Consider the following 55,504-nt stretch of genomic DNA (forward strand, 5'->3'; position numbering starts at 1 on the left):
CTTCTCCACCACCTCGGTCTCCTCAACCCGAGCCTCTTTCACCACCGGATTCATCGTCCCTGCCTGGCTCGCCCTGCACACTAAACTGCTGGGTACGAACTGTCTCACTCACGTTGGCAGAGAGGGCTCGTTGAAGATGAGCAGACCCCGGGCCGTGTCCACGACGTACACGTAGCCGTCTCCCGGGACGCGGATGCCAATGGCGCCATCGGTCATCCAGTCACTCCGGCCGGGGTCTGACTCGCGGAAGGTGTTGAAGTGGGCGATTTCGCGCGGCTTGGGCGGAATGGAGACGTCCAGGACCCGCAGCCCCTCCTGGTAATAGGTGATGTAGAGCCGCTTGTCCTTGAGGACCATGTTGTGGATGGAGGCGTGGTAGCGGAGCTTGTACGTGCCGATGAGCGGGATGTTCGTGGGGTCCGTGACATCCAGCACGCGCAGATGGGTTCCCACGCCTTCGCCTCCCTCGAAGGCGATGGTCCTCCCAGCGAAGGTGCCCACCGCGCCCGCATGGCTCATGGACGAGCTGTTCTCGGTCTGGAACGTGTACGTGCCCAGCTCGCGCGGGTTCAGCGCGTCCTTCACGTCGAAGACCACATAGCCCGAGCTGAAGTGGTTGATGTAGAGCCGGTCCTGGTAGGCGAAGGAGTCGTGCGCCGAGGGGAGATAGGACGTGGTGTCGGAGACGACGATGCGGTTGAGCAACGTGGGGTCGAGCGGCGTCGAGATGTCGAACACGAGCGTCTCACCGGTGGGCGCGGGCCCGGGCGACACGGCATACAGCCTGTCGCCGTCCACGAAGAGGGTGTGCACGTCGATGGGCTCGCCTCCTGGCACACTGCGCACGAAAAGAGGGTCCGCGGGGTTGGAGATGTCGAACACGATGACCCCCGAGCTCTTGCTGGCGACGTAGAGCGTGTGGTCCTTGGCCCACACGGCGTTCCAGTACGAGTCCCCCGGCAAGGTGATGCTCTTCTTGAGGACGGGGTGGCTCGGGTCGCTGACGTCGAACACCGCGAGCCCACCCTCGGTCTGAGCGAAGAGGTTGATGGAGACGACGTAGGCGTGCTTGTGGGCGACGTAGACGTCCGCATGGGTCCCATTTTGAGGGACATCCGTTTCGGAGATGAGGCGCAGGCCACCCGAGGACTCGCTCTCTCCCCGGCCCCAGGTCATCCGCGCGGCCTCGAAGGTGCCCCGGGTGGACGCCTTGCCATTGGCGCAGCGGGCAAAACAGCCCGTCACCAACCCCTGACTCGACACGCCACAGCCCCTGAGGACCGTCTGCCGGACGACGCCCCTCTGGGTGTACTGCGTGGAGATGTGGAAACTTCCCGTCACCTGCTGCCGTGTGAGGGGATTGCCGTCCAGGGTCCCCGTGCCGCCGTCCTGGGGAATCCGGATGCCGACGTAGTCAGGGAAGCCCGAGTCGTGACGCATGGACACCCCATGGATGCCATGCGACTCCAAGGCGTCGAGCGCGGCGAGGTCACACTTCGACAGGTCGAAGAGTGACGGGTCGTCGCAGTCGACGGCGGTGCCTCGCGTCGGAGTGAAGGAGCACTGCGCATAGGGGCCCGGGTCGACCCAGTCCGTGGGCTCGACGAGCGGCGTGTACGTCCCGTCCCAGGGTTCCACGGGCGGAGGCGGCGGCTCCGCCGGTCCCGGCTTGTCGGAGCAGGCGAAGCACAGCAAGGCACAGCCAAGGGCAAGCGCGTGGAGGGACGGTGAACCGAGGGCCATGGCGAGGCTCCTGTCAGGGGGCGTCCGGAGCGGACGCCGCACTCGAAGAGAGCGATTAGCGCAGGGTTCCACCTCGGGTGCGTATGGCAAAGCCTTCGCCCGGCGGGATGAGATTCACCGGGCAAGGATTTCTTGCACATCGGACGAGCGGGTCCTTCGGAGCCATCCATCAACCCTGAAGACCAGGCCCAGGGCGGACAGGGCCCGCGCGCGGGGCGCGACAACAGGGTGTCCTACGCGGGATGGCGTCGCAGCCAGCGAAAGACAAGCAGATGTCCGAACAGGGCGGCCTGGACCAGGACCACCGGAAGCCAGACGAAGGGCGCGGTGGTGATGACGGTGTTGCGTGGCGTGGCCTCGAACACCCGGGCGAAAGGCGGAGACGCGAGGACCGCGATGGCGACGATGGTGAGCAGGAGCACCAGGCCCGCCGTGTTCCATGTCCACACGAGCGCTCGGGGCGCACGTCCCCGGTGGATGAGCCACGCCATCACCGGCGCCGTCAGCCCCGTGAGGATGTCGAAGTTGAGTTTCTCGAAGGTCATCTCGACCGGCACCACGCCCTCGCGATGGAGCGCCCAGAGCGCCACCTCCACGGCGACCCGGAAGACCTGGAACCCGACGAGGGACTCCAGCGACAGGCCGCGCACCAGCCGCTCACCGAAGCGGGACTTCGCGAGCACGAGCGTCAACACCGTCGCCGGCAGGATGACGCCGAACACCGCGGGCGGCAGCGAGTCCATGTTGGAGAGCGCTCCGCGAGCCGCGAGCACACCGCTCACTCCCAGCACCCCGGCGATGATTCCAGCGGACAGGGCGGTCCAGCCGGCCCGCTCGCTCAAGCTCTCTCCGAGCCGTCTCCCCGCCCACCAGGTCGCAGCCACGAAGAGGCCCGCGACGGCCAGGACCAGGACCACGAAACCGCTCGTGACGGCGGACGACGGCGTCTGCATGGTGCCTCCCGATGAACTCCCAGGCCGTGGTTCTAGCTCGGCCCGTCGTGACGGGGCGAACCGTCCGTCAGGTCCCGGGCTGGAGGGCGACCGCCACGCGGAGTGGAGGCGAGCGGACGTCTTCGTGCGAAGCGGGGTGCACGAGGGGCCCGGGGCGGGGTAGAGAGGGGGCTCGGAGGCGTGAAAAGCGATGGACGCGAATGCAGTGGCGGAGCTGGAGAAGGCGGGCGTGAGGGTGGACGCTCCGGACCGGCTGTTTGTCGCCGTGGAGTGGGAAGACCAGAAGCACGTGGTTCCCGTCGGCGCTCGCGCCCTGGTGCGGGCCGGCGAGGTGACGACGCATGTCACCCTCCAGCCCATCTCCAAGCTGTGGACCGGTGACAAGAAGCCCCCCAGCTTCGCCAAGACTCCGCCCCCCGAGTACCACCCGTTCTTCATCCTCATCGAGGCGACCGCCGCCGGCTACTGCCGCGCCGTGCGCAACACGGAGACCGACCAGGAGTTCGAGCGGCTCTACCGTCACCTCGCCCGGCGCCCGGATGGCACGGACCGCAATCCCCTGTTCTCGTACCTCCAGGGCGCGGCGCGCCTCTACATGTCCTTGCGCGACGTGAGCCAGGCCGAGTTCGAGGCCGTCGCCCACCGGCTCCACCAGTCCGCCAAGCACCACCACACGCACGTCGGAAGCATCAACTACTTCCAGGACGTGCTCCGCGGCGTGCTCGGGGCCTGAGTCGCAGGAGGGGCGCTCCTGGACGTGGGGCGCCCTGGCTTGTCTTCAATCGATGAAACGGCGTTCCCAGCGGCGCAGCTCCGCGGCGTGCTCAGAGCCCGCGAGTCGCTGCTCGTGAAAGAGCCAAGGCTCCAGTGTGGTGGCGAGCTTCCGATATGAAGACGGCACGGCGCCGCGCTCTGTGTCTCCTGCCTCGGGTTCTGGAGAGAGCACGATAGCGACTCGCTCATGGCTCAATTCCAACACGGTGCCTCCCGTTGAGCGCAGTTGCTCACGGAGTTTCACCGCGCCTCCTGCCGCGCTCAGTACCGGCTCTCCCAGGAGCGTCATCCAGGAAACCGTGCTGATTCCCGTTCCGAGCTGCCATGCAAGCCGGTCCATCCGAGGGAGGTCCATCCCGGGATGCCTGCGGCACCACTTCCAGACCTCGGCCTCGATGCCCACCAGGTCCATGTCGCAGTTGAAGGCAAGTCCTGCGTGCCCGGAGTTGAAGGGGAGGGGCTCGGCCAGCTCCAGCACCAGCGTTCGTAGGGCCTCGGGACTCGCCTCCTCCAGATACTCCGTGGGCAGCCAGAAGCTCACCGCGCATACCGTGTCCGACGTAGTGCTACCTGCTGTTCGACGGCCGCGATAGTCGAAGCGATACCGTTTCTCACCCGTGGCATCCCGAAGGTCGAGGACCGCGCCATGGGGCTCGAGAAGCTCATCTCGAATGCTGTTCCAGCCAGCCGAGTCAACGGGCTCCCAATCTCCCGCCTCCTCGACGTAGTGGCTCAGTGCGCCCGAGGGAACGACGCGACGATAACACTCCAATGCGCGCAGGACGGCGGGGGCTACCTCCGCGTGGGAACGGCGCATGTAGAAGTGGATGTGGAGCGAGTCCCGAATCACGAGGGCTCCGCTGGTCGCGTGAACGCGGATGCGAGGACGATGCTCAGTCATCGCACGATTCCGAGTCGAGGGACGATGCGAAAGGCGCGCACTCCGAGCACCTGCTCATACAGCTCTCCTTGGAGGAGGCCTTGATGGCAGTGTCCCTTCGGGTATTTGCGCCAGGGGGGCGCTTCATCGACGTTGGCGCATGGGAACTTGAAGTCGTAGATGGCTTGCGCCTGCCCGGGGTGGCCCGCATGGATGACGACATCGGGAGCGAGCGTCCCACGAAGCTCGCCTCCATTCCCAGACTGCTTCAGCGCTTGGATGTCCGCCTCGGTGACCACCTTCGTCGTGCCGGTGTTCGTGTCATGGCGGTAGCAGGGCTCCAGGCTGAAACCACCCGGGCGCAAATGCGTCAGAGCTCTCTCGGCACAGCGCAGCGCCGCTTCGTGCATCTCCATCCCAAGCAGCATGGCTCGACTCAGGCTCCTGCCCGAGGCGTCGCGCACCAGTTGCTTGCATTCCTCTCGCGAGGGTATCGGACCCGCGAACTCCTCGCGATGCGCCAGGAGGACTTGCGAGCGTGACTGGTCCGCACACCTCACGAGTGCTTCTTCAATGTGGGCCTTCGTTCCTCCGTCCAGAATCCGAAGCGCTTCATGAAGCGAGGCTCCCAGTGTGGCCGCGGCATGTCCTGTTGTCTGGACGAGGTCCTTCCCGGCAATCGCGGCACAGGTCTCCGTCTGTTGCCGGCAGGTGTTCGAGACGGTGTCGAAGCGATAGCTGCCTGCTCGCTGTGCGGGCGTCGTCATGCATCCAGTAAGGAGCAGGGGGAGGGATGCCACGAGCAGCCACCAAGAAGAGGGAGGGTCGAGGGTGGGGGAGACGAGGCGTGTCGAAGACATGGGGCGTGAACGAAACCTTGGACCTCGTGGCGAGGGCTCCTGCACCGTGGGTATGTGCGAAGGTAGCCCATGCCCAGGTCCGGTGGACGCTCCGCGGTGTGCTCGGGGCCTGAGCTTCACCTGTCCTCCAAGGTAGGTACGGGGGGCTGAAACTGGAATATCGTGCGCCGCCGCCCGTTCCCGGGCGTCTTCCTCTTCGACAGGAGCACGGATGTTCCGTCAGTCCCTCCTCTGGACGTCGTGCCTGGCGCTGCTGGTGGCTCCCGCCGCCGACGCCCAGGCGCAAGGCAAGGCGGCCTCCAAGCCCGCCGCCGCGTCCACCCAGAAGCTCGGCGCCAACGTCGAGACCCGCACCTTCAAGAACGGTCTCAAGGTCATCGTCTGGCCCGACCACGACATCCCCAATGTCGCCCTCTACAACTGGTTCCGCGTCGGCAGCCGCAACGAATACCCAGGCATCACCGGCCTGTCCCACTTCTTCGAACACATGATGTTCAACGGCGCCAAGAAGTTCGGGCCCGGTGAGTTCGACCGCGTCATGGAGGCCAACGGCGGCTCCAACAACGCCTTCACCTCCGAGGACGTCACCGTCTACCAGGACTGGTTCCCTCGCTCCGCGCTCGACATCATCTTCCAGCTCGAGGCAGACCGGCTCCAGCACCTCGCCTTCGACCCCAAGGTCATCGAGTCCGAGCGCGGCGTCGTCTACTCGGAGCGCCGCTCCGGCGTCGACAACAACAACATGGGCGCGCTCGCCGAGCAGGTCCAGGCCACCGCCTTCGTCGCCCACCCGTACCAGTTCCCCGTCATCGGCTGGCCCTCCGACATCGAGTCGTGGCGCATCGAAGACCTCCAGCGCTACTTCAAGACCTACTACGCCCCCAACAACGGGACGCTCATCTTCACCGGCGCCGTCACCCCGGCTGAAATCTTCACGCTCGTCGAGAAGTACCTCGAGCCCATCCCCGCCCAGCCCGCTCCCGAGCCGGTCCGCACCCTGGAGCCCGAGCAGCAGGGCGAGCGCCGCGTCGTGGTGAAGAAGGTCTCCCAGTCCCCGCTCCTTCAGATTGCCTACCACGGCATGTCTGGCAAGGACGCCGACGTGGAAGCCCTCACCCTGCTGCTCAACATCCTCGGCGACGGCGACTCCTCCCGCCTCCACCGCCGCCTCGTGGAAGAAGAGCGCGTCGCCATCCGCGCCGGCACCATGTACACGCCCGGCTTCGACCCGGGCCTCGTCTGGCTCACCGCCGACCTCCCCACCGGTGGTGATTTGGCGCGCGCCGAAGCCCTCATCACGGAAGAGCTGGCGCGCGTCGTGAAGGACGGCGTCACCGACGCGGAGCTGCGCAAGGCGCGCAACATCACCCTCGCCAACTTCTGGCGCTCGCTGGAGACCATCAACGGCCGTGCGTACGCGCTCGGCTCGTCCGAGGTCTTCCGCGGCGACTACCGCAAGGTCTTCGACTCTCCCGCGCGCTTCGAGCGCGTCACCCGCGACGACATCCGCAAGGTCGCCACCCGCATCTTCGTCCCCGAGCGTCGTACCGTCGGCTGGCTCGTCCCCACCGAGGCCGCTGACACCGCCACCCCCGCCACCCGCAAGGAGGCCGCGCGATGATTGCCCCCCTCACCTGGAAGACCGTCCTCGCCGCCGTCCTGCTCTCCTCGGGCTCCGCCGCCGCCCAGGGCGCCGCCCCGTCCAAGCCTCCGTCCGCCACTCCCGCCGCGCCCCAGGGCGTCACGCTCCCCAAGCCCACCACCGTCACGCTGAAGAACGGCGCGCGCGTGCTGCTTGTGGAGCGCAAGGACGTGCCGCTCGTCGCCTTCAGCGCGTGGCTGCGCGGCGGCGCGCTCGCGGACCCCGCGGGCAAGGAGGGCCTGGCCGCCCTCACCGCGGAGCTGCTCCAGAAGGGCGCGGGCTCGCGTGACGCGCGCCAGTTCGCCGAGGCGGTCGACGGCGTCGGCGCCGTGCTGGAGACGAGCGCCGAGCTGGAGAACCTGGTCGTCAACGGTCAGTTCATGTCCCGCGACAGCGCGCTGATGGTGGAGCTGCTCGCGGACCTGCTCACCCGCCCGCGCTTCGCCCAGGAGGAGCTGGAGAAGACGCGCTCGCGCATGGCCTCTGAAATCACCGCCGCCAAGGATGGTGACCCGCGCGCCCTCATCAACACCTACTTCGAGGCCTTCCAGTTCGCGGGCCACCCCTACGGCACGCCCGTGGACGGCACCGAGGCCTCCCTGCCGGGCCTCACCCGCGAGGACGTGCTCGCCTACGCCAAGAGCCAGCTCGGCGGCGACAGGCTCATCCTCTCCGTCGTCGGTGACTTCGACAGCAAGGCGCTCGCCGCGAAGCTGGAGGCCGCGCTCGGCGGCTGGGCCCGCGCGGCCAGCCCCGCCCCGGAGGTCGCCACCACCACCGTCTCCAAGGGCCGCCGCGTCCTCCTGGTGGACAAGCCCGACGCCACCCAGACGTACTTCTCCATCGGCAACACCGGCATCGCCCGGAACGACCCGGACCGCGTCACCGCCAACCTGGCGAACACGGTGCTCGGCGGACGCTTCACCTCGCTGCTCAACACGGAGCTGCGCGTGAAGTCCGGCCTCACCTACGGCGCCCGCTCCGGCTTCTCCCCGAGCGCCCACCCCGGCCCGTTCGTCATCAGCTCCTTCACCCAGACGGACAAGACAGACAAGGCCATCGACATGGCGCTGGATGTCTTCACCCGCTACCGCAAGTCCACCATGGATGACGCCATGCTGGCGTCCGCCAAGTCCTACGTGCTGGGCCAGTTCCCGCCCCGGCTGGAGACGGGCTCCCAGGTGGCCGCCAAACTGGCGGAGCTGGCCTTCTACGGCCTGGACGCCACCGACGTGGACGGCTTCGCCACCGCCGTGACGGCCACCACCCGCGAGGGCGTGGGCACCGTCATCCAGCGCGTGCTGCCCGCCCCGGAGAACCTCACCTTCGTGCTCATCGGCAAGGCGTCCGCCATCCGGGAGATGGCTCGCAAGTACGGCACCGTCACGGAGATGAAGATTTCAGACAAGCGCTTCGCCCCGCCGCCCGCGCCCGCCAAGCGCTGAAGGCCGGCTCCCGCGCGCGTCAACCGGGCCCGACATCCCCTCAGTCATCACGCCGTGAGGCGTGGGGTTGAGCGTGCTTCGCCCAAGGCCCCGGCGCTCCTCGTGACGCCGGGGCCTTCGTGTGTCTGGTATCGAGCGGGACACGCGTCCTGCTCGCGCTCAACGCACGGGCCTCCCATGGGGTATCGGCGGGGCTGTGAATGCTTGCGTGGTGAGGGCCTGTCCGCCGGCCTGGAATGAGTGCCGTGGTATCGGTTTTGGCGCATCATTTCTCAGGCGACCGGGGTCTTTCATGAAGCCGTTGCGGAGGTCCTCCCTGCTGGGCACGACGTGTGTCGTGTGGCTGGCGGGGTGTGGAAGTGGAACGTCTCCCGATGAGAGGGATTCCCAGGCGACAGGGCAGACGCTGCTCGCCGATGACACGGTGCTGGTGACGAAGACCACGCGCTTCTACACGTCGGTGGGAATCGCCGAGCGCGCCGAGGACCTGTCGGACAATCCCCCTGAAATCCACGTGTACGACGGGGCCCGCTTCTCGCGCATCACTGGCTCCGCGGTGCCGGGAGGCTGGCGCTTCACGGGCGTGCCACGTGGGGAGTACTACCTGCGCGCGGACACCGGCAGCAGGGTCGACATCCTCACGTCCGCGCGTCACGTGGACCTGGGCATCAACCAGTGGGGGCGTCCGGACGCCGTCTACACGGACGTCGACACGTCACCCGCCCGGCTCCACCTGCGAAACCTGTCGCCCTGGATGCCGTCCACAGGTGATTACGAGCCAGGCTCCAGTCTCCAGGCGGTCTCCTCCCAACTGGACCTGGCCGGCCCGTTGTTACCCTTCGACGAGCCGCCCGAGGGGGCGACCTCCATCGACAACGGTGAGGCGCTGATGCTGAGCTACAGCCGGAGCAGGATTCCCGTGTTCCATGCGGACCGCGGGGACCGGCTGTATGTCAATCAGCTCAGCGGATTCATCGCGGGTGGACTGACCGATGGGACGCGCGTGGGGTACTCCGCCGTGGACCGCTCCGTGGAAGTGGAGCCCTTCGACTTCGTGCCGGACTGGCTGACGTCCATGCCCCTCACCGGCGTGCTCCAGCCGCTGGAGCCGCGCGAGGTCACCCTCGATTTGCGCCTGTCCGAGTTCTCCCGCCTGGCCGTGGAGGGGCACCCGCGCGCCTCGCTCCTCCTGTCCTATTTCGAGATTCGCCCCGCTCCCCACAGCCAGGTGGAAGGTTGGTTTGGCTATGCGGGTGAGCTGCTGTCGATGTCCCTGCCCCTCGGAGCCGCGACTGACTTCACGGGCCACTTGCGCTTCGGCAATCCGTATCCGTCGGACTGGGGCGTGGTCGGCAGGTTGGGCCAGAGCTACGCCTCTCCGGCACCATCGCCGAGCAACCCGGCGCGTTCCTTCAACCTGACCGGGCACTATTTCGCCATCGACGCGCTCGAGAACCTGCTCTCAGGCCCGGTGGTCCCGAAGCTGTCGCCGCCGCGCTCCTTGCGCATCGACCGGAAGTCGGCCAGCGAGCCGCGCGAGGTGGGCTCGCTCCATCCCGTGATTTCCTGGGCCCCTCCGACGGTCGGCAAGCCCACGGGCTATGAGGTGCGGGTGACGAAAATCCATCCGCAGTTGGGGCTCATGATGAACATGGGGCCCATCTATGTGCCCGGCTCGGTCCGGGAGCTGCGCGTGCCGCCCGGCAAGCTGGAGCGGGGGACCTACAACTACGTGAGGGTGACCGCCATCGAGGCCCCCCACTGGGACGTGGAGCAGGCTCCGCTCCGCACGCTGGAGACGGTGCCCTACCACTCCTCCACCGCCTTCGGCTCCCTCTTCTTCGTGCCGTGAGGTCGGGCTGTTGATGGCCATGGCGTTCGTCGTGACGCCGGGGTTGTTGTCACTTGGGGCGGGCGGTATTCCGGGGCGGAGCGGGCGGCTTCGTCAGCGCGCGGTAGCGGCCCTGGCACTTCTGGTAGCGCGCATCCACGGAGCGCGCGAACCACGCCGTGGTGCGCTCTCCCTTCAGCTTGGGGCTCTGGAGCGTCACCTGCGGAAGCTGCGCGTAGGCGGGGGACTCTCCCGTCTGGTTCGCGTACACGCGCTTCACCGCGCGGAAGGTCTCCGTGGACTCGAAGGCTTCTTCCTTCTCCTTCTTCACGTCGCGGCGGACCTGGCGCTCGCTCAGCTCCGGGGCGTGGTCTCGACGGAAGGCGAGCAGCGCCGCCAGGGACTTGCTGTCCTCCGCGCGGGGGTCGCCGTTCTTGTCATAGAGTTGCAGGTCTCCGTCGAGGACGAGGGACACGCGGGTGAGCTGGCTCACCTGGGCCTGGAGCGCGGCGTTGCGCGAGGCGTAGACGCCGGCGTTGTAGTCCGCGAAGCGGAAGAGGGGCTGGGGATAGGCGGCCTCGAAGCCGAGCAGCCGCGCCGTGCCGAAGCGCACTCCGCCCGCGCGCGTGTACAGCGACTCGCGCACCTTCACCGGGTCCGCGTCCTCGCCTTCCTTCTCCACCGCGTACCGGACGCTCACCTGCATGGAGCCCGCGGTGGTGACGGGGTTGAGGTCCTCCAGGCGCCGCGAGGAGAACAGGGCGCTGGCCAGGTTCATCGTCGCGAAGGTCGTGGGGTACTCGGCCTCGTAGTACGCGAGCATGTCGCGGAAGAGGCGGTCGAGGTCTCGTTCCGTGCGCACGGTGCGCAGCCGCTCGTCGAAGGTGCGCTTCTGGCCGGCGGCCTTGCCCGCGAGCACCGAGGCCAGCGCCTTGTGGCCCAGCGGGCCCAGCGTGTCCGCGTGTTCTTCCAATCGCGTGCGGACCATGCGCGACAGGTTCGGCACCGCCGGGTCCGACTGGAAGCCGGATTCCTGTTCGATGATGGCGAGCACGGAGCACACGGCCGAGGGCGATGGCGGGACGTCCTCCGCTTCCAGCGCGTCGAGGACGTCCCGGGCCCAGCCCTCGCGCTCCTTCACGTGGGGCGGGAGGAGCTGGGTGACCTGCTGGGCCGTGAGACGCGGAGGGGGAGGTACGGTGGGCTCGGGCGTGCGCACGCCTCGCGGGGTACATGCGACGAGCGCGCAGACCAGGGCCCAGGCGACGCGTCCATGTCCGCGCCGCCGCGTTCCGGTTCCACCTGGGCCTGGGTCATCCATCCGCTGTTGCCTCCGGGCACGACTCGAGGTTCCACCGAGATTCGACGGTGGAACAGCCGGCGCGGTGACATCGTCCCGCCGCCGGGGTCCTCGACGGCGGGGCTGCGGGGCCATTCACTCCGTGACTCGGGGCGTCATCCTACCTTGCCCCGGGTGGCGGAGGGAGTGGGTTCCAGGCGGAGTCCTGGCTCAGCGGCGGATGCGCACGTCGCGCGCCACGGAGCGCCCACCCATGAGGACGAAGCGCGCGCGCACGGGCGTGCCCTCCTGGAGCTGGCGCAGTGAGACGCGGCGTCCCTGGCGGACACCCTGGCTGCGCTCGTCGAGCGTCAGCACGTAGTCGCTGCCCTCGCGGTCGCGCACGGTGATGGTGTCGCGGCCCACGCGGGTGACCCTGCCGCTCACCGCGCTGGAGGCGATGACCACGTCTTCGAGCGAGCGGTTCGAGGTGTTCTCCGGGAGCGCGGCCTGCGCTGCGCGCGCGGCGCCCTTGAACCAGTCTTCATCGTCGCTTGCCTGGACCGCTTCGGTGCCGATCATCACCCTGCCGGCCCCAGGGGCCTGGACCGCCGCGCTGCCCGGGGTGGTGCTGGCCGTGGCGCCGGAGGCGGTGGTGCTGGTGCCGGTGTTTCCGGCCGCGGTGTTGCCGGTGGTCCTCGCGGCATTGCCAGTGTTGCCGGCCGCGGCGCCGCTGGCCGCGGTGTTGCCGGTGTTCCTCGCGGCATTGCCTGTGCTGCTGGTCGCGGTGTTGCTGGTGCCCGTGGCGTTACCGGTGCTTCTCGCCGCCGTGTTGCCTGCGCCCTGTGCATTGCCGGTGTTGCTGGCTGCCCTGTTGCCAGGGGTGTTGCTGGCAGCCGTTTGGCCCGTGCTCGGTGCATTGCTGGTGTTGCCCACCGCTGTGTTGCCCGGGGCCCGTGCGCCGCCTGTGTTCACTGCGTTGCGCTGCGCCGCGGCGGAGTCCCGCGTGGCGACGGTCTGCCCCGCGACGCCGCCCGCCATGCTCGGCGGCGGTAACTCCTGCTCCGACTGTCCATTCACGGACCTAGCGCTACCGGCGGGCTCCTGCCCTTGCCGCTCGGCACACCCGGACACCCACGCGCAGAGACCCAACATTCCCACCCACGCCCATCGCCTGCCCATCCAATCACCTCGCGTTCCCATTCCGCGTTACGTGCCAGGAGATCTGTGCAAGAGGCGTGCTCCTATCAACCAGGGCGTGGGCCTGAGTACTCGTGAGGGCTCATCATGGCTGCGCACCAGGCGACCGAAGAACCGGGTTGCTCGGTTGCCTGCTCGCGAGGCGCTTCCGGAAGCGCGGCCCGCGTTGCTCAGGCTGAAAGCGCGCGGGCCACGGCCTTCACATGCGAGCGCACCAGCTCACGCGATGCCATCAGCTCCGTGGCGTTGGCGGGGGTGTACCCCAGGCACAGCACCACGTCGTCCTCGGGTGCGGCCCGCACGCCCAGCTTCATGTAGTCGAGTATTCGCGGCACCGGCTCACCCTCCGTGTCGCGCGTGAAGCGCCCGAAGACCGCTGCGTTCGGGTCTCTCCGGGGCGCCGTCTCCTTCAGCGCGAACAGCCGCCGCACCGCCGTGAGCACCTCCGGCTTCTCCACCATCCGCTCCGGCTTCGCCGGCCCCGCCAGCTCCCACTCCAGCAGCCGCAGGCACCCGCGCACGAACTCCACGTCGGTGATGACGAGTCCATACAGATACCAGTCCGCGCACGCGGCCTGCACCAGCTTCGCCTGCGCGTCGGTGAGCCAGCCGAAGGACGGACACGTGAAGGTCTCGCACACCGACGAGCGATAGACGCCGCAGTCGCGCAGGTCCGCGCCTCCCGTCACCTTCGGATGCCCCAGGCACCCCACCTGCTTGCGCTCCCGGTCCAGGAAGCCCAGCAGCGGACACACCCGGACGGCGTCGAACATCGGCGCCGCGCGCCGGGCGGCCACCAGCTCCTTCGCCGCCGCGTGCCAGGCCTCCGGCTCCATCGGCGCTCGACGCAGCCGCTCCGTCTGCATGGCGAGCTGCTCCGTCAGCGCGATGCGGGAGTGGTCCTTGAAGTTGTAGAGGCCACAGCAGGCGCCGCACGAGGCGCCTCCACCGGGCTGACACAGGTGGAAGGAGACCGTCACGGGGCACATCTTACGAGCACCAACGATTTATGCAGCAGAATCGTAGCGGGCAGGCGAGCAGCCGTGCCACCCTCCTCATGGACTGGCTGTAGAAGTCAGCGCGCCTGGGAGGGAACTGCCTGGCGGCTCGCTCGCGCGTAACCCGTCGGGTCGCGGTCTCGAAGGCCCTTGCTCGACTGCTCGCCGTGCCGGGTGCCACCTGTGGAGCGGCGCCACGCATGAGCGGCGCTCCGACGTGGGCTGCTCCTTGAGTATTACCCTTCGGAGAGCGGGTGCTCCGAGGAAGGGGAACTTCTCCATGGCCACGCCGGACCAGAAATCGCGACCTGAACGTGACGACACGGATGAAAGCCTCCGCTTGGAGCGGGAGAAATCCGACGACGAGTACAGCAACAGGCAGACCGTGATTGAGACGGAGACGGATGCCGCTGTCGAGACGTCCCGGGCAAGGGCTGACGAAGTCCTACGAGCGACCCGCGAAAACGCGGATACGCGGATGGCCCGGTCGCAGGCACCCATCTCCACGCGGAGGAGCATCGCGCGGGAGCGGGCACATGACGACGCAGCCCTGCTCGGGGAGCGGGCGACCGCTGACGAAGAGCTGCAAGAAGAACGCGTGGAGCGCCAGCGCGCCCTGGCCGCCCTCCTTCGCACGGAACGAGAGGAGACCAACGCCCGGCTGCTGATAGAGCGGACATGCGCCGACGATGGCCTGGCGGCGCGGGACCAGTTCATGGCGATGGTCAGCCACGACTCGCGTGCGCTGCTTGGGGGCATCGCCTTGCAGGCGACCGTGCTGAAGCGGGATGCCGCCGAAAACGAGGCGGGCGGCAAGACCCTCCACGCCGCGGAGAGAATCCAGCGGTTCACCGCCCGGCTGACCCGGCTGATTGAAGACCTGCTGGATGTGGTCAGCATGGAGGCGGGCATTCTCCGCGTCGACCCCACGGTGCAGGATGCGACCGCGCTCGTGCGGGAGTCTCTCGAGGCGTTTCAGCCCCTGGCCTCCGTGCAGGGCCTCTCGCTTGACGCGGAGATACGCGGCGACAGGCTGATGGCGAAGCTCGACCATGAGCGCATCCTTCAGGTGCTCGGCAACCTGTTGACCAATGCCATCAAGTTCACGCCGGCGGGCGGCGCTATTTCGCTTCGAGTCGAGCCGGTGGACCAGGGCGTTCGCTTCTCGGTGACGGACACGGGCTCCGGAATCCCGAGCCATCAATTGGAGGAGGTGTTCCAGCGTTTCTGGCAAGCCCGCGGCGAAGACCGCAGAGGGCTGGGGCTCGGGCTCGCCATCTCCAAGGGCATTATTGACGCGCACGGTGGGCGGATCTGGGTCGAGAGTCAGCCAGGCAAGGGAAGTACCTTCTCGTTCACGCTGCCAGGTGCTTCTTCCTCACCCGCATAGTGCTCAACGGTGGGCTCAGAACCACTCGGGCTTCATCCGCGCGTAGGAGTCCTCGCCGGTGCGGCACAGGTCAATCAGCAGGGGGATTCGGGGCAGCTCCACGGCGAACCAGTACTGCGCGGCGGCCAGCTTGCCCTCGTAGAAGTCCGCGTCGCCCGAGCCTCGCGCGAGGCCCTCCTTCGCCGCCGCGGCCTGCTCCAGCCAGCGCCACGCCACCGCCAGCACGCTGAACAGGTCCAGGAAGTCCGCGCTGTGACGCAGCATCAGCTCCACCTCTCCCGCCGCGCCCCGCGCCCCCAGCTCCGCGACGAGTCCCGCCACCTCGCCCGTGGTGCGCTCCAGCGCCTCACCCCACGCGGGGTCCACGCCCGCCTTCCGAGCCCGCTCCACCGTGCGGCCCACCGCGTCCGCGAAGGCCGCCAGCGCCGCGCCTCCACCGGCCACCACCTTGCGACCCAGCAGGTCGAGTCCCTGGATGCCCGTGGTGCCCTCGTGGATGCTGTTGAGCTTCTGGTCCCTCAGCCACGCCTCCGGCAGGTACTCGCTGGAGTATCCATAGCCGCCGTGCACCTGCACCGCGAGCGCATTGGCCTCGAAGCCGCGCTCCGCGGGGAAGCTCTTCGCCACCGGCGTCAGCAGGTCCACCAGCAGCCCCGCGCGCTGACGCGTGTCCTCGTCCGTGGCGTGCGACGCGAGGTCCGCCTGGTACGCCGCCGTCACCAGCAGCGAGAGGCCGCCTTCGACAATCGCCTTCTGGCGCAACAGCATGCGGCGCACGTCCGCGTGCTCGATGATGGGGTGCTGCGGGCGCGTGGCGTCCTTGGCTCCCACGGGCCGACCCTGGGGACGCTCGCGCGCGTAGGCCACGGCCTCGTGGTACGCGACCGACGCGGTGGCCACGCCGTTGAGGCCCACCATGATGCGCGCCTCGTTCATCATCTGGAACATGCACGCCAGCCCGCGCCCGGGCTGTCCCACCATCCACCCTCGGCAGTCACCTGACTCGCCGTAGTTGAGGACGAGGCTGGGGATGCCCTTCCAGCCAATCTTGTGGATGACGCCGGCCACGCGGACGTCGTTGTCCACCAGCGCGTCACCCTCGCGCCGCCGCGCCGGCACCGCGAACAAGGAGATGCCGCGCGTGCCGCTCTCCACGCCCTCGGTGCGCGCCAGCGTGAGGTGCACGATGTTCTCGGTGAAGTCCTGGTCCCCACCGCTGATGAAGATTTTCGAGCCCTGGATGCGCCACGTCCCGTCCGCCGCCAGCGTCGCGCGCGTGCGCACGTCCGCGAGGCTGCTGCCCGCCTGCGGCTCGGTGAGCGCCATGGTGCCCGTCCACTCACCCCGATAGAGCGGCTCCATGAAGGCCGCCTTCACCTCCGGCGTGCCGAAGGCCTCCAGGAGATGCGCGGCGCCGTGCGTCAGGCCCAGGTAGGCATACGCGCTCAGGTTGGCCGCCATGAGATAGGCGCTGGCCAGCGCGTGGACGGTGAGCGGAAGCTGCTGGCCTCCTACGTCCGGAGGCCGGGTGGCGGTGAGCATCCCCAGCTCCACCAGCCGCGGGTACAGCTCGCGCATCAGCGGATGGACGTGGACGCGGCCCTTGTCGAAGGTGGGCGGCTCCACATCGAACGTCCGATAGGTGGGGTAGAGCACCTCGCGCGCGAAGCGCCGGGCGCTGTCCAGCAGCAGGCCGAACGTCTCTCGGGAGTGCTCCGCGAAGTCGGGCAGCTCGCACAGGGTGGCGACCCGCACCACCTCGTCGAGCTGGAAGTCCACGTCGCGGTCCGACAACAACGGATTGGGGCGGGGCGCGGTCATCCCCCGGTTGTTAGCAGGAGCGTTACCAGGAGGCGATGGCGTCTTCGAAGTCGACCGCCTCGTCGTCCCACGACTCGTGCGCCGGTTCCGTGCGCGTTCGCAGAGCGGAACGCCGCCAGCGCTTTCCCGGTCCACGCGGTGACTGGTGTCGCTCACCCAGGGCTTCCAACACGGCGAAGGTCATCGTCTCGGCTCCCAATGTCCTGCTGTCCACGGGGCGCCGCAGCCGCCCCAGGATTTGTCGTCTCCGAGGTCCCTCGGCCCAGGCCGAGCATGATGTGCACCACATGACAGGCTCCTGCTCCCCGGAGGCATTCGTTTCCGCTTGCACGTCTGGCGGATGAAGGTGGGTCTGGACCTTCGTTCATGCCATGTGGGGAGCGCTCCCCCCTTTGCCGTCCGTAGGCAGGGCGACGGACGGAGCGAGCGATTGTCTGCTCGTCTGCCATGACACTCCGGGCCTCTCACCGGCCGGTCCCCGACTTCTCGTGAGATGGTTTTACGCGGTGCGGCGTCGGGCCCTGGCCCTCTGCGCGCGTGACGGCGGCGCGTTCTCGTCCATCATCTCGCGCATGAACCGCCCCGTGCTCGGAGCCGTCCTCGTGCCCGTCCTCTCGCTGCTCGTCGGCTGTGCCGGCGCCACGTCGAACGTCCGGCGACCTCAGGAGGTGGATGCGCTCTTCGCGGACTACGACGCGCCAGAGCGGCCGGGTGCCAGCGTCGTCGTGCTCCATGAGGGAAAGGTCGTCTTCAGTCGCGCCTATGGACTGGCCGACGTGGGGACTCGGACGAAGGCCACGCCGGAGAGCCACTACCGGCTGGCCTCGCTCTCCAAGCAGTTCACCGCGATGGCCGTGCTGCTGCTGGTGGAGGAGGGGAAGCTCCGGCTGGAGGACCGCGTGGTGGACGTGCTCCCCGACTTCCCTTCGTACCTCGGCGAGGTCCGCGTCCATCACCTGCTCCAGCACACCTCCGGCATCTGGGACTACGAGGCGTTCGTCCCGGCCACGCAGACCGAGCAGGTGAAGGACCGCGATGTGCTCGCGCTGCTCTCACGCGCGGACCGCACGTACTTCGCGCCGGGGAGCGCGGTGCGCTACAGCAACTCCGCCTACGCGGTGCTCTCGCTCGTCGTGGAGAAGGTGAGCGGCGTGTCCTTCGCCCGCTTCCTTCGCGAGCGCGTCTTCACGCCGGGCGGCATGGCCTCCGCCGTCGCCCACGAGGAGGGCGTCTCCACCGTGCCCCAGCGCGCCTACGGCCATGCGAGCCGCGACGAGGGCTTCGTGCCCAGGGACCAGAGCAACACCAGCGCCGTGCTGGGCGATGGCGGCATCTACGCCTCCGTCGTGGACCTGGCCGCGTGGGATGTCGCGCTGGACGCGGACACGCTGGTGGACGCGAAGGCGCGGGCGCGCGCGTGGACGCCGGTGAAGCTCCCGGACGGCGCCTCCGGACGTTATGGCTTTGGCTGGTTCGTCGACGAGGACCAGGGCCGCACGCGCCTGTCACACCATGGCGAGACGTGCGGCTTCACCAACGCCATCGTGAAGTATCCGGACCAGCGCCTCACCGTCATCGTCCTGACGAACCGCGCGGGCGGCGCGCCGTGGACGCTCGCGCAGCACGTCGCGGACCTGTGGCTGGGCACGCCTGTCACGCCGCGCCCCTGGCCTTTCGAGAGCATGGCCAACGCACACTGAAACAGCGCGGCGGGCCTTCAGTGGCTCAGCCGCTCCGTCAACCAGACACGCGCGTAGGACCAGTCTCGTTTCACCGTGGCATGTGACACACCCAGCGCCGTCGCCGTCTCGTGGAGGCTCAGGCCCGCGAAGTAGCGCAGCTCCACCAGCCGGGCGAGCCGAGGCTGGAACGTCTCCAGCTCCAACAGGGCCCCCTCCAGCTGGAGGACCTCCAGGTCGGGGCCCGGGTTCTCCACGTCCAGGTGGCGGATGCTCAGCCACTCCCGCCGCGCGTCACGCCGCTGATGCAGCCAGGCGCGAGCCCGGTCCACCAGCACCCGCCTCAGCGCCTGGACGGCGACGCTGAAGAAGTGGCGACGGTCCTCGGGTTGGAGCGCGTCCGTCCCGAACAGCCGCGTCCAGGCATCCTGGAGTAGCACGGTGGGCTGTAGGGGATTGTGGGGAGCCGCCTCGGGTTGGACCTGGACCATGCGGGTCATCCGCCGCAGCTCCCGATAGGTCGCCGCCGTCAGCGCGTCCCTCGCGCCCAGGTCTCCCTCGCGTGCACCCTCCAACAAGACCGCCAGCTCCGTCGTGCTCATGGTGTCCCCCGCGGCCCGACTCGGGCCGCCCCACGGACGCTTCCTTCCGCGTTCCTCCTTAACGACGGATTGGCCGGGAATCCTTGAGAGATCGGGAAATGACCCTCATGCGGAAACCATCTCTGGTTCCCAGGAAAAGAGGTGGACGTCCGCGAATCGGGCCCGAGGGGGGAGCGGACGTCGCGAGCGCTCAAGCGGGCACTCGCGTTTCGATACATCCCATTTGAAACATCGACATGGGACAGGAATGCGCGCTGGGCAGACAGGCGGGGTGGGTGAGACCCGTTTACATTCATGCGACAGAAGCCCGAGCATCGTGTTCATCCATGAGTCTGCTCCGCGGTTCGGGTCGCGCGTCGATGGGCTGTTTCGTCTCGGGTGTTTCATCGGGGGTCTTCACCTGGCTTCTGTTCATCGTGCTCGTGCTCGCTCCATCGGCGCGGGCGGCGGGCGCCGAGAGCGTGGTGCTGGAGAGCGGGTGGCGCTATCGCTGGGGTGACTCACCGATGGGGCCGGATGGCGTGCCCGCGTGGGCGCATGAGGCGGACCGGGAGGACTGGCTGCCCATGGTCGCCGCGCGTGAGCCGCCGGAACGCGCGTCGAACACGTTCCTGTGGGTGAGCATCCCCGTGCCGAAAGGCACGTGGGTGGAGCCCGCGCTCCACCTGGCCACCGTGGCCAACGCGTTCGAGGTGTACGCCGGTGGCCGCCGCATCTACGCGAATGGGACGCTGCGCTCCTCGGGCGTCGAGTCGGTGGAGACCATGGCGTGGAGCCAGGTGCCGCTGCCCTCCTCGGTGGGTGGCACGCGGGTGCTGCTGCGCATCCAGAGCAACGGGCCCATCATCGGCGTGGGGCAGGAGGCGCGGGTGGGGCCCCGGTACGAGCTGGCCGGTCAGGCGATGCGCGAGGGACTGGCGCCCTTCGTCATGGGCGTGCTGCTGCTCGTCGTCGCGGGCGTCGCCGGGGTGGCGGCGCTGGTGCGGCGACAGCAGCGGATGCTGGTGGCGCTCACCGTCTTCTCCAGCGGCTCGGGGCTGTTGCTGCTGGGCTCCAGCGGGTTGTTGATGTCCCTGTGGGGCGCGAACCTGCTCACCAGCCAGCTCACGTTGCTGGGGGCGTACACCCTCCTGCCGGGGCTGGGGTGGTTCATCTCCGACAGCATCCTGGAGGGCGAGCTGCGCTGGTTCCGCTGGGGCGTGGTCGCGATTGCCGTCCCCGCGGCGATTCAGGGCGCGCTGCTGTTCGTGGACCTGGGGATGATGTACCGGCACCTCACGTTGCTCACCGTCTACTCGCTGCCCTGCTTGTTCGTGTGCCTCATCGTCGCGGTCAGGGCCGCGTGGCGGGGCAACCCCGATGCGCGCATCTTCGTCGCGGGCCTGTGCGTACTCACCTTCGTGTGCGTGCTCAGCACGCTGCCCGTGCTCGGGGTGATGGAGCAGACGGGCACGCAGATGCACTGGGGCTTCGTGGCGCTCACGGTGTCGCTGGTGTGCATCGTCGCGCGACGCTCCACGCTGGTGGTGCGCTCGCTGGCGTCCCACACGCGTCAGCTGGAGGCGCGCCGCAAGGACGTGCGGGAGCTGGCTGAGGGCATGGGCACCGGCGCCGGAGAGCTGGCGACAGTGGTCCAGCAGCTGCGCACGTCCAGCGACGCGCAGACGGTGGGCATCGGCCGTCAGGCGACGGCGCTCAAGGAGCTGGAGCAGACGGTGCAGGAAATCCGGCAGGGCTCGTTGGTGACGGCGGACAAGACGCGGCTGCTCGCCAGCTCCATCGTCGTCGCGGAGGAGGCGGGCCGCGACGGTGGCACGGCCATCGACCGGACGCTGAACAACCTGGAGGCCATCCGCGCGGAGGTGTCGGAGATGGCCCGGCGAATCCTCGCGCTGGATGCGCGCACGCGGGAGATTTCCGGCATCGTCGACACGGTGAAGGGACTGGCGGACCAGTCCAACATGCTGGCCGTCAACGCCGCGATTGAAGCGGCGCGCAGCGGTGAGCATGGCAAGGGCTTCGCCGTGGTGTCGCGCGAGGTGCGCAGCCTGGCGGACCAGTCCATCCTCGCCACGCAGCGCATCCGCGAGGTGCTGGAGGGGGTGAACGCCAGCATGCGCGAGGCCGCGAAGATGAGCGAGCAGGGCGAGCAGCGGGTGAAGGTGAGCCTGGACGCGGTGCGCATCTCAGGCTCACAGCTCCAGAAGCTGGCGGGCATCATCGGCGACACCAGCGGCAGCGTGCGCCAGATCTCCATGGCCGTATCCCAGCAGGACGCGGGCACGTCCCAGATAGCCATGGCCATCAAGGACCTGTCCGGACAGATGCAGCAGACCCTGCGCGTGGTGGAGGAGACGCAGAAGGTCGCGCGCTCGGTGCAGACGCTGGCGGAGACCATGTCCGGCTCGGCGCGGAAGGCGCTCGAGTCGGGCTCGCTGAGCGCGTGAGGCGCGCCGTGCTTCAGGGCGTCGGGCAGGCCGAGCGCCGCCATGGGCGAGTCGCCGATGACGACGCATGGCCTGCCTGACCACGGGACCCCCGCGAAAGTCGCGGAGGTCTCTCTCTATCTCCTGACAGGACTCCGCGAGCTCAGGGGTCGATGGGGGCGGGGCAGAGGGGGAAGTGCGCGCCGCACGCGAAGCGCTGGGTGCAGTAGTCCCCCGCTTGCGAGGGCCACGCGTAGGCCGTCCCATAAGGGGCGCCCGGAGGACAGTCCAAGGTGTGCGCGCTGACATGGCACCACTCGGCGGGGTCACACTCCCAGGGGCCGGAGAGCGACTGCTCGACAGCCCGGGGAGATCCCTCCGAGTGCTGCGACTCCGTGCCTTCACCACAGCCCGTCAGCAGCAAGGCCACCACGACGGCTCCGCTCCACGTCTGACGATTCATTGCACGCTCCCTGGGATTGAGGGAGCGTGAGTTCACTGCCAGTGGCCGCCGTCTCCAAGGAGAATCGCCGGGCATTTGCGTGATTGCCACGCGAGTGTGGTCGAATCTCCCAAGAAACGGCGCCTCGGGGCTCCTAGGGTGGCTCATGGGAGGCCCGGGTAGAGGGAGCGGTCCGCATGCGGCGCATTCGTGTCATCGACAGTCATACGGGCGGTGAGCCCACGCGCGTGGTGATTGACGGAGGACCCGAGCTGGGGACGGGCGACCTGGCGAGTCAGCGCGAGCGCTTCCGCGAGACGTTCGACGCCTTCCGCAAGGCCATCGTCTGCGAGCCCCGTGGCTCCGACGTCATGGTCGGTGCGCTCTTGTGCCCGCCCGTCCACGCGTCGAGCGTCGCCGGCATCATCTTCTTCAACAACGTCGGCTATCTCGGCATGTGTGGCCACGGGACCATCGGCGTGGTGAAGACGCTGGAGTACCTGGGCCGCATCGGTCCTGGGGTCCACGCGTTGGAGACTCCCGTGGGCGTGGTGAAGGCCACGCTGCATCCGGATGGCCGCGTCAGCATCGCCAACGTGCCGAGCTACCGGTGGGCGCACGACGTGGCCGTGCCGGTGCCGGGACATGGCGAGGTCCGAGGGGATATCGCCTGGGGTGGCAATTGGTTCTTCCTGTCCCGCGCCACGCACCTGCCGCTGGAGTTGACGCGGGTTCCCGCGCTCCTCGCGTACACGTCCGCGCTCAAGCAGGCGCTCGTGGACCAGGGCATCACCGGAGAGGGGGGCGCCGAGATTGACCACGTGGAGCTGTATGCCCCGTCTCCGTCGTCAGGGGTGGATGCTCGCAACTTCGTGCTGTGCCCCGGGCTGGCCTATGACCGGTCTCCATGCGGCACCGGGACGAGTGCGAAGGTCGCGTGCCTCGCCGCCGAGGGCGTGCTGGCGGAGGGCGTGACGTGGGTGCAGGAGAGCATCCTCGGCAGTCGCTTCGAGGCGCGCTACGTGCGCGATGGCGACCGCGTCCTGCCCACCATCACCGGCACCGCGTCCGTCAACGCGGAGGCGACGTTGCTGGTGGACCCGACGGACCCGTTCGCCTGGGGCATCGGATGAGCGCCTTCGACTGCGTCATCGTCGGCGGTGGCATCGTCGGCGCGGCGCTCGCGGATGTGCTCAGCGCGGAAGGAGTGTCGGTGGCGCTCGTGGAGGCGCGCTCCATTGGGACGGGGACCACCGCGTGCGGCATGGGGCACCTGGTGGCCATGGACGACAACGCGGCGGAGCTCGCGCTGACGGCGTGGTCCGTGGCGCTGTGGCGGGAGCTGGCGGACGGACTGCCTCGCACCGTGGAGTACGACGCCTGCGGCACGCTGTGGCTCGCCGCCGATGACGAGGAGATGGCCGCGGTCTCCGCGAAGGTGGCCAACTACCGCGCCGCGGGAGTCCGGGCGGAGGTGCTCGACAGCGCGGCGCTGTATGAGGCCGAGCCGGCGCTGGCTCCGGGGCTCGTCGGGGCGCTGCGGGTTCCTGAGGATGCCGTGCTGTATCCACCGGTCGCCGCGCGGACCTTCGCGCTGCGTGCGCAGGCTCGTGGCGCGCGATTGATGACGGGCTGTCAGGTCCGCGAGCTGCGCCCGGGAGGTGTCATGCTCGCCAATGGCGAGTTGCTGACGGCGCGGCATGTCGTACTCGCGGCGGGCGTGGCGAGTCCCTTGCTGTGTCCTGGGTTGCCCATCTCGCCTCGCAAGGGACACCTGCTCATCACCCGACGCGGTGCCCCGGTGGTGCATCACCAGTTAGTGGAGCTGGGCTACCTCAAGAGCGCGCATGGGACGGATGGCGCCTCCGTGGCCTTCAACGCGCAGCCTCGCGTCACGGGACAGCTCCTCTTGGGCTCGTCGCGGCAGCCAGGGGATGGGACTCGGGAGGTGGATGCGAAGCTCCTGGAGCGGATGCTGAAGCGCGCGGCCCTGTTCCTTCCGGGGCTCGATGGGTTGCAGGCGCTGCGTGTCTGGACGGGGCTGCGCCCGGCGACGCCGGATGGACTGCCGTTGTTGGGTCCCCATCCGGAGAAGCCGTGGCTGTGGCTTGCGTGTGGCCATGAGGGCCTTGGCATCACCACCGCCACGGGCAGCGCGCGACTGGTGGCGGACCAGCTGCTCGGGCGCGCGAGTGTCATTGACGCGCGTCCTTACTCCCCCGCGCGCTTCCTGTCGGCGTCGGGTCATGAGGTCGCGCATGCGTGAGCCCGCGCCGAAGAAGGCCTCGGTCGTCACCCTTCGCATCAACGGGCGTGAAGTCACGGTGCCGGTGGGGACGTCTGTCGCGGCGGCGCTGGCGATGACGGACAGCTTCGTCAGTCGCGCGGACTTGAGCGGGCGGCCCCGTGGACCTCTGTGCGGAATGGGCGTCTGCTTCGAGTGCCGCGCCACCATCGACGGTGTCCCCGAGGTCCTCATGTGCCTGACGCCGTGTCGCGAGGACCAGACGGTGGTGACCGATGCGTGAGGTCTGTGACCTCGTGGTCGTCGGTGCTGGCCCAGGCGGGCTCGCCGCCGCGTGTCGTGCGGCCGAGGCGGGGCTGGATGTGCTCGTCCTCGACGCCCAGCCGGAGCCCGGTGGACAGGTCTGGCGAGGCGAGGCGCGACAGGGCTCGAATCGCCTCGCGCGTCGCTGGCTCACCCGGTTCTCCGCGTCAGGCGCGCGCTTTCGTCCAGGTGCCCGGGTCATCGCCGCGCCCGAGCCGGGTGTGCTCCTGGTGGAAGAGGGCCCGTCCTCGTTCGCCGTGCGCTACGGCCGCGCGGTGCTTGCCACCGGGGCGCGCGAGCGCTTCCTGCCGTTCCCCGGATGGACGCTGCCGGGCGTGCTGGGCGTCAGCGGACTCCAGGTGCTCGTGAAGGATGGCCTCCCCATCCGAGGCAAGCGCGTGGTGCTCGCCGGCACGGGCCCGTTGTTGCTCGCCGCCGCCGCGACGATTCACTCCCACGGTGGCGAGGTCCTCTACATCGCCGAACAGGCCTCCGCCGCGAGCCATTGGGGCTTCGCGCTCCAGCTCTGGCGTCAGCCGGCCAAGCTGCTCCAGGGCGCCTTGATGTCAGCGAAGCTCGTCAGCGTGCCCACGTCCACGGACGCCTGGGTCACCGCCGCTGAAGGCGAGCGCCGTCTGGAAGCCGTCCGTCTCTCCGTTCGCGGTCGCGAGGAACACCTGCACTGCGACTACCTGGGCGCGGCCTACGGGCTCGTGCCCAACCTGGAAGTGGCGCGGCTGCTCAGCTGTGAGACCTCGGCCGGCGCGGTGGTCGTCGACGACCGCCTGGAGACACGCGTTCCCAAGGTCCACGCCGTGGGCGAGCTGCTCGGCATCGGTGGCGTGGACCAGGCGCTCGTCACCGGAGAGCTGGCGGGACTCGTCGCCGCCGAGCAACCCGTTCCCTTGGAGCTGGAGCGCTCCTGGCACCGCGTGCGGACCTTCGCCGCCCAGCTCGCGAGGCATGATGCGCCGCGCGCGGAGCTGCTCCGATTGGCCACGCCGGACACGCTGCTGTGTCGCTGCGAGGACGTGCCCATGTCCGCGCTGGAGGGCTGTCAGAACCTGCGCGAGGCCCGGCTGTATGCACGCCTGGGCATGGGCGCCTGCCAGGGCCGCACCTGCGGCACCGCGGCGCAGACCCTCTTCGGTTGGACGGGCGAAGACGTGCGCCCGCCGTGTCTCCCCGCGCGCATCGGCAGCCTGCGCATCCCCTCGGACGTTTCCTCTACCCCTACGAGAGAGTCATGAGCCTCTGGACTGGTGTCCTCCCCGCCATCACCACCCCCTTCAACGCGGACCTGTCCGTCGACCACGGCACGGTGCGCTCGCACGTGCGCTGGCTGGTGTCGCAGGGCTGCACCGGCATCATCCCCTGCGGCTCCCTGGGCGAGGGCGCGACGCTGAGCCTGGAGGAGAAGGCCGCGGTGATGCGCACGGTGGTTGACGCGGTGAAGGTGCCCGTCATCCCGGGCATCGCCGCGCTGTCCACCTCTGAGGCCGTGCGGCTGGCTCGCGCCGCGGAGGAGGCGGGCTGCGCTGGCCTCATGGTGCTGCCCCCGTATGTCTATTCGAGCGACTGGCGCGAGATGAAGGCGCACATGTCCGCCGTCCTGCGCGCCACGAAGCTGCCGTGCCTGCTCTACAACAACCCCGTTGCCTACAAGACGGACTTCACCCCCGCCCACCTCGCGGAGCTGGCCGCCGAGCACGACAATGCGGTCGCCGTGAAGGAGTCCTCCACCGATGCTCGTCGCGTCACCGCCATTCGCGCCCTCCTGGGAGACAGGCTGGCCCTGGGCGTCGGCGTGGATGACTGCCTCGTCGAGGGTGTGGAGGCGGGCGCGCGCTTCTGGGTGGCCGGACTCGTCAACGCCTTCCCCGCCGAGTCCGTGCGGCTGTTGGAGCTGTCGCTCGCCGGAAAGAAGCAGGCCGCCTTCGAGCTCTACCGCTGGTTCCTGCCGCTGTTGCGCCTGGACACCGTCACCAAGTTCGTCCAGCTCATCAAGCTGGTGCAGCAGGAGGTCGGCTGGGGCCATGAGCGGGTGCGCGGGCCTCGGCTGGAGCTGGCGGGAGCGGAGCGTGAGGAGTGCCTGCGCGTGCTGCGCGAGGCCCTGGCGAACCGCCCCGCCCTGTAGCGTCGTGGTGTGAAGTCTCTCGTATCGAAGCTGGAGGGGCGTTGCGCCCCTCCCGGAGTGAGGTCGCCGTATGAGCTGGATGGGACTGTCGTTGATTGGCGCCGAACGCGGAGCGCCCGGTGGGCCGACGTTCACCGGCTGGAACCCCGCGGAGGGCGTGGCGCTGGAGCCGCGCTTCCACGGCGCGCAGCCCCAGGAGGTGGAGCGCGCCTGTTCGCTCGCGGAGCAGGCCGCGCCCTCGCTCGCGGCCCTGTCCTCTCGCCAGCGCGCCGTGTTCCTGGAGCACATCGCGGAGGCGCTCCTGGCTGCGGAGGCGGACTTCCTCGCCGTGACGCCGAAGGAGACCGGCCTGCCCCCCGCGCGCATCCAGGGGGAGTTGGGTCGCGCGGCCGGACAGTTCCGCCAGTTCGCCCGGCTGCTGGAAGAGGGGAGCTGGGTGGATGCGCGCATCGACCGCGCCCTGCCCGAGCGTCGCCCGCTGCCGCGTCCGGACCTGCGCTCGCTGCTGCGCCCCGTGGGGCCGGTGGCCGTGTTCGGTGCGAGCAACTTCCCGCTCGCGTTCTCCGTCGCGGGAGGTGACACCGCGTCCGCGCTGGCCGCCGGGTGCCCTGTCGTCGCCAAGGCCCATCCCGCGCACCCCGCGACGTCCGAGCGCGCGGGCCTGGCCATCCGCGCGGCCGTGGCGGCGTGTGGACTGCACGAAGGCGTGTTCTCGCTCCTGTTCGACGCGGGCACGGAGGTGGGTGCCTCCCTGGTGCGTCACCCCGCAATCCGCGCCGTCGGCTTCACGGGCTCTCGCGGTGGAGGTCGCGCGTTGATGGCGCTGGCCGCCGCCCGGCCCGTGCCCATTCCCGTGTTCGCGGAGATGGGCTCCATCAACCCCATCTTCCTCCTGCCGGAAGCCCTGGCTGCCCGTCCGCAGGCGATGGCGGACGCGCTGGCCGCGTCCATCCTCCAGGGCGCGGGCCAGTTCTGCACCTCGCCCGGGTTGCTCGTGGCGGTGGAGGGGCCCGGGTACGAGGCCTTCCGCGCGAGGCTCTCCGAGAAGCTGGGCGCCGCTCCTGCCGCGCCCATGTTGACGCCCACCATCGCCGAGCGCTTCCGCGAGGGCGTGAGCCGGCTCGCTGCCCGCGCCGACACCCGGACGCATGCACGCGGCGAGTCGAAGGCCGCGCTCGGGGCTCCCGCGCTCTTCGAGGCGGAGGCACAGGTGGTGCTCGCCGAGGGTGAGCTCACGGAGGAGGTGTTCGGAAGCTGCGCGGTGCTGACCGTGGCGCGTGACGCGGCGGAGCTGGTGCGCGTGGCCTCGCGACTGGAAGGCCAGCTCACCGCCACGGTGATGATGGACGCGGGAGACACGGAGCTGGCCTCCGAGCTGCTCCCTACGTTGGCGGACCGCGTGGGGCGCGTGCTGATGAACGGTGTCCCCACGGGCGTGGAGGTCTGCCCGGCGATGGTGCATGGCGGTCCCTTTCCAGCCAGCTCGGATGGACGCTTCACCGCCGTGGGCACGGGCGCCATCCGCCGCTTCGTCCGCCCGGTCTGCTACCAGGACGTGCCGGACGCGCTGCTCCCGCTGGAGCTTCGCGAGGCGAACCCCCTGGGCCTCTGGCGCACGGTGGACGGTGTGCTGAAGCGGGAGTGACTCCCAGGTGGCCTCGTCTCCACCCGGGAGCCACTCCCTTGCTTCACGGCGTCGTGTCGAAGCGGGACTCCAGCTTCACGTTCGCGAACGACGCGCGGCCCTTCACCATGGCGTAGTAGTAGCTGCCACCCACCGGCGAGGGGATGTCCACCACCTCGTCGTTGCCGGACAGGTAGGGCCGGAAGTCATACGCCGTCGTCGAGGGCCACGTGCTGGCGCGGACATAGAGGTCCGCGTTGCCCGTGCCGCCGCTCAGCTGGAAGCGCAGGTTGCGCGCACCGGCGGGCACCCAGAGGTAGAAGTACTGCAGGGCCTCGCCACCGGACAGAGGACCCCGGTAGCAGTTGTTGCCCAGCATCCGCGTGTCCGCGCCCGTGCACGGCGTGCTGGTGCCTGGGCCAGGACCCGGCCCGGGATTCGCGCAGGTGCTCGGGTCGGTCGCGGTGGCGATGCAATCAAGCCACTGGTGGAACTCCGTGTCGTTCGCCGTGCCCAGGGCGTCCAGGGACGTTCGATAGGCGCTGTAGTTCCCCGCGCGGAACTGGCCGACGAAGGTGTCCACCTGACCCGAGTGGCGCTCGAACATGAAGCGCACCGCGAGATAGCCCCAGGAGTACACGCGCTCGGTGCCGCTGTTGTAGTCGTTGCGCAGAATCTGGCTGAGCTGGTAGCTCTTGCTCGTGCCCCGCGTCACCGCGTCCGCGTTGACGTCCTTCTTGGACACGTACTCGGCCAGGCCCTCAATCCACCAGATGGTGGGCTGGCTGATGCTGGCGCCGAAGTCGCCCTTCAGGTTGAAGCGGCCATCCAGGTAGTGGACGTACTCGTGGCGCAGGTTCCAGATTTCGAACGCGGGCCGCAGCCACTCCGCCTCGTAGGCGATGAAGCGGGCCTGGTTGCCGGACGCCGCCGGGTCTCCCTCCAGGTACATGCCACCGTTGTTGGTGTCGATGCCGAACAGGGCGCCGGCATACGTCTGGTAGTCCAGGCTGCTGTCGAAGATGACCATCTCCAGCGACGTGTTGTTGTCGCTGGCGACGGGGAGGCGGCCCGTCTTCAGCTTGTCGTGGAAGTAGGACTCCTGCGTGGCCAGCTGGCCGCAGCTCTGCGTGAGCTGCGTGGCCGTCATGTCCTGCACGCGCATCTTCAGCGTGGCGCCGCAGTTGTGCGTCACGCGGAGCACCGCCTGCTCCAGCGCGCGGCGGAAGTCGCAGATGCCGTAGTACGCGCAGTTGGCGCCGTCGTAGTAGTCGGCCATCTCCGCCGCGCCCACCCAGACGCCCGCCGTGGGGCCCGTCATCGAGTGGCTGGTGATGAGCGTCCTCACCTTGGGGCGCGCCTTCGTCTGCAGCGCCCCCGGGTACTGGAGGAACCGCGCCAGCTCGCGCGCGGCGTTGACGGTGAGGTACTGGTTGTCGGTGCCCAGCAGGTGCTCGGTGCGCAGGCCGAAGGAGTCCAGCGAGTCGATGATGGACGAGTCCGCCTGCACGGCCGGCACGAAGTCGTCGTTGTAGTGTCCCCGGAACAGGCCCACGAAGACGTTGTTGGTGGCGCCGCGCATGTACCAGGAGGCCGCGGCGGTGTCGTTGAAGCGGTCCAGCAGCCCCTTGAAGGTGCCCAGGTGCCGCGCGTTCTCCCCCGCGCTGTCGATGAGCGTGACGAACTCAATCAGCACGGCGCCGTGCGCGTCATTGACGTCCCCGAAGTGACTGTTGGCCACGAAGGCGGCCAGGGCCGGGCGGATGGCGTTGGCCAGCGCCGTGCCGTAGGCGCCCACGACGTCCGGGGCGTAGTACCGCACGTAGTACCCCGCGCGCAGGAACTGGATGAGCTGGAGCGTCTGCCCGCTGTTGTTCCCCACATAGGCCTGCGCATTGGGAGTGAGCGCGTTGGCGATGGTGACCATCTTGCTCTCGATGAACACCTGCCGGGCGAGCGTGCCCGTGACGCTGAACAGCGTGTTGATGCACTCCATCGTGGAGCCCTTCACCAGCGTCACGAGCGCCGTGCCCGTGGCCGACCCGAAGGCCGCGGTGTCACACGCCAGCAGCGCCCGCTTCGGCGCGGGTGGCGTGAGGGCCTGGCGCAGCTGCTCCGGGGAGACGTCGGGCTGGCGCTCGTCGGGCTGGATGCGTTGGTGCGCGTGCTCCAGCCCGTGGACGCGCTGGGCGGGCTCGGCCGGCGGGGGACCTCCAGGGCGGGCGTCCGCTCCGGGTGCGAGTAGCGTGAGACAACAGATGGCGAGGACGATGTGACAGCGACACCAATCCGTGATTGGACCGCGCATGGCTTCGTGCTCCTCGGGGTGGGGGCTTGATGCACGGTGTCGTCCGTTTCCGAGTGACACCGACGTAGGTTTCACGTGGTGTTCAAGGTATTCGTGAGCACGTCTGACGTTCTTGTGTCTTTCCCTTGTGGGGACGAATGGAAACCACCAAAGCGCGTGAAACCTTGGAGCACTGGCGGATGGGCTTCATGGGGCGGGTGGCCAATCCGCTGTTCGCGGAGGAGCTGTTCGACCGGGTGCCGGACATCGTCTTCTCGGTGAAGGACATCCGGGGGCGCTACGTGTGCATCAGCGAGGCGTGCGCGGAGCGCTGTGGCCTGAAGAGCAAGGCGGCGGCGGTGGGGCGCACCGCGCACGAGCTGTTTCCCCAGCACATGGCGGACCGCTATGTGCGACAGGACGAGAAGGTGTTCCGGACGGGCCGGGCGCTGGTGGACAACCTGGACCTGACGTTGTTCAACAACCGCGAGCCGGGCTGGTGTCTGACGAGCAAGGTGCCGCTGTTCGATGAGACGGGCGAGGTGATGGGGTTGGCGTGTCTGTCCAAGGACGTGCACGAGCCGGGACGCGCGGGGCTGGTGGACGAGCGCTTCGCGGGGACCATCGACCACATCCAGGCGAATTATGGAGAGCGGCTGCGCATCGACTCGCTGGCGCGCCGGGCGGGCATGTCCGCGGCGCAGTTCGAGCGGCGGATGCGGCGCATCTTCCAGATGTCCGCCGGGCAGTTCATCATGAAGACGCGCATCGACGCGGCGGCGGCGCGGCTGGTGGAGGATGAGCAGCCCATCGCCGCCATTGCCCTCGCGGTGGGCTTCTGTGACCAGAGCGCGCTGTCGCGCCAGTTCAAGCAGGTCACGGGGTTGAGTCCCCGGCAGTACCGGCAGCTCGTCGTCGCCACGTCGGTGCCCGTGGCCTCCCGGCGGCGGCGGGCCCGCTGAAGGAGGGGCCCTCCCCAAATCCTCTCGGATGTGATGCGCTGGCGGGCACCGATGAAAGCAACCGCGCTGCCCGTGTCCATCGTCGCATTCCATGTCCTGGCGGTGGGGTTCTTCAGCGCCTGCGCGGTGTGGCTCGTCCAGGAGTCCCAGGCGCTTGGCGGGCGCCGGGGGATGCTGGCCCTGGCGGTGGCGGTGGCCTCTTGTGGACAGGCCTTGCTGTCGCTCGTGGCGCTGGTGTCTCTCTTGCGAGCGCGCTCACTCGTCGTGCTGGGCTCGCGGGCGCGGGTAGGGACCTATTTGCAAGTGCTCGCGGGGATGGGCTTGCTGACGCTGCTGGGCGTGCACCTGGTGTACTCCGAGGCGCGGCCGGCGCTGGGGAGCTTCTGTCTGGGGTTGGCGGTGTGGCTGGGCGCCATTGGTTTGCACCTGGTGCCGGGGCTGTTCCTGTCTGGAGAGGGCTTCATCGACCCGCTGGGGCGGCGCACGCGCTTCTCGGAGCTGGAGTGGTTCTCGCTCCAGAAGGTTGACGGGGAGCCGCCGCGCACGGTGCTGCGGGCGGGGCGGGGTGAGTCGCTGCGTCTGGAGGCGAGGCTCGCGCACGACGCGGTGGACGGCGTGCGAGGGCGGCTGCTGAAGATGGGATTGTCGTCGCGCATGCCCGGGCGCTGAGGCCTACTTCTTGGGCGGTGGCGCGGGGAACATGGCGGGCGTGGTCCTCTCCTTCCACGGGTCTCCACCCACGCCGAAGTCGACGAGGTGGAAGGGATTCTCTCCGCCCATGCGCACCAGGCCCAGGCCGGGCACGGCGGAGGACCACTCGGCGGTGAGGCCTCCGGAGAAGGAGTACTCCATTATCTCCACGGTCTTGCCCGCGATGGTCTCCGTCGACTTCTGGAGGAAGCGGGGCTGACGTTGGGAAGAGGCGGCCTTGGCGAAGGCATTGGGATGCTCGCGAGGAGGCTGTCCTGGGACGGTGACTCTCAAGAGAATGACGCCCTGTGCTCCGAAGCGCTCTCCTTCAACGAGGAAGTCGAAGGCGATGAGGCCCAGGGAGGGAACCTCGAGCTGTAGGTGGAACCAGCGGCCACTCCGGGCTCCATGGCGGCCCGGAGCACCGACCTTGATGACGAAGCGGGTGGGCCCTTCCGAAGAGGTTCCCACATAGCGGGCCCAGCCCCCGGTTCGCACGACGAGGGGGAGCTCCAGCATTCCATCCAAGGGAGGAGTCTGCGCATGGGCCCCGCGGACCGCGAGGCACAGCATCAGCGCGACGACTGCCCATCCGGTTCTGGTCATGTGAGGTTTCAATCCCTGACGCGTGCATCCCTTTCCCGGGACGCCTTTTTGTTAGAGTTCTTCCATGCCTCGTTCGCTGAGCGCTGTGCGAGCAATGCCCTTGCTGCTCCTGGCCTGCTCCAATCCAGAATCCAGCTCTTCCGCTCGTTCAACGCCAGAGCCCCTCGTGGAGGCTTCATCGCGTGCCCCCACCGCCGTGGAGAAGCAGCCGCCGGTCGCTCCTCCCGCCGTGGTGGCGCCTTCCGGGGCCATGAGTCCAGCGGTGCCGCCACCAGGTGACGGAGGGGTTGCCGTGGACCCTTCGCGCCGAGCGGAGGCGCGGGCCCTGGTTCCCGCGCCGTTGCTCTATGGCCAGTTCCAACCCGTGGTGGGGCAGTGGGTCGAGTATGAGCTGACGACGCGCCAGGGTGCCTTTCGGGTGCGCGTCGCGTTGGTGGGCGAGACGGTCCGCGAGGACGGCACCTCGCTCTATCAGGTCGAGTTGGACCATGAGACGACTCCGCGCATGCTCGTGGTGGTCTGGCTGGTGGGGGTTAACCGTCCCTTCGTCGAGCGACTGGCGGTCTCCGTGGCGCCTCATGCCCCCATCTCCATCCCCGTGGACCTGGAGGCTGACTCGCCCGAGCTGCGCGGGGAGTTGAAGGGAGAGAAGGACATCTCGGTGCGTGGCCCCTTCGCCGGAAAGGCCCGTGAGCGCACCTTCCAACGGGAGCGTGGCAAGCCGGTGGTCGTGGTGGACACAAGCAGGGTTCCACTCGTCGGGGTGGCCTCGGTCGTCACCGAGGAGGGCGCCTGGGTGGCGCGTGCTTCGGGGACGGGGGCCCGGCCCTCGCTGGATACCGTCCCCATCGCCATTCCCCGGCTGCCAGGGCAGTGAGTGTCGCGGGGGTCAGCCCAGCGGGTAGCCGAGGACGAGATAGAAGCCCGCTACATAGACGGTGAAGATGGCCAGCAGGTCGGGGGCGAACGCCAGGAAGGCGCTGCCGCTGACCAGTAACCCCAGGAGCAGGAGCGAGAACTCCGCCGCCGCCTGTCCGCGAGAGCGAGGCCGTCGGAGCCAACGGTAAGCCAACGACATCCATCCGTTCATGGGTGACCCTCCGGGGAAGTGGCCTGCTCGAGGACCACGGTGGCAAGTGTTTCGGGCGACCCGTCCTTCTGGACGGGAGAGAGGGAGAGGGAGAGCCGCTCCCCAGGACGCGTGAAGCCAAGCACTTCCACGCCATGCCTGGCGGAGCGTGCTTCGACCTGGGTGAAGCCCCGCTGCCCGAGCTCCCGCCGATAGAACTCCGCGAGCGTGCCCGGCGTGCCCTGGGCGATTTCAGTCACGGTGATGCTGCCTTCAGAAGGCCCTGGGTTGAGGTCATCGACGCGCAGCACCGTGGTGGCACCCGGCGCTCTTGGCAGGGTCTCCGGCACGCGGGCTTGAAGGTGAACGCCTTCGGGCGTCTCGACGATGGAGGGGAAGACCTGGGTCCGGGGCTTCTTGTCCCCCGTGCCCACGGCCGTGACGGAGACCAGCGCGCCCAGTCTGGCGTCGTAGTAGCTGACGGCCCCGGCGTTCGGGCCGTCTGCCTTGTGGTTGGTGCGATGGCCCCGTCGTCGGAACTCGCGGGCGTAGAACTCGAGCACCTCTCCAGGCGGGCTGGTCGTCTCGAAATAGGCCATCTCCATCGGATTCCCATTGGCCTCCATGCGCCCCATGGGAATGGTCGTGGACTGTGGGTAGCTGGGGAACGCTCCCTGAAAGCGCGCTGTCATGGGCCTGGCGACAGACGGGGGCGAGACAGGCGGCTCCGGCGTGGGCTCGGCCTCGGGGGGCGGAGGCGGCGGCTCGCGCAGCGTCACCGCGAGCGCCAACAACAGCCCCAGGCCTCCCAGGCCGAACACGCGGATGAGCCCTCCCGTCCGGTCCTTGAATCGGCTCATGCCTTCCTGCCCCCTTCATGCCAGGGGCTGGGTCGAGACCTCATCGCTACTTGCACGCCCTGTCTCCATAGAAGTGATAGGAAAGCCGGTCGATGTCGGAGGTGTGGGGGTCCGAGTACTCGGACTCCGGGCGGTTGGAGATGGCCGCGCCCTGGAAGAAGTTGCCCCGGCAGTTGTAGGAGCGCATGGGCCAGTTGTCGTCGTAGCCCTGGCTGGTTCGGGTTCCTCGCTTGTAGAGGACGCGCGTGGGTTCGCAGTTGCCGAAGCAGTAGTCCGAGTCGCTCGTCCAGTAGTACGCCTGGAGCGCGTCGCCGGGGACTGTTCGCGTGGGGATGCGAGACCCCTTGCGGAACGTTCTCCCGCTCGTGCCCACCTGGGTGATGAGGACGGAGTCGCGGACGTAATCGCTCGTGAAGGGGAAGTCGAGCCCGAGCACTTGCAGCACATCGCCGATGGAGTTCAGCGCTCCCCCCGCGTCGCCGCCAGTGGCGCCCTTGTAGATGATGCCGGTGGCCCGGTCGTGGGTGATCTGCTGGACGCGCGCATAGCTGTCTTTGGGGTCATCGCCGTAGCCCCACGCCCGCCAGGTGTCATGGAAGACGTTGAAGCGCTCGTTGAACTCGAGGTTCAGCTGGGATGTGTCCTCGGGGGAGGTGGTGAAGAACGCAATCTGGTGGGGAAGGATGCCGTTCTCGATGTTGACCTTGATGTCCACGGAGACCGCGCCCCGGCGCGTATCCAGCCCCATGTCTTGCGCGAGGTCGGCGGGCGTGGAGCCCAGGGCGGAGAGGGCACCTCCCACCAGTCCCATCGCGCCTCCAAGTCCACCGCGTTCTCCCATGGAGACCTCGGTGAGGGGGGCTTCGGTATCGGTGCCTTTCACGGTGAGGGTGAGGCGATTGCGGAAGCTCGCCCCTGTCTCCAGGTCCCCCGTCTTCGTGGAGCCATCAAGGTCCTTGTAGCGCTCATGCGCCTCGACGGCGATGCGGTGGATGTTCGGGCGGACGGTGCGCTCGAACGCGACGAAGCGGGCGAGCTCGGCGGCCTTGAGTCGGACGTGCTGGACCTCCCAGAAGTATTGGGCCCAGAGGACCATCACGATGAGGAGGGGCGCGATGATGGCGAACTCCACGGTCGCGGACCCTCGCTGCCGACCTGTCGTCCTCATCCTCGTCGTTCGCGAGCGTGAGTGCATGGCGCCTCCGTCAGTAATTGAGCGCATCCTTGAAGCCGTTGGCGCTGATGTTCCACTCGGGAATGATGTCCTTCATGGCCTGCTCCTCCCAGTGGGTCTTCGCGGGGGCCAGGCGTGCCGTCCAGAGTGGATTGAAGAAGTTGGGCTCTTCCTTCCAGTCGCCGGGGCGGTGATAGATGGCGCGACCCACCGCCATGGCCATCATTCCCCCCGTCCTCTCGCGGAACGCTTTGGCCGAGGCTCCGATAGGCGTTGAGTCGTCGAATCCCCCCACGAAGTTCCACGACATGTCGAGGTAGCCGCCTCGCACGCCCTCATCATCGTCGTTGTACTTCTTGGAGGAACGCTCCTCCATGAAGCCGGAACTGGTGAGGTTGTGGAGCTGGAACGGCGTGTCCGAGTTCACGCCGTCCGCTGAGCTCGGCATCATGTCCTTCGTCAGGACGCTGACGTTGCAGGGGTAGGAGAAGTGGTTCTGCCACGGCTTCACGAAGCTCGTGTCCGAGGTCAGGAAGGGGGTCAGACCTACCCAGTTGTGGTGCCGGCTGATTTTGTTGCCGCCGTACTCCTGGTGGTACCCCCGCTGGGCATCCGCCGCGGCGCGGAAGCGCAGCTCGAAGAGGGTCTCCCAATCGAAGAGACCAAAGCAGCCGGCCCGGGCCTCTATCTTGATGTCGTCCGAGGCGAAGAGCTGGTCCTTGCGGTTGTTCTGGAACTCTTCGTCGAAGCTCTTGATTTGGCTGTCCGCCACCTTGTCGATGCGCAGTTGGCCAATGATGAGACAGAGGTTGAAGTCCCACCTTCGCCCGATGAGGTCGGGGCCTTTACCCACGGCCGTCCATTCACGGCGGACACCATTGGCCAGGTTGCCCATCAGCAGGCGGTACTTGGCCATGTCGGGGTCGGAGAGGGAGTTGGAGCGAAGCAGCCTGGAGCGTTTGACGAGGCCGGTGGGGTCGAGTGAGCTGAAGCTGGCCTGACTGCTGTGGGGCCCATCATCGATGGCGTGGAGGAAGTTCTTGAGATTGGAGTGATTGACGTCGAGGTTGCTGAAGAGCGAATCGAGGTTGATGCTCCCTCGATCGCCGACCACGTCGAAGCCAGGCTTGGCTTTGGGGTCGGTTTTCCTGACGTCGTCCCTGTACATGACGAGGTCGTACAAGGTGCCATAGAGCATGGCCTCCTGCGCGAGCCAGAACGCGACGTTGAGCGCCGATAGGAAGGGGATGAGCACCTGGGAGACGGTCTCCACCACTGTCTTCCAGAGTTTGATGGCCTGTTCCACCGCCGCGAATATCGCGCCGATTGCGGGAACCACCTTGAGGACGCTGGCCGCCGCGCCCACCGTGCGGTCCAGGTAGATGGCGTGGCTCACGTAGGACATCACCGTGAGCATGGCCGAGTAATGAACAATCATGGCGCGGTTGGTGTACGCCAGGAAGTTGTAGGCCCGCGCCTCCTTCACCGCGAACGAGTAGGCCTGGGCATCGGCCGCGTCCTGGAGCTTTATCTTTTCATAGACGCCATGGCCGATGCTCACCGAGGCCATCACGCTGACGGCGAGGATGAGCATGGTGACGGAGCCGATGACCAGGGCCTGCCCGCGTTCGTCGCGGCGCAGCCTTCGCAGAATGAAGAACATCTGAATCTCCCGCCAGGCAGTCAGGGTCAGGCGTCGACGGCGCACTGGGCCGGTCCGCGCCGGCCGTTGTTGAAGAGATTGGACTGCATGCGCATGGTCCAGGTCGCGGTCAGGGGGATGACGTACCGCCCCGTGCGAGAGAGGTTGGCGAGGCTCCGGTGGGTCCGGTCCCTGGCGGCGCCGCGCTCCACGAGATACTCGGTGGCGGAGCGACCGCCCGCGCGCTGGGTCTCGAACTGGAGGCCCTTCAGCTCATCCAGGTACTCGCGCCCCATGTAGAAGCTGTGGAGCTGCCAGTTCGCGAAGGGGACTCGCAGCTCGTAGAAATAGACGAGCCTGACCGACAGCAGATTGGCTTCGATGACGCGGTCATCCCGGACATCGTCGTAGTCAATCTCCATCCCCTGCATGTGTGAGCCGTAGGCGGCGAACAAGCCATCCAGCTCGCTTCGCTTGGGGTTGACGACCTCGACCTTCAGCAAGGGCAGCGGGCCTGCCTGATAGTATTGGCCGCTGACATCGGCCTGGGAGAACACGGCATGGTGCGCCATGGCCCGGGGCAACGTGTCCACCCGGCCGTTGCTGCCCCTCAAGGGCCCCAGGGTCGGTAGCAATGACGTGAGGGCCGCCTTCGTCATGATGGAGCAGTCGCCATGGTTGACGATGCCCGAGCGCACCGCGCGGTAGGCGCCGTACTCCGTCATCAGGCGGGCATGGTGCACCAGGCTCAGCTGGATGATGCCCAGGACGAAGAACACCATCATGGGGATGACGAACGCCGTCTCCACCAGGGCCTGGCCAGATTGTCTGTTCGAATGACTGGGTTCACATGTCGAGCGCATGGCCCTCCCCGGCACGACGTCACTGCACCCCCGGCCCGCCCCACCCGCTGAATCCAGACTCTACGGAAGAACGTGCTGTGATGGAAACGTATGGCTCTGTTTGAAGTCGCAAGAGCTCTCAAAGGCTGCCGGTTTGTGGCTTTTGTGACGCTGTTGCGGGGATGTCAGGAGTGACCAGGGCTGTTGTTGTCAGGGTTTCCCGGCGGGTAGGCGGGACACCCCCGGTCCGGTGGAGCTCCCGGGAGCATCGGTCCGCCCCTCCCGGTCAACTGTCCGGTGGTGGAAAGCTCGCGGTGCCGAAAGGGTGGCGCGGGTGCGGGCTGTTGAGCTGATGTGCGCACCATGTTCCCGTCCCATCCCCGCCCGGAGCAGGCGGCCGAGGCGCCTGAGCCGCAGGAGGAGCTGTTCCAGGGAGCGCTCTCCCGGCAGGTCCTGGAGAGCCTGCCCCAGCTGGTGTGGATGACCCGCCCCGACGGGCACCACGTCTATTTCAACTGCCGCTGGTACGCGTACACCGGGCTGACGCCCGAGCAGTCGCTCGGCGATGGCTGGCAGCAGGTGTTCCATCCGGACGACTTGAAGGAGGCCGGCAGGCGCTGGGCCCACTCCCTGCGCACCGGCGAGCCCTATGAGGTGGAGTTCCGCTGCCGGCGTCATGACGGGGCGTGGCGCTGGATGCTGGGCCGCGCCAGCCCCCTGCGGGACTCCGACGGCCACATCCTCCGGTGGCTCGGCACGACGACGGATATCGAGGACCCGAAGCGCGCCTCGGAGTCCATGCGCTTCCTCGCCGAGGCCGGCGCGCTCCTGTCCTCCTCCGCGTTGGATTTGGAAGGCACGCTGGCGTCGCTGGCGCGGCTGGTGGTCCCCCGCATGGCGGACTGGTGCGCCGTGGAGCTGGTGGAGGAGGCCGGCCTCACGCGGCAGGTGGCGGTGGCCCACGTGGACCCCAGCCGGGTGCGGCTGGCCGAGGACCTCCGCGAGCGCTACCCGCCGCGCGAGGACGACCCGCGAGGCGTGCTGTCCGTCATCCGCACCGGCACGCCCGTGTTGCTGGAGTCCATCTCCGAGGAGGGGCTGGTCGGCGGCGCCCGGAGCCCCGAGCACCTGGGCTTCCTGCGGGAGCTGGGGCTGCGCTCGGCGGTGATTGTCCCGCTGCGGGCTCGAGGGCGGGTCCTCGGCGCCCTCACGCTGGTGACGGCGGAGTCCGGCCGGCGCTTCGGCCCGGAGGACCTGGTGCTGGGTGAGCAGCTCGCCTCGCGCGCCGCGCTGTCGGTGGACACCGCGCGCCTGCACCGCGAGACGGAGGAGTCGCTGCGCCGCAGCCAGGAGGAGCGCCGCACCGCGGAGACGCTGCTGCGCATCAGCGCCTCGCTGTCCTCGGAGCTGGACCCGGGGGTGCTCGTCCAGCGCATCACCGACGAGACGGTGGCCCTCACCGGCGCGGGCTTCGGCGCCTTCTTCGAGAACCGCGTGGACGAGCGCGGCGAGTCGTACCTGCTCTACACGCTGTCCGGCGCGCCCCGGCGGGCCTTCTCCCCCCTGCCCATGCCGCGCAACACCGCCATCTTCGGCCCGACGTTCCGGGGCGAGGGCACGCGCCTCTATGACGACGTGACGCGCCACCCGGACTACGGCAAGAGCGAGCCCTTCCACGGCATGCCCCAGGGTCACCTGCCGGTGCGCAGCTACCTCGCCGTGTCCGTGAAGGGCCGCTCCGGCGAAATCCTCGGCGGGCTGTTCTTCGGACACGAGGAGCCGGGGCGCTTCCGCGAGGAGCACGCGCGGCTGGTGGAGGCCGTGGCCTCGCAGGCCGCCGTGGCCCTGGACAACGCGCGCCTGTTCAGCGACGCGCGGCGGGCCGAGGAGCGCTTCCGCTCGCTCGTCACCGCCACCGCCCAGGCGGTGTGGGTGACGCGCCCGGATGGCGTCATCGAGGAGGACAGCCCCTCCTGGCGCGACTACACCGGACAGACGTACGAGCAGTGGCGGGGCTGGGGATGGCTGGACGCCGTCCATCCGGAGGACCGCGAGGCGGCCGCCCGCGCCTGGCGGGCGGCGGTGAAGGACGTGCGCGCCTATGAAGTGGAGTACCGCCTGCTGCGTCCGGACGGCACGTACTCGCCGACGATGGTCCGGGCGGTGCCCGTGCTCAACGCCGACGGCGCCGTGCGCGAGTGGGTGGGCACCAACACGGACATGACCGCCCAGCGCCGCGTGGAGGAGGGCCTGCGCCGGTTGGACCGGGAGCAGGGCGCTCGCCGCCTGGAGGCCCTGCGCGCGGAGGTGAGCGGCGCGCTCGCGCGAGAGGGCACCGTCGGCGAAATCCTCCAGGCCTGCGCGGAGGCGCTGGCCCGTCACCTGGACGCGCTGGTGGCGCGGGTGTGGTTGTACTCGCGCGCCGCGGCGATGCTGGAGCTGGTGGGCAACGCGGGCCCCTCCGCCCCGCCGCCCGACCGCTGGGGCCGGGTGTCGCTGCACGGCCAGAGCCTGGTGGCGGAGGTGGCCCGCAGGCGCGAACAGGTGTGGGTGGACCAGATGGAGCAGGATGCGCGCGTCCTGGACCCGACCTGGGTGCGGGAGACGGGGGTGCGCTCGTTCGCCGGAATCCCGTTGCTGGTGCGAGGCCAGCTCGTGGGCGTCATGGGGCTCTACAGTCGCAACGTGCTGGGTGAGGACGCGATGGCGGTGCTGGCCACGGTGGCGGACGCGCTCGCGCAGGGCCTGGAGCGTCGCCGGGCGGAGGAGTCGCTCCGGCTGCGCGCGCGGGAGCTCGCGCGCTCCAACGAGGAGCTCCAGCAGTTCGCCTACGTGGCCTCGCATGACCTGCAGGAGCCGCTGCGCATGGTGGCCAGCTACACGCAGTTGCTCGCGCGGCGCTACCAGGGCCGGCTGGACGCGGACGCCGACACCTTCATCCACTACGCGGTGGACGGCGTCACCCGCATGCAGCAGCTCATCCAGGACCTGCTCGCCTACTCGCGCGTGGGGACGCAGGGCCGCGAGCCCAGGCCCGTGGACGCCAACCGCGCGCTGGAGCGGGCGAAGGCCAACCTCCGGGTGGCCCTGGAGGAGTCCGGCGCCGACTTCCGCGCGGGGCCGCTGCCGACGGTGCTCGCGGACGAGTCGCAGCTGGCGCAGCTGTTCCAGAACCTCATCGGCAACGCGCTCAAGTTCCACGGCGACTCGCCGCCGCGCGTGGAGGTGACGGCGGAGGCGCAGGGCGCCGAGGTCCGCTTCTCGGTGCGGGACTGGGGCATTGGCATCGACGCGCAGGACTTCGAGCGCATCTTCGTCATCTTCCAGCGCCTGCACGGCAAGGAGGCGTTCCCGGGGACGGGCATCGGGCTGGCCATCTGCAAGAAAATCGTCGAGCGCCTGGGCGGGCGCATCGGCGTCGAGTCCCGGCCCGGGGAGGGGAGCACCTTCTGGTTCACCCTGCCCTGGCCGCCGGCCGGAGCCGCGGTGTCGTCCGAGGCGTCTTCATGAGTGAGATTGGCACGAACGAGCGTCCCCTGCGCCTGCTGCTGGTGGAGGACAACCCCGGCGACGCGCGGCTGCTCCAGGAGGAACTGCGCGAAGTCAGCACCACGCACTTCGAGGTCCTCCACGTCGAGCGCCTGGCGGACGCGGTGCGCGTGGTGAGCGGCGACACCCAGGTGGACGCGGTGCTGCTCGACCTGTCGCTGCCGGACGGACACGGGCTGGGCAACATCCCGCCCCTGCTCCAGGCCGCGCCGTCCGTGCCCCTCGTCGTGCTCACCGGCACGGACGACGAGCGACTGGCGGTGCGCGCGGTGCACGAAGGCGCGCAGGACTACCTGGTGAAGGGCCAGGTGTCGGGCCCGCTGCTGGTGCGCGCGCTGCGGTATGCGATTGAGCGCAAGCGGGTGGAGGAGGGCCTCAAGCGAGAGGAGGCCGCGCGCCGCACGGCCGTGTTCCGCGAGCAGTTCCTGGGCATCCTCGGGCACGACTTGCGCAACCCGCTCCAGGCCATCTCCGGCAACGCGTCCCTGCTGTTGCGCCACGGCGGCCTGAGCGAGCCCCAGCGCAAGGCCATCAACCGCATCTCCATCTCCGCGGACCGCATGGCGCGGATGATCAACGACCTGCTGGACTTCACCCGCACGCGCCTGGGCGCGGGCTACGTGCTGGAGCGCGCGCGGATGAACCTGCACGAGGTGCTGCGCCAGGTGGTGGAGGAGCTGGAGGTGGCGCACCCCCGGCGCCAGTTCGAGCTGAGCCTCATGGGCAACGGCTGGGGCGACTGGGACGCGGACCGCATCGCCCAGGCGGCGTCGAACCTGGTGGGCAACGCCGTGCAGTACTCACCCGAGGACACCGCCGTGCGGGTGATGGTGGCCGACACCGAGGGCGGCGTGCGCGTGGAGGTCCACAACTGGGGCCTGCCCATCCCCACCGAGCGGCTGGCCTCCATCTTCGACCCCTTCGTGCGCGCCCAGGACATGCGCAGCGCCCAGCGCAACGGCCTGGGCCTGGGCCTCTACATCACCCACGAAATCGTGCGCGCCCATGGCGGCCTGCTGGGCGTCTCCTCTTCCTCGGAGGAGGGCACCTGCTTCTGGCTCAGCCTGCCGCGCCAGTACGTGGCCGCCGGCGGCTGAGCGTCACGGCGAGCCACCTGCCTGCCTGCTCTGGTCGGGAGCAGGCGAGCGAGGACGTGAAGGCGCGGCGCGCGTCGCGGCGCGAGGCGGGAAGACACACCCTTGAGAGGTGCACTTCATCTGGCCGTCGCAGCCTGGCGGCCCCTTCCAGGAGGTCCGGCGATGCTCATGCTCGGTGCAGCCCTCTTCGGTACGCTCATCTTCTTGGTGGCCCTCTTCGTCGTCATCCTGTTCGGCGCCGCCGGCAACAAGTGGGAGAAGGACATCCGCGCGGTGACGGACGAGGAGCGCGCCAGGGGGCTGCTCGACGCCGGCACCCTGCAGGACCCCAACATGGTGCGGGGACCTCACGTCCACGCGCATGCCTGAGTCAGGAGACGGACCTCAGCGGGGCCGCGGGCTGTAGTAGCGACGCAGCCAGCGGCTCAGCCCGTCCAGGCCGGGGAAGAGCACGCGCTCGGTGACGTTGGCCTGGTCCAGCTTGTCGCGCACCTCCCACTTGAGGGCCGCGGGGATGATGAGCTTGCGCACCCCGCGCTTCTGTTTCTCGAGGAAGGTGTCCAGGCGCAGGTCCGGCCCGTTCATCACCGAGAAGAGCGCGAACTGGTTGACGATGCGCGCGTCCAGGGACGGCGGCTCGAAGAAGAGCACGAAGGGGTCGCGGGTCAGCCTGTCCAGGTCCGCCATGGAGCCGGCCGCCGCCGCCAGCATGTCCCCCGTGAAGACGTCCGCGCCCTCCTTGCGCAGCTGCGCCTTGAGCGCGCGGGGCAGAAGGCGATTGGTCTCCCGGTAGTCCACGCACCACACCACGCCGTCCGCGCACGCCAGCTCGCTGTCCTCGGTGAGGAAGTGCAGCGCGACGTTGGGGCTGAACGTCCAGTCGAGCATCCGCGTGGGCAGGCCGTGGTGCTGGGCCAGGGCGAGCCAGTCCCAGACGGAGTCCAGGGGCTCGCGAGGCGTGCCGCGCGCGTACTTGCGGAAGGCGCGCAGCAAGTCCCGCTCCTGGCGCACGAACATGCCCTGGCGGTTGAGCGCGGTGGACAGGTCATGCTCGACGTGGGGCATGCCCCGGAAGACGAAGTTGGAGCGGTGACGCCCCAGCGTCTCATTCCAGGAGTCGGCGAACAGCGAGTCCTGGAGCTCCAGCCAGGTGGTGACGCGGTGCTCTTGCATGACGAGGACAGGCGCGCCTGGTGCCAGGCCCGCTGCCTCTGGAAGATGGGACGTGCGTCGCGCGCGCGGAAGCGGGCGTCAGGCCACGCGTTGGTCGCGGGGCGCCACGGTGGCCGGAGGCAGGCCCGGCTGGGTGAGGCTGTGCAGGATTCGCGACAGCTCTCCCGGGGCGAAGGGCTTGCGCAGCAGGCACACCGCGCCCTCGAAGGCGGGCAGCTCCAGGTCCAACCCCGTCGTCAGGACGATGGGCAGCTCCACCAGCGAGCGCTGCGCGTGCAGCATCCGGATGAGCCCCTGTCCCTCGATGTCGGGAAGCAGCCAGTCCAGCACCAGCACGTCCACGCGAGGCTCGGAGAAGAAGGCCCTCAGCGCGGTGAAGCCGTTCTCGCAAGCGACGACCCGGTAGCCCTCCTGCTCCATGGCCTCGGTCATCGCCTCTCTCAAGAGGCCATCATCCTCGGCCAGGACGACCACGGGGCGATAAGGCATGCGGAAGGCTCGCGAAGACCGGAGAAGAAGGGCTTGAAGCGGCACGCGGGTCCGGACTCCCACCACCACCGTGGGACAGAACCCGGGAGGGCCCCTGCCTCGTCCCGGCCTCCACACATGGGTGGAGGGCCGGCACGTCGCCTGCCCTTCACACCGGGCTAGGGTCTTCCCGAGTCCGCGGGCTGGTTGAAGGCGTACTGGTCCGCGCCTGGCGCGGCGTCCTGCTGGAACATGGGACACTTGGCGCAGGTGAAGCTGTCCCAATCCTGGCGCACCGCCACGTCGATGCAGCCGCCGTAGAAGCGGCAGTGCACGTTGCGGTGGTCCTCGACGGAAAAGGACTCCGCGCGCATGGGCAGGCGGAACTCTGTGGGACGCGGTTGTGGACAGGACATGTTGACTCTCTTGCCCCCCTCGTGGGTGCGTTGAATCGTCTACCGGCTGTTGCGACGCGTCATTCCCGAGGCAGCCCTCTCGAGGCCCGCGCGATTCACGGCGCACCTCATAAAGGCCAGCAGCAGGGGTTGCCATTCGCGCCGGCCGGCCGCCCGTGGGGCGTGGGGACGGGCCTCAAGCCACGCTCGCCTGGCCCGCTGCTGGGAGGCGAGGGTGCGACGCCGGAGATGGAACACTTCACCCGGTGCCTCCTTTCCCCGAAGATGCGAGGCGTGTCCGCTCCCCCCCGCCCCCTTCGTCCGGCTCCTGGCGCATCTCGTGGCGTGCTCGGCGCCCTGGCCCTGGCCTCGCTGCTCGTCCTGACGGCCTGCTCGGCGTTCTCCCGCGCCGTGAAGGAGGGAGACTCCGCCAGCCAGCAGCAGAAGTGGGCGGAAGCGGAGGCGGCCTACCTGCGCGCGCTCGCCGCGGACCCGGAGGCGTCCGAAATCACCGTGAAGCTGCGCGAGGTGCGCAAGGCCTGGAGCCAGGTGGTGCTGGAGGAGGCCCGGGGGGTGCGCGACGCCGGGGACCTGGACGGCGCCATGAAGCGGCTGGTGCGCGCGCTGGAGCTGGACGCGGAGAACACGGCGGCCAGGGACTTGTTGAACACGACGCTGGATGAGCGCGTGGCCGTGGCGCTCGTGGCGCTCAAGGCGGACAAGCTCCAGGAGGCGCGCGTGGAGCTGGACGCGGTGCTGTCGGTGGCGCCCGAGCACGCGGGCGCGAAGAAGGCGGTGGACCAGGTGCAGGTGGCGTGGGCGAAGCGCTGGTTCAACACCGGAGACGGGCTGGAGAAGGCGGGCAAGCTGGGCAACGCGCTGGTGGCCTACGTGCGCGCGGACCAGGAGCGCGTGGGCGCGACGGCGGCCCGCGAGCGCGCGGAGGCGGTGCGGCAGAAGCTGCGCGACGAGGTGGCCTTCCTCGTGGTGGCGACGCCCGTGGAGGACCGCGCCGGCGCGCCGGACGTGGCGCAGCGGCTGGCGGCCGGGAGGCTGGCGGCCATGCTCCCCACCCAGCTCCCCCTGCGCGTGGTGACGGAGGCCCCCGAGGGCCGCGAGGGCGTGAAGCTGGACTTGTCGCTGGAGCGGGTGCTGCCGCTGAAGGCGGTGGAGGACTCGCAGCGCTCGCACCGCTACCTCGCCGGGAAGACGTCCGTGCCCAACCCGCGCCGCGCCGGCTTCGAGACGAAGCTCCTGCAGGCCGAGCGCTCCCAGGAGGAGGTGGACCGCAAGCAGGCCGCCGCCCTGCGCGAGTACCTGCGCATGCAGACGGAGATGAACCTGCTGCGCGCGGGCGCCGAGCGCTGCCGTGAGCGCGAGCGCCGCGAGTGTCTGGAGGCGCTGCAGGAGTGCGGCGAGGCCGCGCGCGAGGCGGAGAAGCCCGGCACGCTGCCCGGCGAGTGCAGCCCCGCGCGCTGCGCCAGCGGCCTGTGCTCGAAGGAGGAGCAGCTGCTCGCGCAGATGGTGGTGGCGGTGAAGGACCGGGAGACGAAGCTGGAGGCGGCCCTGGAGAAGTCGGAGTCGCAGCGAATCGAGGTGCAGCGCCACCGCGACACGACTTTCAGGGAGCCCGTCACCGTGGAGGAGAACATGTTCTCCGACTTCGTCTACGACGTGCAGATGCACCGCCTCACCGTGACGGCCTCCGTCACCGCGGTGATGCGCGACTTGCTCAAGGACCAGGTCCCCGCGCCCCACACCGACGACTTCGCGGTGATGCACGAGGACATGTCGCACAAGGGCTACGACAGGTACGGCGTGCTGGCGGACCCGGTGCAACTGCGCAACGAGCTGGAGCTGCGTGTGGAGGTGGGGGACAAGGCCGTCTCTGACCTGGCCCGCAGGGTGAAGGAGCGCTTCGACGCGTACCGCGGCAAGCGCGTGGAGGACGCCCGCCGGGGCATGGTGCGCCCCGGCGCCGAGGACGTGGTGGAGACCGCCGTGCGCGCCCTGCTGCTCACCGCCGACGCGCCCCCGCCCGATGTCCTCCAGCCCCTGGCTCGCGCCCGGGGCCTCACCCGCCCCGAGACGCTCCTGGGTTTGTAGTCCGACCTGACCCGGGACAGTTTACAACGGGAGTGTCCTTTTCTGGGACACTCCCGCTTTTGCGTTCCAACCCTTTGGAATCAAAGGGGTTTTGTTACGGATTGTTACGGGATTTTACAGCCGGAGCGTGAAGCGTGGAGTCTTGGTGCTCCGTGAATCCCCGGCGTTTCCGTAAAAGCATGAGGGAAATCCACTGGTTGGGGGCTGGCATGGCGGCTGCTTCGTCGCCGGTCCCGAGCTGTCGGAGCTCTGGCAGTACCCCCCTCTCGAAAAGGAAGTTCATGTCCAAGTCCAAGTTGATCGGTGCCCTCACGGGCCTGGCGCTGCTGTCCGGTTGTGGCGGCGGCGAAGGTTCCACCCCCGCCCCCGAGGCCGTTGGCCAGGGGATGTCGTGGGAGCAGTTCCTCTCGGTGGTCTACCAGGAGCCGGACACCGGCATCTTCATCGCTGACGGCGACACGACGTTCGCCAACGAGAAGCTGCTGCGCGAGTTCTACGAGAACAACGTTCGTAACGGGCAGCTCATCGTCCACACGGCCGGCGGCGTGGATGCCGCGTGGAACGCGACGCAGAAGAAGAACATCACGTACTGCGTGAGCACGACGTTCGGCACCAACTACAACGCGGCCGTGCAGGCGATGGCGAACGCGGCGGCGGCGTGGGAGGCGGTGGCGAACATCGACTTCGTCTACGTCAGCGCGCAGGACGCCAGCTGCACCGCGAGCAACCAGAACGTGGTGTTCGACGTGCGTCCGGTGAACTCGGGTGGCCAGTACCTGGCGCGCGCGTTCTTCCCGAACGACACCCGCGCCAACCGCAACGTGCTCATCGACAACACGGGCTTCGGCAACACCTCGCCCTGGACGCTGACGGGCATCATCCGTCACGAGCTGGGCCACACGCTCGGCTTCCGCCACGAGCACACCCGTCCCCAGGCCGGCACGTGCTTCGAGGACAACAACTGGCGCCAGCTGACGACGTACGACTCCAAGTCGGTCATGCACTACCCGCAGTGCAACGGGACGCAGACGGGCGACCTGGTCATCACCGCGCTGGACGCGCAGGGCGCCGTGGCGCTCTACGGCGCGCCGGGTGGCACGGACCCCGAGCCCCCCACGGGCACCCCGACGACGGAGACCCGCACGGGCACCGTGGCGACGGGCTCCAACACCAGCTACGGCCCCTTCAACGTGGTGGCCGGCACCAGCTTCAGCGTGGCGATGACGGGCACGGGCGACCCGGACCTGTATGTGCGGTTCGGCGCGGCCCCCAGCACGACGGCGTATGACTGCCGCCCCTACCTGAGCGGCGCCTCCGAGTCCTGCAACGTGACGGTGCCCGCCGGCACGACGACGGCGTACATCATGGTGCGCGGCTACGCGGCCGGTACCTTCAACCTGACCATCAACTACACCAAGCCCGGCACGGGCGGCACCGGCACGCCGACCACGGACAGCAAGACGGGCAGCGTCGCGGCGAACACCAACGTGAACTTCCCCGCGTACAACGTGGTGGCTGGCACCACGTTCCGCGTGGCGATGACGGGCACGGGCGACCCGGACCTCTACGTCCGCTTCGGCGCGGCGCCCACCACCACCACGTACACCTGCCGTCCGTACCAGACGGGCGCCACGGAGACGTGTGACCTGACGGTGCCCGCCGGCACGACGACGGCGTACGTCATGGTGCGCGGCTACACGGCGGCCACGTACAACCTGGCCATCAACTACACCAAGCCGTAGTCGCTTCAGGCTTCCGGTGTGGAACGCGGGCGGTCTCCTTCACGGGAGGCCGCCCGTTGTCTTTGGATGCAAGGCGCCTTCAGTCGACCAGGGGGCTCAGGTCCGTGCGCACCGCGCGCTCCGAGTCCAGTCTGCGGCGGCGGGCCCCTGCGATGGAGAGCTGCCAGACGGCGCAGCCGAGCCCCAGCACGAGACAGCCGAGCCACAAGGCCGACGTGCCGAAGCGGCCGAGCACCCAGCCGCCGAGCGCGGGCGCGGCGCTGGACGCCAGGCCCCAGAGCATGTGGTAGGCGCCCTGGTAGCTGCCGCGCAGTCCGGACGGCGCCAGGTCCGCGACGACGGAGGGCGCGACGGGGGCCTGGGCCATCTCCCCCAGCGTCCAGATGGCCACGGCCAGGGCCGCGAGCGCGACGTGGCCCGTCAGCGCGTGCAGGCCGAAGCCGACGCCGGTGAGGACCGCGGCCAGGGCGAGCGCCTGGGCGCGGCGCAGGCGGCGCAGCACCGGGTGGGTGAAGGGCTGGAGCGCGACGATGAGCAGGCCGTTGACGGACAGCACCGCGCCGAACTGCGCCTCCGTCAGTCCGCGCGCGCCCAGGGCCAGCGGGAGCGACACCTGGCTCTGGTAGAAGATGAGGGCCACGCCGAAATAGGGGATGGCGAAGGCGACGAAGCTCGGGTCCAGGAAGGGCGCCAGCAGGGCGCTCCCGGCGCCGGGGGCGGGTGTGTCGGAGGCTGTCGCGGGCCTGGAGGGGCGCGTCTCCGGCAGGAGCAGCCAGATGCAGCAGCCATAGGTGAAGGTGGTGATGGCGTCGGCGATGAAGAGCGTCAGGTAGCCGTAGCGGACCATCAGCCCGGCCAGCGGCAGGGCGACGGCGAAGCCCACGTTGACAATCCAGTACAGCAGGCCGAACGCGCGCTGGCGGTCCTCGGGCGAGACGACGTCCGCCACGGCGGCGGACACGGCGGGGCGGTAGATTTCACCGACGATGCCCAGGCCAAAGGCCGCCATCGCGATGATGGCGGGCTCGCGCGCGAAGCCGAGGCAGAGCATGCCCACCGAGCCCAGCCACAGCCCGCCCGCCAGGGTGATGCGCCGGCCCACGCGGTCCGCGAGCATTCCGCCCAGGGGACTGGCGATGACGGCGCCCAGGCCATAGAGCGACACGGTGAGCCCCGCGCGCTCGACGCTGAAGCCCCGCTCCCGCGTGAGGTACAGCGCGAGGAAGGGCACCACGAAGCTGCCCAGCCGGTTGACCAGCGTGCCCACCCACAGCACCCAGTACGTGCGCGGCAGGCCGCCCGCCATCTCGTGCAGCGCCCGTCGCAGCGCGCCCGTCATGGCCGTCCTCCCGTCGTTGCCGCGAGGAGACGCGAGGGGCACCGGAAGACGAATCGAGAGGCCATGGCTGCGCGCGAGCATGCGTCAGCGTGCTGCTCGCTCCAAGCCACACGTGCGGAGGACGACGGAGTCCCGAGAGTCGATGTCTTGCTTTGGGTTCCGAGCATTTGCCCGGCAATGACGAGGACCCCGGGGCGCGCCTGAAAAGCGCGTCCGGGGCCCTGGGGACTCCGCGCCTCTCTCCCTGCGCCGTGGCCCGAGGAAGGAGGCGGCTCACTCGATGGCCTGGCTCAGTGCTTGACGACGGGGTGGGACGCCAGGGTTTGAGGCCGCTTCGCCGGGGCGCACATGTCGTTGTCGGCGGGGCGCTCACCGAAGAAGAGCTGGCTGCCCTCCACCTTCACCACGTCGTGGTCCGTGCCGCAGGAGGCCAGGGGCTTGAAGGAGAGGCACGCGCCAGGGACGGGCTGCTCCACGCCCACCGTCCACGCGCCGGTGCCGCAGCCTGTCTGGGTGAAGACGTCCGCCAGCGGCTGCACGTGCGCGGTGAGGTAGCGCTCGCCGAAGGCGAAGTTGCCCTCGGTGGCGCCCGACACCTTCTCCGAGTCCTGTCCCAGGCTGTAGGGGCCGACGACGCGCGCGGTGAACAGCTTCGTCTGGCAGCCCGCGTCGCCGAAGACGTCCAGGTGGAGCGTCCAGGCGGACTCGGTGAGCTGGAAGTGGCGCTGGAGGTAGTTGCTGGTGCCATCGCCGTTGGGGACGGCCTCGCAGGCGGCGCTGTCCCAGGTGCCGGCGAGGTCCTGGGGACGGACGTGGGACTTGGCTCCGCCGCACGCGGCGACGAAGAGGGTGGCGAGGGCGAGGACGAGGCTGCGCATGGCGGGACTCCCAAGAGGTGGGTTGCTTCGGAGCGGGGCGACCCGCTTGCCGGTGACGCCATGAATGCGCTGGTTGGGGTCCTGCGGAAATGCTGGAGGTTGCAGGGAGGGGCTGCGAGATTGCAGGGCACCATGCTGGACTGGAATGACCTGCGGTACTTCCTGGCGGTGTCGAGAGAGGGGACGCTCGCGGGCGCGGCGCGGGCGTTGAAGGTGGATGCGACGACGGTGGGGCGCAGGCTCGCGGTGTTGGAGGAGACCTTGGGGGCGCGCCTGTTCGAGCGGACGCCGGGGCGGCTCGTTCCGACGGCGGCGGCGCGGGGCATCCAGGGGGCGGCGGAGGAGATGGAGGGGGCGATGCTCGCGGTGGAGCGTCGGGCGGGTGGGGAGGACGCGCGGCTGGAGGGCGTGGTGCGGGTGACGACGACGGAGGCCTTCGCGGTGAACACGTTGTTGCCGCGCTTCGCGCCGTTCCGGGAGCGGCATCCGGGCATCGAGGTGCGGTTCCTCACGGACTACGGGGCGCTCGACTTGAGGCGGCGCGAGGCGGATGTGGCGGTGCGGCTGACGCGGCCGAGCGAGGCGTCGCTGGTGGCTCGCAAGGTGGGAGACATCGCGATTTCGCTCTATGCGTCGGAGGCGTATGTCGCGCGTCGGGGGTTGGCGGACCCGGCGACGGGGTTCGCGGGGCATGACGTGATTGGGTACACGGGGGCGGCGGCGAAGTGGCCGGAGGCGCGGTGGTTGGAGTCGGTGGGGGCGTCCGCGCGGGTGGGGGTGCGGTGCAACTCGTTGCTGTCGGTGATGGCGGCGACGGTGGGGGGACTGGGGCTGGGGTTGATGCCGTGTCTCCAGGGAGACCTGACGCCAGGCTTGCGGCGGGTGCTGCCTCCGGTGGTGGCGCTGCGGCGTGACATCTGGCTGGTGGTCCACGCGGACCTGCAGCAGAACGCGCGGGTGCGGGCGGTGCTGGACTTCCTGGCGGAGCTCATCCAACGCGAGCGGGCGTTGTTGTCGGGTGGTGGGACGGTGGCGGTCGGGAAACAGGAGTCACGGTCGCCGCGCGCGGGGCAGCGGCGCCGCGGGAAGGCGCGGGCGTCATGAGTCAGGTCATCGGGTTGTTGGGGACGTGTCTGGTGTTGGGGGTGCTGGCCCGGCGCAGTGGGAAGTTCCCCGAGGGCTCGGCGGGGCCGTTCAACACGTTCGTGCTGTACGTGGCGTTGCCGGCGCTGGTGTTGCGGGTGATGCACCGGCTGGAGTTCGTGCCGTCGCTGCTGGTGGCCGCGGTGGTGCCGTGGCTGTACTACCTGGCGGCGGGGCCGTTCTTCCGGTGGCTGGGGCCTCGGCTGGGGTTGGGGAAGGAGTCGGTGGCGGCGCTGGTGTTGACGGCGGGGTTGGGCAACACGGCGTTCGTCGGGCTGCCGATGGCGGAGGCGCTGCTGGGTTCAGAGGGGCTGGCGGTGGCGGTGGTGGCGGACCAGCTCGGCTCGTTCCTGGTGTTGTCCACGTTGGCGACGCTGGCGGCGACGCGGGCGAGCGCGGGGGCGGGGCTGCCGCTGAGCGAGTTGGCGAGGAAGGTGGCGACGTTCCCTCCGTTCGTGGCGTTGGTGGTGTCGCTGCTGTTGCGGCCGGTGGGGTATCCGGTCTGGGTGGAGTCGGTGCTGGAGCGGCTGGGGGCGTTGTTGACGCCGCTGGCGTTGTTCTCGGTGGGGTTGCAGTTGCGGCTGTCGGGGGTGAGGGCGCGGCTGCCGGCGTTGTCGTTGGGGTTGTTCTACAAGCTGGTGTTGGTGCCGGGCGTGGTGATGCTGGGGCTGTGGGCATTGCCGGGGTTGTCGCCGGTGGTGGTGCAGGCGACGGTGCTCCAGGCGGCGATGGCGCCCATGGTGAGCGCGGCGATTCTCGCGGCCGAGCATCGACTGGACCCGGAGCTGGCCGTGCTGATGGTGGGCGTGGGGATTCCGTTGTCCTTCGTCACCGCGCCGCTGATGTTGTGGGTGGTGCGGTGAGGACGCGATGGCCTGGCTCCGTGCGCATCCGGCCCCGCTCAATGGCTCCAAGGCGCTGATTGGGGACGAGTACTTCAACGTGGTCTACTTCCGGGACAAGGACCTCCGTTACCTGCCCCCACCCGTCACCAGTTTCGACACAGTCGAGCAGGCGCGGGCCTGGGTCGACAGTCAGCCCGAGCCTCCGCGCCAGGTGCTCATTCTCATCAACGGTGAGCCCTATCTCGTGGCCTACCACTACCGCGTCAACGTCCGCGCCATCTACCCGATGTCCCTGGCCGCCAAGGCCGCAGCCGCCCCCGCGGACGAGTCAGCCGACTGAGGCGGTCTCACGCCTGCTCGGCTGCCCTTCGGGCGGGTACGCGGACGGCTCGCTGACGTGCCGGCTCTGCCCACCTATCTTCCCTCATGGCCGAGCAACCACCGAAGGCCTCCGGGGCACCCGGAGGAGACCCGAGGCGGATGGAAGTGCGGCGCTCCGTGGCGGAGCTGGGCGCGCGCACCTACGCCATCCAACTGCTTTCCGACGCTGGCATCCCCTTCCTCGTGGGCGGCGCCTATGCCTTCGCTCACTACACGGGCATCTATCGCGACACCAAGGACCTGGACCTCTTCCTCCACCGCAAGGACGCGGACCGCGCCATCGAGCTCCTCACGCGCAATGAGTGGCGCACCGAGAGCGAGGTCCACGGCTGGCTCCACAAGGCCTTCTGGGCGGACTTCCTCGTCGACCTCATCTACAGCTCCGGCAATGGCATCACCGGCATCGACGAGGCGTGGTTCGCGCACTCCGTCCCCGCCCAGGTGCTGGGCTGCCCGTGCCGCGTCCCTCCCGCCGAGGAGATCTTCTGGAGCAAGGCGTTCGTCCTCGAGCGCGAGCGCTTCGACGGCCACGAGCTCACCCACCTGCTCCTCAAGGTCGGCCCCACGTTCGACTGGGAGCGGCTGCTGCGACGCTTCGACCGCTACTGGGAGGTCCTCCTCTCCCACCTGCTCGTCTTCCGCTTCGCCTACCCGTCGGACCGCGCCATCGTCCCCGACTGGCTGATGCGCGAGCTGCTCTCCCGCGCGGACCGCTCCGTGGACCAGGGCAACTGGCCGGAGCGCATCTGCCGGGGACGCATCCTCTCGCCCCGCAACTATCGCGTCGACGTCGACGAGTGGGGCTTCGAGGACGGCGACACCTGGGACGTCCAGGAGCGCAAGAAGGACGACCCCTCGCTCGTGGCCGGCGGGGCCCCTGGCGCTGATGGGCTCCACTAAGCCCCTCCGCCCCACGTCCCTCCATGCGAGCCCCCGGGGCGCAAGGCCATGCCCGCCCCGGGCTTGAGACCCTACCTTTCCTCCAGTGCCCAGAGGAAAGGCAGGTGTCTCCGTGTCACGCCCTGAATCCGGACCCCGAGGAGCGCTCGGCACGCTGAGCGCGGTGCTGCTGTCGCTCGGGCTCGCCACGCCCGCCAGCGCGCAGCTCGCCGCCTCCGAGCGCGGCGGTCCCATCCGCCTCCAGGTGGGCGACCAGTCCCTCACCGTGTCCCTGAGCCGCGACACCGTGCGCGGCGGCGGCTTCGCCCTGCGGCGCACCGCTACCTCACTCAAGGGCCAGCTGCGCGGCGGCGACGTGGACCTGCGCTGGCGCACCGGTCCCATCGTCGGACGCGTGGGCGTGGAGGACAGTCGACTGGAGCTCTCCCGCATGGCCTCCGAGCCGGGCCTGCGCGTGGATGGCGAGCTCGCGAACTGGCCCACCTCGCTCGTCCTCTCCCCGGTAGGCATCTCCGGCGACGTGGGCGGCTGCAGCTACTCCATGACGGTGGCCGGAGGCCGCTACACCGGCTGGCGCACCTGTCAGCCCGACGCGGACGGTGAGCCGACCTCCGTCTCCCTCAGCCTGCCGGAGACGATTCACGTGCTCGGCGACACCGAGCAGGCCGCGCTCCTGTCCCTGCTGCTCTCCGCGCAGGGCCTGCCTCCCGCGCCGGCGCGCGAGGCGACCGACTCAGGGCGTACCCTCGAAGGCCCCGGTCTCGACGAAGCTCCGCGCAGGTGAGGCCCGGGTGGTGGCTCCAGCTGGGGTCCACTCTGCCCGAAATAATGAAATGGAATGGCGGAGGCCGCGGTGGGTTCCGGGCCCACGTCTGACAAAGCCCACGCGGGTCATGCTTCAATCCCTCTCCAGCGCGCACGGTGTGCGTGATGGGCCAAGGCCCATCCTTCGCTGAAAGAGAGCTCCCCCATGAAGCTGTCCCTGACGGTGCTGTCGGCGCTGGTCGTGTCTGGTCTGCTGGCCTGTGGTGGAACCGATGCCGTCGAGGCGCAGGAGCCCCTCGCACAGGAGGAGAGCGCGC

General features: G+C 69.2%; 49 protein-coding genes (1 of these 49 cut by a window edge). 27 read left to right on the forward strand and 22 right to left on the reverse strand.

All coding sequences use genetic code 11. The annotated features are described in order from the left end of the window. Window positions 1-108: 108 nt before the first annotated feature. Together LZ199_RS43435 and LZ199_RS43440 are read right to left on the reverse strand one after the other, a co-directional pair. Complete coding sequence (locus tag LZ199_RS43435; RefSeq protein ID WP_253999715.1) at window positions 109-1,743, reverse strand: LVIVD repeat-containing protein; 1,635 nt, start codon at window positions 1,741-1,743, stop codon at window positions 109-111. Window positions 1,744-1,976: 233 nt separating this feature from the next. Continuing rightward, entirely contained in the window at window positions 1,977-2,696 is a 720-nt protein-coding gene (locus LZ199_RS43440) for a hypothetical protein (protein ID WP_253999716.1), read from the reverse strand. Between the two features lie 190 nt (window positions 2,697-2,886). Between LZ199_RS43440 and LZ199_RS43445 the strand changes: the two genes are divergently transcribed. Continuing rightward, window positions 2,887-3,429: a hypothetical protein gene (locus tag LZ199_RS43445; protein WP_253999717.1), complete on the forward strand. Its 543-nt coding sequence runs from the start codon at window positions 2,887-2,889 to the stop codon at window positions 3,427-3,429. Between the two features lie 45 nt (window positions 3,430-3,474). Here the strand turns inward: LZ199_RS43445 and LZ199_RS43450 are convergent, their stop codons facing one another. Beyond that, window positions 3,475-4,371 carry a type VI immunity family protein gene (locus LZ199_RS43450; protein WP_253999718.1) on the reverse strand — a complete coding sequence of 299 codons (897 nt, stop codon included), beginning with the start codon at window positions 4,369-4,371 and terminating at the stop codon, window positions 3,475-3,477. Next, a complete protein-coding gene (locus LZ199_RS43455; RefSeq protein ID WP_253999719.1) occupies window positions 4,368-5,117 on the reverse strand; it encodes a hypothetical protein in 750 nt (249 codons plus the stop codon). The genes LZ199_RS43450 and LZ199_RS43455 overlap by 4 nt, the downstream gene beginning before the upstream one ends. 304 nt (window positions 5,118-5,421) lie before the next feature. On the opposite strand from LZ199_RS43455, the gene LZ199_RS43460 reads away from it, so the two are divergent. The 3 genes from LZ199_RS43460 to LZ199_RS43470 all read left to right on the forward strand — a co-directional run bounded on the left by LZ199_RS43460 (window position 5,422) and on the right by LZ199_RS43470 (window position 10,149). Beyond that, on the forward strand, window positions 5,422-6,831 hold the full coding sequence (locus LZ199_RS43460; protein ID WP_253999720.1) for a M16 family metallopeptidase: 1,410 nt from the start codon (window positions 5,422-5,424) through the stop codon (window positions 6,829-6,831). Beyond that, window positions 6,828-8,297 (forward strand): M16 family metallopeptidase, encoded by a 1,470-nt coding sequence (locus LZ199_RS43465; protein WP_253999721.1) that lies wholly within the window; start codon window positions 6,828-6,830, stop codon window positions 8,295-8,297. The genes LZ199_RS43460 and LZ199_RS43465 overlap by 4 nt, the downstream gene beginning before the upstream one ends. 292 nt (window positions 8,298-8,589) lie before the next feature. Further along, window positions 8,590-10,149, forward strand: a complete 1,560-nt coding sequence (locus tag LZ199_RS43470; RefSeq protein ID WP_253999722.1) for a hypothetical protein — start codon at window positions 8,590-8,592, stop codon at window positions 10,147-10,149. Window positions 10,150-10,198: 49 nt separating this feature from the next. On the opposite strand, the gene LZ199_RS43475 is transcribed toward LZ199_RS43470, so the two are convergent. From LZ199_RS43475 to LZ199_RS43485, 3 genes are all read right to left on the reverse strand, one after another. Continuing rightward, window positions 10,199-11,347, reverse strand: a complete 1,149-nt coding sequence (locus tag LZ199_RS43475) for a DUF1615 family protein (protein WP_323390332.1) — start codon at window positions 11,345-11,347, stop codon at window positions 10,199-10,201. Between the two features lie 291 nt (window positions 11,348-11,638). Beyond that, a complete protein-coding gene (locus LZ199_RS43480) occupies window positions 11,639-12,448 on the reverse strand; it encodes a hypothetical protein (RefSeq protein WP_253999724.1) in 810 nt (269 codons plus the stop codon). A 329-nt stretch (window positions 12,449-12,777) separates the two neighbouring features. Continuing rightward, complete coding sequence (locus LZ199_RS43485; protein WP_253999725.1) at window positions 12,778-13,587, reverse strand: hypothetical protein; 810 nt, start codon at window positions 13,585-13,587, stop codon at window positions 12,778-12,780. Between the two features lie 298 nt (window positions 13,588-13,885). Between LZ199_RS43485 and LZ199_RS43490 the strand changes: the two genes are divergently transcribed. Continuing rightward, window positions 13,886-14,995, forward strand: coding sequence for a sensor histidine kinase (locus LZ199_RS43490; RefSeq protein WP_253999726.1), 1,110 nt, complete (start codon window positions 13,886-13,888; stop codon window positions 14,993-14,995). 15 nt (window positions 14,996-15,010) lie between these two features. Here the strand turns inward: LZ199_RS43490 and LZ199_RS43495 are convergent, their stop codons facing one another. Beyond that, window positions 15,011-16,816 (reverse strand): acyl-CoA dehydrogenase, encoded by a 1,806-nt coding sequence (locus tag LZ199_RS43495; protein WP_253999727.1) that lies wholly within the window; start codon window positions 16,814-16,816, stop codon window positions 15,011-15,013. 488 nt (window positions 16,817-17,304) lie between these two features. On the opposite strand from LZ199_RS43495, the gene LZ199_RS43500 reads away from it, so the two are divergent. Further along, complete coding sequence (locus LZ199_RS43500) at window positions 17,305-18,516, forward strand: serine hydrolase domain-containing protein (RefSeq protein ID WP_253999728.1); 1,212 nt, start codon at window positions 17,305-17,307, stop codon at window positions 18,514-18,516. A gap of 17 nt (window positions 18,517-18,533) precedes the next feature. On the opposite strand, the gene LZ199_RS43505 is transcribed toward LZ199_RS43500, so the two are convergent. Next, window positions 18,534-19,097 carry an ECF-type sigma factor gene (locus LZ199_RS43505; protein ID WP_253999729.1) on the reverse strand — a complete coding sequence of 188 codons (564 nt, stop codon included), beginning with the start codon at window positions 19,095-19,097 and terminating at the stop codon, window positions 18,534-18,536. Between the two features lie 326 nt (window positions 19,098-19,423). Here LZ199_RS43505 and LZ199_RS43510 point away from each other — a divergent pair, with 326 nt between their 5' ends. Further along, entirely contained in the window at window positions 19,424-21,544 is a 2,121-nt protein-coding gene (locus tag LZ199_RS43510; protein ID WP_253999730.1) for a methyl-accepting chemotaxis protein, read from the forward strand. 142 nt (window positions 21,545-21,686) lie between these two features. Here LZ199_RS43510 and LZ199_RS43515 read toward each other — a convergent pair whose 3' ends face one another. Continuing rightward, window positions 21,687-21,986: a hypothetical protein gene (locus tag LZ199_RS43515; protein WP_253999731.1), complete on the reverse strand. Its 300-nt coding sequence runs from the start codon at window positions 21,984-21,986 to the stop codon at window positions 21,687-21,689. Window positions 21,987-22,162: 176 nt separating this feature from the next. On the opposite strand from LZ199_RS43515, the gene LZ199_RS43520 reads away from it, so the two are divergent. The 6 genes from LZ199_RS43520 to LZ199_RS43545 all read left to right on the forward strand — a co-directional run bounded on the left by LZ199_RS43520 (window position 22,163) and on the right by LZ199_RS43545 (window position 28,295). Next, complete coding sequence (locus LZ199_RS43520) at window positions 22,163-23,098, forward strand: proline racemase family protein (RefSeq protein ID WP_253999732.1); 936 nt, start codon at window positions 22,163-22,165, stop codon at window positions 23,096-23,098. Beyond that, on the forward strand, window positions 23,095-24,231 hold the full coding sequence (locus LZ199_RS43525) for an NAD(P)/FAD-dependent oxidoreductase (RefSeq protein ID WP_253999733.1): 1,137 nt from the start codon (window positions 23,095-23,097) through the stop codon (window positions 24,229-24,231). The genes LZ199_RS43520 and LZ199_RS43525 overlap by 4 nt, the downstream gene beginning before the upstream one ends. Then, window positions 24,224-24,493 carry a (2Fe-2S)-binding protein gene (locus tag LZ199_RS43530; protein ID WP_253999734.1) on the forward strand — a complete coding sequence of 90 codons (270 nt, stop codon included), beginning with the start codon at window positions 24,224-24,226 and terminating at the stop codon, window positions 24,491-24,493. The genes LZ199_RS43525 and LZ199_RS43530 overlap by 8 nt, the downstream gene beginning before the upstream one ends. Then, a complete protein-coding gene (locus tag LZ199_RS43535; protein ID WP_253999735.1) occupies window positions 24,486-25,763 on the forward strand; it encodes an NAD(P)/FAD-dependent oxidoreductase in 1,278 nt (425 codons plus the stop codon). The genes LZ199_RS43530 and LZ199_RS43535 overlap by 8 nt, the downstream gene beginning before the upstream one ends. After that, the gene (locus LZ199_RS43540; RefSeq protein ID WP_253999736.1) at window positions 25,760-26,650 is read left to right on the forward strand and encodes a dihydrodipicolinate synthase family protein; all 891 of its coding nucleotides are present in this window, start codon (window positions 25,760-25,762) and stop codon (window positions 26,648-26,650) included. Before LZ199_RS43535 ends, LZ199_RS43540 begins: the two co-directional genes overlap by 4 nt. Window positions 26,651-26,720: 70 nt before the next feature. Further along, window positions 26,721-28,295 (forward strand): aldehyde dehydrogenase (NADP(+)), encoded by a 1,575-nt coding sequence (locus LZ199_RS43545; RefSeq protein ID WP_253999737.1) that lies wholly within the window; start codon window positions 26,721-26,723, stop codon window positions 28,293-28,295. Window positions 28,296-28,338: 43 nt separating this feature from the next. On the opposite strand, the gene LZ199_RS43550 is transcribed toward LZ199_RS43545, so the two are convergent. After that, the gene (locus tag LZ199_RS43550) at window positions 28,339-30,582 is read right to left on the reverse strand and encodes a M9 family metallopeptidase (RefSeq protein ID WP_253999738.1); all 2,244 of its coding nucleotides are present in this window, start codon (window positions 30,580-30,582) and stop codon (window positions 28,339-28,341) included. Between the two features lie 137 nt (window positions 30,583-30,719). Between LZ199_RS43550 and LZ199_RS43555 the strand changes: the two genes are divergently transcribed. Both LZ199_RS43555 and LZ199_RS43560 read left to right on the forward strand, forming a co-directional pair. Then, window positions 30,720-31,523 carry an AraC family transcriptional regulator gene (locus LZ199_RS43555; RefSeq protein WP_253999739.1) on the forward strand — a complete coding sequence of 268 codons (804 nt, stop codon included), beginning with the start codon at window positions 30,720-30,722 and terminating at the stop codon, window positions 31,521-31,523. Window positions 31,524-31,574: 51 nt separating this feature from the next. After that, window positions 31,575-32,192, forward strand: coding sequence for a hypothetical protein (locus tag LZ199_RS43560; RefSeq protein WP_253999740.1), 618 nt, complete (start codon window positions 31,575-31,577; stop codon window positions 32,190-32,192). A gap of 3 nt (window positions 32,193-32,195) precedes the next feature. On the opposite strand, the gene LZ199_RS43565 is transcribed toward LZ199_RS43560, so the two are convergent. Next, entirely contained in the window at window positions 32,196-32,819 is a 624-nt protein-coding gene (locus LZ199_RS43565) for a hypothetical protein (RefSeq protein ID WP_253999741.1), read from the reverse strand. Between the two features lie 292 nt (window positions 32,820-33,111). Here LZ199_RS43565 and LZ199_RS43570 point away from each other — a divergent pair, with 292 nt between their 5' ends. Then, window positions 33,112-33,696, forward strand: a complete 585-nt coding sequence (locus tag LZ199_RS43570; protein ID WP_253999742.1) for a hypothetical protein — start codon at window positions 33,112-33,114, stop codon at window positions 33,694-33,696. 12 nt (window positions 33,697-33,708) lie between these two features. On the opposite strand, the gene LZ199_RS43575 is transcribed toward LZ199_RS43570, so the two are convergent. The 5 genes from LZ199_RS43575 to LZ199_RS43595 are packed head-to-tail and all read right to left on the reverse strand — an operon-like array spanning window position 33,709 to window position 38,427. Continuing rightward, window positions 33,709-33,897 carry a hypothetical protein gene (locus tag LZ199_RS43575; protein ID WP_253999743.1) on the reverse strand — a complete coding sequence of 63 codons (189 nt, stop codon included), beginning with the start codon at window positions 33,895-33,897 and terminating at the stop codon, window positions 33,709-33,711. 8 nt (window positions 33,898-33,905) lie between these two features. Next, window positions 33,906-34,748: a hypothetical protein gene (locus LZ199_RS43580; protein WP_253999744.1), complete on the reverse strand. Its 843-nt coding sequence runs from the start codon at window positions 34,746-34,748 to the stop codon at window positions 33,906-33,908. A gap of 46 nt (window positions 34,749-34,794) precedes the next feature. After that, the gene (locus LZ199_RS43585; RefSeq protein ID WP_407667346.1) at window positions 34,795-35,970 is read right to left on the reverse strand and encodes a TadE family protein; all 1,176 of its coding nucleotides are present in this window, start codon (window positions 35,968-35,970) and stop codon (window positions 34,795-34,797) included. Further along, window positions 35,954-37,585: a TadE/TadG family type IV pilus assembly protein gene (locus LZ199_RS43590; protein ID WP_253999746.1), complete on the reverse strand. Its 1,632-nt coding sequence runs from the start codon at window positions 37,583-37,585 to the stop codon at window positions 35,954-35,956. Before LZ199_RS43590 ends, LZ199_RS43585 begins: the two co-directional genes overlap by 17 nt. A gap of 26 nt (window positions 37,586-37,611) precedes the next feature. Continuing rightward, a complete protein-coding gene (locus LZ199_RS43595; RefSeq protein WP_253999747.1) occupies window positions 37,612-38,427 on the reverse strand; it encodes a TadE/TadG family type IV pilus assembly protein in 816 nt (271 codons plus the stop codon). A gap of 342 nt (window positions 38,428-38,769) precedes the next feature. Here LZ199_RS43595 and LZ199_RS43600 point away from each other — a divergent pair, with 342 nt between their 5' ends. From LZ199_RS43600 to LZ199_RS43610, 3 genes are all read left to right on the forward strand, one after another. Further along, window positions 38,770-41,916, forward strand: coding sequence for a GAF domain-containing protein (locus LZ199_RS43600; RefSeq protein WP_253999769.1), 3,147 nt, complete (start codon window positions 38,770-38,772; stop codon window positions 41,914-41,916). Beyond that, window positions 41,913-43,052, forward strand: coding sequence for an ATP-binding response regulator (locus LZ199_RS43605; protein WP_253999748.1), 1,140 nt, complete (start codon window positions 41,913-41,915; stop codon window positions 43,050-43,052). Before LZ199_RS43600 ends, LZ199_RS43605 begins: the two co-directional genes overlap by 4 nt. Before the next feature lie 162 nt (window positions 43,053-43,214). After that, the gene (locus LZ199_RS43610; protein WP_253999749.1) at window positions 43,215-43,421 is read left to right on the forward strand and encodes a hypothetical protein; all 207 of its coding nucleotides are present in this window, start codon (window positions 43,215-43,217) and stop codon (window positions 43,419-43,421) included. A gap of 15 nt (window positions 43,422-43,436) precedes the next feature. On the opposite strand, the gene LZ199_RS43615 is transcribed toward LZ199_RS43610, so the two are convergent. The 3 genes from LZ199_RS43615 to LZ199_RS43625 all read right to left on the reverse strand — a co-directional run bounded on the left by LZ199_RS43615 (window position 43,437) and on the right by LZ199_RS43625 (window position 45,109). Beyond that, window positions 43,437-44,225: an FRG domain-containing protein gene (locus LZ199_RS43615; RefSeq protein WP_253999750.1), complete on the reverse strand. Its 789-nt coding sequence runs from the start codon at window positions 44,223-44,225 to the stop codon at window positions 43,437-43,439. A gap of 78 nt (window positions 44,226-44,303) precedes the next feature. Next, on the reverse strand, window positions 44,304-44,714 hold the full coding sequence (locus LZ199_RS43620) for a response regulator transcription factor (RefSeq protein ID WP_253999751.1): 411 nt from the start codon (window positions 44,712-44,714) through the stop codon (window positions 44,304-44,306). 158 nt (window positions 44,715-44,872) lie between these two features. Then, the gene (locus LZ199_RS43625) at window positions 44,873-45,109 is read right to left on the reverse strand and encodes a hypothetical protein (protein WP_163863103.1); all 237 of its coding nucleotides are present in this window, start codon (window positions 45,107-45,109) and stop codon (window positions 44,873-44,875) included. Window positions 45,110-45,373: 264 nt separating this feature from the next. Between LZ199_RS43625 and traC the strand changes: the two genes are divergently transcribed. Both traC and LZ199_RS43635 read left to right on the forward strand, forming a co-directional pair. Further along, window positions 45,374-47,194, forward strand: coding sequence for an outer membrane exchange accessory lipoprotein TraC (traC, locus tag LZ199_RS43630; RefSeq protein ID WP_253999770.1), 1,821 nt, complete (start codon window positions 45,374-45,376; stop codon window positions 47,192-47,194). A 281-nt stretch (window positions 47,195-47,475) separates the two neighbouring features. Beyond that, window positions 47,476-48,936, forward strand: a complete 1,461-nt coding sequence (locus LZ199_RS43635) for a M57 family metalloprotease (protein WP_253999752.1) — start codon at window positions 47,476-47,478, stop codon at window positions 48,934-48,936. 79 nt (window positions 48,937-49,015) lie between these two features. On the opposite strand, the gene LZ199_RS43640 is transcribed toward LZ199_RS43635, so the two are convergent. Together LZ199_RS43640 and LZ199_RS43645 are read right to left on the reverse strand one after the other, a co-directional pair. Further along, on the reverse strand, window positions 49,016-50,275 hold the full coding sequence (locus tag LZ199_RS43640; RefSeq protein WP_253999753.1) for an MDR family MFS transporter: 1,260 nt from the start codon (window positions 50,273-50,275) through the stop codon (window positions 49,016-49,018). A gap of 290 nt (window positions 50,276-50,565) precedes the next feature. Then, window positions 50,566-51,153, reverse strand: coding sequence for a hypothetical protein (locus LZ199_RS43645; RefSeq protein ID WP_253999754.1), 588 nt, complete (start codon window positions 51,151-51,153; stop codon window positions 50,566-50,568). Window positions 51,154-51,285: 132 nt separating this feature from the next. On the opposite strand from LZ199_RS43645, the gene LZ199_RS43650 reads away from it, so the two are divergent. The 6 genes from LZ199_RS43650 to LZ199_RS43675 all read left to right on the forward strand — a co-directional run. Continuing rightward, window positions 51,286-52,257: a LysR family transcriptional regulator gene (locus LZ199_RS43650; RefSeq protein ID WP_253999755.1), complete on the forward strand. Its 972-nt coding sequence runs from the start codon at window positions 51,286-51,288 to the stop codon at window positions 52,255-52,257. Then, a complete protein-coding gene (locus tag LZ199_RS43655; RefSeq protein WP_253999756.1) occupies window positions 52,254-53,159 on the forward strand; it encodes an AEC family transporter in 906 nt (301 codons plus the stop codon). Before LZ199_RS43650 ends, LZ199_RS43655 begins: the two co-directional genes overlap by 4 nt. A 7-nt stretch (window positions 53,160-53,166) precedes the next feature. After that, complete coding sequence (locus LZ199_RS43660; RefSeq protein ID WP_253999757.1) at window positions 53,167-53,481, forward strand: hypothetical protein; 315 nt, start codon at window positions 53,167-53,169, stop codon at window positions 53,479-53,481. A gap of 140 nt (window positions 53,482-53,621) precedes the next feature. Further along, entirely contained in the window at window positions 53,622-54,422 is an 801-nt protein-coding gene (locus LZ199_RS43665) for a nucleotidyltransferase family protein (RefSeq protein WP_253999758.1), read from the forward strand. Window positions 54,423-54,534: 112 nt separating this feature from the next. Next, window positions 54,535-55,206, forward strand: a complete 672-nt coding sequence (locus LZ199_RS43670; RefSeq protein WP_253999759.1) for a hypothetical protein — start codon at window positions 54,535-54,537, stop codon at window positions 55,204-55,206. A gap of 186 nt (window positions 55,207-55,392) precedes the next feature. Further along, window positions 55,393-55,504 carry the 5' end (the start) of a hypothetical protein gene (locus LZ199_RS43675; protein ID WP_253999760.1) on the forward strand. It continues 281 nt past the right edge of the window, so 112 of the gene's 393 nt are visible here — the first part of the coding sequence; the start codon lies at window positions 55,393-55,395; the stop codon falls past the right edge of the window.

It is taken from the genome of Myxococcus qinghaiensis, assembly GCF_024198215.1.
Classification (GTDB): domain Bacteria; phylum Myxococcota; class Myxococcia; order Myxococcales; family Myxococcaceae; genus Myxococcus; species Myxococcus qinghaiensis.

Bases quoted from the DNA above. Each gene is read 5' to 3' on its own strand.
- LZ199_RS43435 (WP_253999715.1), bottom strand. From the start codon at position 1,743: ATGGCCCTCGGTTCACCGTCCCTCCACGCGCTTGCCCTTGGCTGTGCC.
- LZ199_RS43440 (WP_253999716.1), bottom strand. From the start codon at position 2,696: ATGCAGACGCCGTCGTCCGCCGTCACGAGCGGTTTCGTGGTCCTGGTC.
- LZ199_RS43445 (WP_253999717.1), top strand. From the start codon at position 2,887: ATGGACGCGAATGCAGTGGCGGAGCTGGAGAAGGCGGGCGTGAGGGTG.
- LZ199_RS43450 (WP_253999718.1), bottom strand. From the start codon at position 4,371: ATGACTGAGCATCGTCCTCGCATCCGCGTTCACGCGACCAGCGGAGCC.
- LZ199_RS43455 (WP_253999719.1), bottom strand. From the start codon at position 5,117: ATGACGACGCCCGCACAGCGAGCAGGCAGCTATCGCTTCGACACCGTC.
- LZ199_RS43460 (WP_253999720.1), top strand. From the start codon at position 5,422: ATGTTCCGTCAGTCCCTCCTCTGGACGTCGTGCCTGGCGCTGCTGGTG.
- LZ199_RS43465 (WP_253999721.1), top strand. From the start codon at position 6,828: ATGATTGCCCCCCTCACCTGGAAGACCGTCCTCGCCGCCGTCCTGCTC.
- LZ199_RS43470 (WP_253999722.1), top strand. From the start codon at position 8,590: ATGAAGCCGTTGCGGAGGTCCTCCCTGCTGGGCACGACGTGTGTCGTG.
- LZ199_RS43480 (WP_253999724.1), bottom strand. From the start codon at position 12,448: ATGGCGGGCGGCGTCGCGGGGCAGACCGTCGCCACGCGGGACTCCGCC.
- LZ199_RS43490 (WP_253999726.1), top strand. From the start codon at position 13,886: ATGGCCACGCCGGACCAGAAATCGCGACCTGAACGTGACGACACGGAT.
- LZ199_RS43495 (WP_253999727.1), bottom strand. From the start codon at position 16,816: ATGACCGCGCCCCGCCCCAATCCGTTGTTGTCGGACCGCGACGTGGAC.
- LZ199_RS43505 (WP_253999729.1), bottom strand. From the start codon at position 19,097: ATGAGCACGACGGAGCTGGCGGTCTTGTTGGAGGGTGCACGCGAGGGA.
- LZ199_RS43510 (WP_253999730.1), top strand. From the start codon at position 19,424: ATGAGTCTGCTCCGCGGTTCGGGTCGCGCGTCGATGGGCTGTTTCGTC.
- LZ199_RS43515 (WP_253999731.1), bottom strand. From the start codon at position 21,986: ATGAATCGTCAGACGTGGAGCGGAGCCGTCGTGGTGGCCTTGCTGCTG.
- LZ199_RS43520 (WP_253999732.1), top strand. From the start codon at position 22,163: ATGCGGCGCATTCGTGTCATCGACAGTCATACGGGCGGTGAGCCCACG.
- LZ199_RS43525 (WP_253999733.1), top strand. From the start codon at position 23,095: ATGAGCGCCTTCGACTGCGTCATCGTCGGCGGTGGCATCGTCGGCGCG.
- LZ199_RS43530 (WP_253999734.1), top strand. From the start codon at position 24,224: ATGCGTGAGCCCGCGCCGAAGAAGGCCTCGGTCGTCACCCTTCGCATC.
- LZ199_RS43535 (WP_253999735.1), top strand. From the start codon at position 24,486: ATGCGTGAGGTCTGTGACCTCGTGGTCGTCGGTGCTGGCCCAGGCGGG.
- LZ199_RS43540 (WP_253999736.1), top strand. From the start codon at position 25,760: ATGAGCCTCTGGACTGGTGTCCTCCCCGCCATCACCACCCCCTTCAAC.
- LZ199_RS43545 (WP_253999737.1), top strand. From the start codon at position 26,721: ATGAGCTGGATGGGACTGTCGTTGATTGGCGCCGAACGCGGAGCGCCC.
- LZ199_RS43550 (WP_253999738.1), bottom strand. From the start codon at position 30,582: ATGCGCGGTCCAATCACGGATTGGTGTCGCTGTCACATCGTCCTCGCC.
- LZ199_RS43555 (WP_253999739.1), top strand. From the start codon at position 30,720: ATGGAAACCACCAAAGCGCGTGAAACCTTGGAGCACTGGCGGATGGGC.
- LZ199_RS43560 (WP_253999740.1), top strand. From the start codon at position 31,575: ATGAAAGCAACCGCGCTGCCCGTGTCCATCGTCGCATTCCATGTCCTG.
- LZ199_RS43565 (WP_253999741.1), bottom strand. From the start codon at position 32,819: ATGACCAGAACCGGATGGGCAGTCGTCGCGCTGATGCTGTGCCTCGCG.
- LZ199_RS43575 (WP_253999743.1), bottom strand. From the start codon at position 33,897: ATGTCGTTGGCTTACCGTTGGCTCCGACGGCCTCGCTCTCGCGGACAG.
- LZ199_RS43580 (WP_253999744.1), bottom strand. From the start codon at position 34,748: ATGAGCCGATTCAAGGACCGGACGGGAGGGCTCATCCGCGTGTTCGGC.
- LZ199_RS43585 (WP_407667346.1), bottom strand. From the start codon at position 35,970: ATGCGCTCAATTACTGACGGAGGCGCCATGCACTCACGCTCGCGAACG.
- LZ199_RS43590 (WP_253999746.1), bottom strand. From the start codon at position 37,585: ATGTTCTTCATTCTGCGAAGGCTGCGCCGCGACGAACGCGGGCAGGCC.
- LZ199_RS43595 (WP_253999747.1), bottom strand. From the start codon at position 38,427: ATGCGCTCGACATGTGAACCCAGTCATTCGAACAGACAATCTGGCCAG.
- LZ199_RS43600 (WP_253999769.1), top strand. From the start codon at position 38,770: ATGTTCCCGTCCCATCCCCGCCCGGAGCAGGCGGCCGAGGCGCCTGAG.
- LZ199_RS43605 (WP_253999748.1), top strand. From the start codon at position 41,913: ATGAGTGAGATTGGCACGAACGAGCGTCCCCTGCGCCTGCTGCTGGTG.
- LZ199_RS43610 (WP_253999749.1), top strand. From the start codon at position 43,215: ATGCTCATGCTCGGTGCAGCCCTCTTCGGTACGCTCATCTTCTTGGTG.
- LZ199_RS43615 (WP_253999750.1), bottom strand. From the start codon at position 44,225: ATGCAAGAGCACCGCGTCACCACCTGGCTGGAGCTCCAGGACTCGCTG.
- LZ199_RS43620 (WP_253999751.1), bottom strand. From the start codon at position 44,714: ATGCCTTATCGCCCCGTGGTCGTCCTGGCCGAGGATGATGGCCTCTTG.
- LZ199_RS43625 (WP_163863103.1), bottom strand. From the start codon at position 45,109: ATGTCCTGTCCACAACCGCGTCCCACAGAGTTCCGCCTGCCCATGCGC.
- traC (WP_253999770.1), top strand. From the start codon at position 45,374: ATGCGAGGCGTGTCCGCTCCCCCCCGCCCCCTTCGTCCGGCTCCTGGC.
- LZ199_RS43635 (WP_253999752.1), top strand. From the start codon at position 47,476: ATGTCCAAGTCCAAGTTGATCGGTGCCCTCACGGGCCTGGCGCTGCTG.
- LZ199_RS43640 (WP_253999753.1), bottom strand. From the start codon at position 50,275: ATGACGGGCGCGCTGCGACGGGCGCTGCACGAGATGGCGGGCGGCCTG.
- LZ199_RS43645 (WP_253999754.1), bottom strand. From the start codon at position 51,153: ATGCGCAGCCTCGTCCTCGCCCTCGCCACCCTCTTCGTCGCCGCGTGC.
- LZ199_RS43650 (WP_253999755.1), top strand. From the start codon at position 51,286: ATGCTGGACTGGAATGACCTGCGGTACTTCCTGGCGGTGTCGAGAGAG.
- LZ199_RS43655 (WP_253999756.1), top strand. From the start codon at position 52,254: ATGAGTCAGGTCATCGGGTTGTTGGGGACGTGTCTGGTGTTGGGGGTG.
- LZ199_RS43660 (WP_253999757.1), top strand. From the start codon at position 53,167: ATGGCCTGGCTCCGTGCGCATCCGGCCCCGCTCAATGGCTCCAAGGCG.
- LZ199_RS43665 (WP_253999758.1), top strand. From the start codon at position 53,622: ATGGAAGTGCGGCGCTCCGTGGCGGAGCTGGGCGCGCGCACCTACGCC.